A 57671-nucleotide genomic window follows, 5' to 3' on the forward strand; every position below is an offset into this window, starting at 1 on the left:
CACCCGCCGAACACGAAGCCAAGCACTACCAGAGACAACCAAAACCGCAGGTCATTGCCACACACCCAAGTCTCTAACGAACCCGGAGCGGTTCAAAGGGCGCTCACCGTGTGGGGGAAGGCTTCGAAGCGAGTGGGCGGTTGGGCGGTGGGTCCGGGCTGTCGTGGGTGGTCTCGGGGGTCCCTGGGGCGAGGTGTTGTTCGACGTCTTGCTTCACGATGAGGCGGAGTGTGCCTTGGTTCCGGCCTCGGGGAACATCGGTGCGGCCGTGGGGATCGGGAACGATCGGCGTCGGGGCGGATCGACACGAGGGCGTGACCGCCGGCCGACGTGCCGTCCACACTCCGACCCGACGCGGCCACCTCCGGTGTTTCGCCGGGATCGGGCGCCTCCGAGGTGTCGGCGGGGCGGTGGGAGGCGGGTTCGCCGAACCCGTCCTCGGGCACGTGTCGCGCCGGTAGGTTGCCGACCATGGACACGAACACACGGCCCGACGCCGTCGCGTGGATCCCGCTGGCCGAGCCCGCCCCGGGTGTCACCGTTCGCATACGCGCGACCGATTCGCACTACGACGCGGAGTTCGCCGTCGCCGGCGACTTCGTGAACTCCTCGGTCCGCACGCGCTTCGAGTGGCAGGACACCGAGACCTGGCGCATGATCCTGCGCGCCATCACCCGGTACGAGGAGGACGACGACCCCCAGCCCGAGGAGGCGTTCACCGCGGACTGGCCCGACTCGCCCGACCCCGCCCGGCTGCGATTCGTCATCGGTGAAGCCTCCCGCGTCGAGATCCACGACGGATCCGACAGCGACGTGTTCGTGTCCGTGCCCCTCCTCGACGGCCAGGCGTGGATCACCGAGTCCATGAAGCGCTGGGACGCCAACCGCGCCGATTTCGGCTTCCCCGAGGGCGGCCCGAAGACGTAACCGCACGCGCCCCGCACCCCACCCCCGACGGAGACGACACCCGCGGTCGCGGGTCGAGCCGGGAGGCCGGACGCCGGCCCCCGGCCGGGAGCGGCGCGAACGTCGCGTCCGGCCGCTCCCGTTGCCGACGTGGCGAGGCGGACGCCGTTCGCGTGCCGGGGGAACATCGCCGGTGTCGGGCACCGCACGCGGCCCGGACACCTCGGCCAGGGGGATCCGATCCCCGGGTGCGAGCCCGCGTCGGGTTCGAAGCGACCGTGCGGATTCACAGGGCTCCGGACCGGCTCTCCCCCCGTCACGCGTCACGGTGGCACGACGAGGGTGACTCCGGGGCACGCGCACGGGGACGGGTTTCCCGAGGACCGGCCGAACGCGCCCTCGGTCGCCGCGGACGCGCACCCGTCGTGCTGCGGCGGTATCGGGGGGCCGGACCCGTCCGGCCTCCCGATCCGCCGTGTCGGTTCAGTCGATCGTGGCGGTCAGCGGTACGGCGGGCAGGTCGCCGATGGCGATGCTCCCGTCGTCGTGGGTGCCCCGTTGTGCGTCGGGCAGGGCGCGGATGCCGACGGTGAGGATCAGCCCGTGCCGGTGGGTGGTCTCGGTGCCGGCGTAGGGGTCGTAGTAGGGGTCGAAGGTGAGGACGAGGGTCCTGCCGTCGTCCTCGAGGCGGGTGTCGTGGCCTTCGGCGATGGTGTTGCGGTCGTAGTACCAGCCGTGGGAGGCGCCGCCGGTGAAGGCGAAGCCGGTGGGGGCGGTGAGGCGGTGTTCGACCGGGCCGGTGCCGCTGCCCGCGGGCCGCTCGCCCACGGCGCGGACCTCCAGGTTCAGGAGCGTGAACCGGTCGGGGGCGGCCCGGGGCACGTTCACCTGGACGACGCGCAGGGGGCCGTCGTCGGGGCGCGTCGCCGCGACGACGGTGACGGGCAGGGTGTAGGTGTTGTTCGACGGGTCCGGGTCGCCGGCGTAGCGGATCTCCGCGGTGCAGGTGTAGGTGCCGGGGGGTGTGTCGGCGGGGGCGGTGACGCGGGTGGTGGCGTCGAGGTGGCTCTGCCCGGGCCGGAGTTGTTCCCCGGTGAAGGTGAGGGTCACGTGCCGGGCGGTGGTGCCCGAGGGGCCGCGCAGGGGGTCGCCGAGGGTGAGGACGACGGTGACCTGCTCGCGGGGCGCGGGGTGGGGGCCGTGGTTGCCGACGCGGACGCCGAGGTAGAACCCTTCGCCGGGGGTCACCGAGGCGGGGACGACGACCTCGCCGTACAGGTCCGCCGACGGCGGGTTCATGGTGGCCACGGACGCCACCGCGCGGATGCGGTGGTTGTTGCTGTCCGCGATGTAGAGGTTGCCCGCCCGGTCCAGGGCGACCCCGAACGGGTAGCTGAGCCGGGCCGACGTCGCGGGCCCCCCGTCGCCCCCGTACCCCGCGGTGCCGGTGCCGGCGACGGTGGTGACGACACCGCTCGGATCGACCCTGCGGATCCGGTGGTTCTTGGAGTCGGCGATGTACAGGTTGCCGGCGTCGTCGACCGCCAGGCCCCTGGGCTCGTTGAGCGAGGCGGCGGTGGCCGGACCGCCGTCACCGCCGTCCCCCGCCATGCCGGTGCCGGCGACGGTGGTGACGACGCCGCTCGGATCGACCTTGCGCACGCGTCCGCCGAACTCCGCGATGTACACGTTTCCGCCGCCGTCCACCGCCACACCCATGGGAGCGGGGACCCAGGCGGCGGTGGCGGGTCCGCCGTCACCCGAGGGTCCGGGCTTCACGCCGCCCGCGAGGGTGGTGACCACGCCCTTGGCATCCACCCTGGTGACGGAGTTGGTGCCGTACTCGGCGATATAGAGGTTGCCGTCCGCGTCCACCGCCACATCGCTCGGGCTGCGGCTCCCGGGGTTGTCGACGGTGGTGAGGACGCCCGTCGTACCCACCTTGCGGACCCTATGGCTGGTCTGGTCGGCGATGTACAGGTTGCCGGCGTCGTCGACCGCCAGGCCGAGAGGGAAGTCGATCCGGGCGGCGGTGGCCGCCCCGCCGTCGGCCGTGTACCCGGCGGTACCGTTGCCGGCGACCACGGCGATGCCACCCCCGGGGGACACCTTGTACACCCGGTGAAGAGAACTGTCGGCGACATACACGTTGCCGTCCCGGTCCACCGTCAGACTGAACGGCGCTTCGATCGCCGTCTGCGTGGCGAGCCTGTCGCCGAGAACGGATCCCCGCTGCCCGGTACCCACCACCGTGGTGATGGCGCCCTGCGCGAGACCCGCGAGCTGCGGGCCGATTCCTGAAGTGCTCGCGTTCGCCATGACTGCTGCTCCTTGTCGTGAGAAAGACCGGAGATCACAGAACCCGGCCGCTCCGCGGCAACGACGCGAGGCGGCGAACGGACGCCGGAGGCACGCAGATTCGGCATCCTTCGCGACGATATACGCCAACCACCCCTGTGGGCAGGGCGATTGCAGGACACGGAACGAGCAAGACACGGTGCCGGACGACACCCGGCGGCCCGACGACGAAGCCGAACTCCGGGGCACGGGCCGGACGACGACGCGCTTGCCACGTGGCTGCGCGGATCGGTGCAAGACCGTCCTCGAACGAACGCGTCCCGGTCGCGGGGGAAGTCGTCTCGCGAGCTTGCGGATCCGAGGGTCAGGCCGCGCGTTCGTGCTTTCGCCAGGAGGGGGTGGTGCGGATGGCGGTGGCGCCCCGGCGGGTGAGGCGTTTGCGGCCTGCGGGCACCGGCACCGGCACCGGCACCGGTGCCGTCGAACACCGCCTCACCGCCCCCACCGAGTGGCGGCCGATCCTGCGATTCTCGACACAACGCGATCCGGTGGAGATCGCGCGATTCGTGGACCTGCGCGTGGTCGACCCGCAATCCCGCAATTGGCTGCGCGGGTATGTCGCCGCCGAGCGGTACCGGCGCACCCACGGAGACCTCGCCGCTCCCATTGATGCCGTTGACATCGATCATCACGGAATCTTCCCGCTCGGTCGCTGGATTTCGGAAATGCGCGCCGAATACGCGAAAGGCCATTTGCGGCGGGAACAGATTCAACGGCTCGACGCGCTCGGGATGGTGTGGTCGGTGCACGATCAGGCGTGGGAGGACGGGCTGGCCATAGCGCGTGAATACGCCCAGCAGCACGGCACGTTGGCCGCACCGGCCGACGCCGTGGTCGACGGCCACCCCATCGGGACATGGCTCGCGAACCGCCGCGCCCAGGACCGCAGGGGCGAACTGCCCGCCGGGCGCGCCGCGGCGCTGGACGCGTTGGTCGAGGGTGAGGCGTGGCATCCGCCGCATTGGCCGGTGGCGTGGCAGCGGCACGCCACGCACGCGGCCGGGTATCTGGCCGAACTCGGCGACGGGGCCCGGCTGGACGACGTCGGCCTGGACGTGGTCCACCGCGGTACGACGATCGGGCGGTGGGTCGCCCGGCAGCGGTCGGGGTGGGACGGGCTGAACGAGCCGCAGCGCGAGCGGCTGCTCGCGCTCGGCCTCACTCCGCCCGCGGCGGCCGAGGCCGAGGCGGCGGCGGTGCCCGTGCCGGACGGCCCCGGCTCAAGCGCACGCGCGAGCAGGCGTGGACGATCGCGATGAGCGCGGCGGCGGCCTACCGGACCCGGGTGGGGCACCTGGAAGTCCCGCGCGGACACGTCGAGTCGGTGGTGGCCGCCGACGGGTGGCCGAGGACGTACGACTCGAGGTGTGGGTCACCACCACCAGGAGCAGGCGGGCGAAACTCCCGGCCGAGCGGATCGCCGCCTTGGACGTGTTGGGATGCGCTGGACGTAGGGCGGGGATCGGGCCGCCGGCGGGATGGATTGGGGTTGCTCACGATGAACCCCATATACAGGCTGCGCGCGGTGGGGGTGCACATCCGCCGCCGACCGGCCCGGACATCGCCGCCTACCTGTCGCTTCTCAGGGCGAGGGGGCAGGCGACACCGGTACGACGGGCCATCTGTAGGCCGGGACTCGTTGCACTACCGATCTGCGCCGCCACCCGCAGCAGCAACCAACCCTGGCGGTCTCCCGCACCTATGAGCACGTACGCGAAGACACCCCTCAATCAGAGGCCTGTTTGCGATCCTTGGGGTGGTGTCGCGCAATGGCGTGGACCGCGACCTTCCGAACGTCACCGTCGGTGTCGGTGGTGGCAAGGTCGCGAAGCAACGCGAGCGCCCCCGGATCATCCGGCCACCCACGCGCGATCGCCCCGATCGCGACCATCCGAACGTCACCGTCGGTGTCGGTGGTGGCGCGCGCGCGAAGCAACGCGAGCGCCCCCGGATCATCCGGCCACCCATCCGCAATCGCCCCGACCGCGACCTTCCGAACGTTAGCGTCGGTGTCGGTGGTGGCGCGCGCGCGAAGCAACGCGAGCGCCCCCGGATCATCCGGCCACCCATCCGCAATCGCCCCGATCGCGACCATCCGAACGTCACCGTCGGTGTCGGTGGTGGCGAGGTCGCGAAGCAACGCGAGCGTCCCCGGATCATCCGGCCACCCACGCGCGATCGCCCTGACCGCGATCTGCCGAACACCAGCGTCGGTGTCGGTGGTGGCGAGGTCGCGAAGCAACGCGAGCGTCCCCGGATCATCCGGCCACCCACCCGCGATCGCCCCGACCGCGACCTTCCGAACTCTAGCGTCGGTGTCGGTGGTGGCGAGGTCGCGAAACAACGCGAGCGTCCCCGGATCATCCGGCCACCCGTCCGCAATCGTCTCGACCGCAACCTGACGAAGAATTGGGCTGGTGTCGGAAGTGGCGTAGTGATGCAAGGAAGTCGGGGTCTGGTTTCGAGTGGCGAGGTGGAGCCGCGCGGCGGTGTGGCGGGTGGCGGGGGCCTGTCGGAGGGCGTATCCGGAAGCCTGGTGCCAGGCCTGATACCGGGGGGCGTCCAGCCATGCGGGTGGTTGTTCGAGTGCGGGCAGTGCCCGAGACAGCAGCGCGTCGATGAGGCCCCGGTCGTAGGTTCTTTCTCTTCTCGCCGCTTCGGTGAGCAGTCGGATGAGGAGGCGGGTGGTGTCGGGGGCCAGGCTTGTGAGGGTGGGACGGTGGCGGATCTCGCCGACGGCGCTCAGGGCGAGGAGGGATGTGGTCGGCAGGCGGGGGTGGAGTTGCCGGGTGGGGGTGGCGTCGCGGAGTTGGGTGACGGCGGCGGCGGCGAATTTGTTGGGGATCATGCCGACGAGGAGGAGGAGTGTTTCTCTCCAGGCGGGGTCGTGGGCGTGGGTGGCGAAGAGGGCGAGGAGTTGGGGTTCTTCGAGGTCGCGGTTGGTGAGTTGTTCGTTGATGTCGTCGGCGGCGAGGTATTCGAGGAAGGCGCGGTGGACGAAGCCGTAGAGGCCGGCGCCGAAGCTGGAGAGGATGAAGTTGCGGTGTTGGAATTGGTTGAGGATGGCGCGGGCGGCGGTGTGGGCGCGGTCGTGGGGGTATTTGAGTTCGTCGGTGAAGTAGGTGGTGAGTTCTTCGATCAGGTCTTTGGCGGCGAGGTGGTTGCCGGCGAGTCCGGCGGGGCCGTCCTGCATGCGGCGGGCGACGCGGTGGAGCATGGCGAGTTTGTCGTCGGGTTCGGGGCGGGGTAGTCCGGTGTTCTCGGTGTGTCCGAGGTGTTTGTTGACGTCCCAGTGTTCGATCAGGACGGTGACGGCGTGTCGGTAGACGGTTCGTCGGTCTCGGGGTAGTTCGCGTCGGCGGGCGATGATGGCCAGGATGGTCAGGAGCATCGGGTTGCCGGCGAGTTCGGCGACGGCGTTGGAGTCGGCGATGGCTTCCAGGAGGCGGGCGCGCATCCGCGTGCCCGCTTGGGGGTCGCCTTTGCAGCTGCGGTCGTACCAGGCGGTGGCGAACGCTTCGATCTGGGCGGGTTCGAGGTCCTGGAGCATGTGGGTGGTGAACCCGGCGGCGTCGAGCGCGGTTCGGCGGTAGCCGATGACGCGAGAGGTGACGATCGTGCGGACGCCTCGATACAGGGAGGCGAATCCCTCGATGCGGGCGACGACGTCGGCTCTGGTGTCGGGGTCGAAGATCTCGTCGAGGCCGTCGAAGACGACCAGTGCCCGTCCGCCGTCGTCGAGGAAGGCTTTCAGTCGGGTCTTGGGCAGGCCCAGGTTGTGTTCGCGCCCGAGTTCGTCGATCAGGTCGAGGAAGCCGCGGCCGCGCCACATCGGATCGGCGTAGGAGCGCAGTTCGACCAGGAGTGGCAGCCGGCCCTTCCAGTCGGCGGGCAGGGTGGTGGTGTCGGTGTGGGGTTCGAGTTCGGCCGTGGCCAGGGCGAGCATCGCGTAGCGGGCGAGGGTGGATTTGCCGGCTCCGGGGTCGCCGAGGATCACGGCTCGGTCCGTGCGGGCGAGCGCGTCCAGGACCGGGTGCGCGGGGCGGTCGCGGTAGGCGCGGCGGGCCTGTTCCAGGCGTTCGCGGTCCAGGCGGTCCGGCAGAGCGGGTATGTGTTCGCCGTCGGCGAGGCGTCGCAGGACCTCGCGGGGGAGGTCGAGGAGTTCGAAGGGAGGGGGGTTTTCCCGGACGTTCTGGGGGACGAACACTTCGCGGAGGAGCATCTCCGGGTGTTCGTCCTGCGCGTCGAGGGGGGTGAGGATTTCCAGGTCCACCCGCCGGTACCGGTCGCACACGCGATGCAGGTACTCTCGCCGCTCCCGTGCGAAGGCCGCGTCCTGCGACTCGCCGGCGCCGGTGTCGTCCCTCGCTCCGGCTTGGAAGACGTTGAGGTTCCCCAGGACGGTGTGCGCGGTGACGTTGTGCTGGTCACCGCCGACGTTGGTCCCGCCGATGTTCTGCTGGAGGCTCCCGGCGGCGGTGTTGCCGTGCGCGTCCTGGACGATCTCCGGTCGCCGCGCGGAGCGCCGACCGAACAGGCGCCGAAGGCCTTTCCGCGGCTCACCCATCCTGGCGCTGCTCGAAGTCGCCCGTGATCGCGTTCCGGTGCGCTTCCTGCTCGGCGGGTCCCGCGGACGTCTGGGTGAACGAGCCGCCGACCGTGTTGTCCTCGGCCGACTGGCGCCGGGTCCGCGCGGTCGACACCGGGAGGCACCACTGCACCCCGACGCCCACCACGAGCAGCACGGCCGCGGAGACCCACCAGGCCGTCGACCGGTGGTCGGTGAGGAACCCGGTGGCCAGGTTCACCACGGCGGCGACCACCACCGTCCCCGCAGCACCCACGAAACGCTGTACGACCGGACTCATCCACTGCCCCCCGGGCAAGACCGACACCCCCGACACGAAGCATGTCGGGGCGGCCCCGCGAGCGCGGGGCCGACACCGCGGAATCCGGGGCGTCCACCGGCCGCCGACACCGTTGTCGTGCCGGAGGACTTGAGGACCCACCCGCGGTGCAGGGTGCGTAGGTTCCACCTGTCAATCGGCGTGTCGGGGCCCGGCTGTGTGAGCCGGGCCCCGAGCGTGTGCTGTGGTCAGAGGCCCTGGGTGAGGAAGGTGGCGTCGGGGACCTGGACGGTTTCGGGGGCGGTGCGGGGGAGGAGACCGAGGATCTGGGCTGCGACGTACTGGGCGGACATCATGGCTCCTTCCTGCCAGCCGGGCAGGGGGGATGCCTGGTCGCCGACAACGTAGAAGCGGCCGTCGCCTTCGGGCTGGAGGAGCTGCTTGTAGGCGACCTGGTGACCGGGGTCGGCCGGGTCCCAGTCGGCCCAGCCGCCGAGCTGGTGGGGCACCTTGTGCCAGGCGATGGTCACCCCCAGGTCCTGGGGCACGGTGGTCTTCTCCAGGAACTCGCGGTGCAGCTGTGCCGCTCCGTCCCGGGCCAAGCGCAGCCGGTCGCCCGGCGCGAGCTTGCCCATCTCCTCGGCGTGGTCGCCGAAGTTGTACGCCCCGGTGAGGGTGCCCGTCTGGGAGAAGTAGTCGTTGGACGGGTACCAGAACTGGGTGATGGGATGGTCGGTGAAGCTGATGCCGCCGTAGATCTGGTTGTGATCGTCCTCCCAGAACCTGCGGTTGGCCTGCCAGCCGACCTTGCAGGTCGGCGCGAAGCCCACCGCGTCCACGGCGTTGCGGAACTCTGTGGAGAAGCCGGTCAGCGTGAGCTGCTTGAGCACCGGGAGCGGGATGTTGCTCACGCAGTAGTCGGCCGACGCCGTCAGCTCCCGGCCCCCCGAGCGGTAGGTGACACTGACCCCGTCGCCCGTCAGATCGACTGACGTGACCTCGGCCTCGAGTTCGACTGTCGCGTTGTACTCGGAGCTGATCCGCTCGGTGAGAGCGTGGACGATCTTGTCCATGCCGCCGACCGGCTGGAACATCGTGGCCTGCCACAGGTAGTCCACGGGCTGGTAGAAGCGGTGCTTCCAGAACTCCGACGCGACCAGGTCGGCCAGGGCCAGCGGGGGCGTGGGCCTTGGAAACTCCTGGACCTCCAGGGGCTCGGCGTAGCCCGAGCGGGTGGAGCCGTGGTACTCGCCCTCCTCGTCGAGGTCGCCGAACTTGCGCAGCAGGTCCCGCAGCAGACCGGTGAACTCGTCTCCGTTGGTCAGGGTGGCGGCAAGGAGCGCGGCGAGGTGGCCGCGGGTGTCGTTGGCGATCCGCCGGTTGCGCCAGGGCCGGCCGGGCGGGGTGTGGCCCGCGCGGTGCACGACGTTCGCCGTGGTCTCCATGACGTACGGCTCCAGCGCCACCCCGAGGTCGGTGCAGTACTTCAGGACGCGGCGGTGGTGGTACGGGATGCGGCCGGGGCCGAGGTTGAGGTAGAGGCCGTTGTCGAAGGCGCAGGTGTGGGTCAGGACCGGTCTGTCGCCCTCGCCGTTGAGTTCGTAGAGCTTGTCGCCGTTGCGGGCGGTGCGGTTGCGGCCGCCGGTACGGGTCTGGGGCTCCAGGACCGTGCACCGGTAGCCGAGCCTGCCCAGTTCGTAGGCGGCGGTCAGTCCGCCGACCCCCGCGCCGAGGATCAGCAACGACTTCTCCTCGCCGGCCGCCGCGCGTGGTGCGGCGGCGAAGTCCGGGGCGGTGCCTTCGCCGGAGCTCAGCGGGCCGGCGAGGCCGGACATGGCTTCGTAGAGCGCCTGTGCGGACGGATCAGCCGGCGTGCGCGTGGTCATGGATCACCTTTCGGGTCAGGTGCAAGGGGTGCCGCTCCCGGTTCGTCCGGCTCCTGTGGCCCGCGCGGTGCCCAAGCCCGGAAGGACCCGCCGCGGAATGTCCCCGAAGGAGACGAGACCTGGCCATGAAGGGCCGCGCGAAGTGCGGGTTCGGCCTGCGCAAGCGCCCATTCCCTATATCCCGGAAGCGGACGCCGACCGTCCGGGTGAAGCGCACGAGACAGAGGCTGACACACACCTGGCGTACGCCCGCGCACGGTCTGTATCGGACAACCCTCAAGCAAGACCCTGTTCTTGAACCTGGGCTCTACCGCCCGGTGGCGCGCAGTCCAGACGGCATCGGTCGTGTGTACGCAGGCGCCCGTTTCGCAGAAACGACCCTCCGGACGTCGTCTTCGAGTCGGTGATCACGGACGGGGTGATCTGGCCGGCGTACACCGACGACGACGGGGTGTTGTGGATCGAGGACGAGGACGAGGACCTGTGGGTCGTCGTGGACGGCGCGATCGTGGACGGGGTGATCCACGACGCGCACGTGGACGACGACGGCCGGATCTGAATCGACATGGACGACGACTGACCACGAACCGGTTGGGCCGTGACGACGGGCCGTGACCACGCGGGCCCGGTGGAATGGGAGATGTAGCGATATCCCATACCAGTCTGCGCCGAATCAGGTGGCATACAGGGGCGTTGACCTGCGGCGATCCCGGCCGAGGGGGGTCCGATCTAAATCGGACCCCCCGTTGGACCCCCGATTGCGCCCCCGATTGCGGGAGGCATTGCCGATGACCTTGCACGCGTGATGGTCACGCGGGGTGACGTCGGTCAGGGGGTTCAGCCTCGGATGTCGAAGTCGATGTAGTCGACGTCGGTCAACTCGACGACGTCCAGGTCGTCGGCGCGGGTGCCGCCTTCCCGGAAGTAGGACTGTTGCAGGCCGGCGGCGACGATGCCTTCGAGGTCGCGTTCGGGAGCACCGGCGTGGTGGGCGTCGAACAACTCCCGGGCGTGGCTGAGCGGCAGGGGTTGGGTGATCCGGCGCATGCGCGGGTCGTCGGTGGACCCGGCCGCCGAGGAGAACCCGAACCGGGCGCGGGTCTCGACCACGACGGCACCGGCCGCCGCGGCGCGTTGTTCGGCGCGGCGGCGGACCTGGGGTTGCCACAGCTGGCGCACCTGCGCGTCGATGCGGGCGTTCACCGGGCCGGGCGGGTGCTTGCGGTCGCCCTTGAGGTAGCGCTCGACCGAGCGTTGGCTGACGCCCAGGAAGGCGGCAACGTCGCGGGTGCGGCCGTGGTGCTTGCTCAGCAGGAATCGCACGCGGGCGCTGGTGGACTTCGGCGGTTTGCGGGTGAGGACGTGTTGCGCGGCCCGGTCCAGGCCGTCGCCGATTTTGCCCACCGGGTGTCTCCTCGGGTGGGTGGGGCGCCGGGATGCTCGGTCTGGGCGGCCAGCCTGCGGCGCACCTCGGCCGGCACCCCGTAGGCGCCCTCGCTCCACACGCCGCCGGGCCTGCGGACGTCACCGTCGGCGCCGGTCGAGAAAACTCGGAGCCCCGCCACCAACGTGATGTCGGTGGCGGGGCCCGGTCGGTCAGCGCTGTTCCTCGTGTCCCTGCTTGAGTTCCTGGCGCAGGGCTCGTAGTGATCGGATCGCCATGGTCGCCTTCTCCGCGAGGGGTGGCACTTGATCGAAGACGTATCCCGCCAGTGTCACGACTCCCGCCACCGATGTCAGAGAGACGGCTACCAGCCCCGCTATTTCCATAGCTCAGCCCTTCGGACAGCGGCGTTCCTCCCGCAGCAGGGGTCTACCTCCCACGGATGAGGGCACCGCGGCCACGGCAATGTTCGCCCTCTCTGGCTGCCCGAAGTCGTAGCACCCACAGGATATTGCGCCTTGCGCGCTGCCACTGGACGAATGGAGTACCGGCACCTCTCGTCGCCTCCCGGCAACGGCCCGTCGACCAGTGCCAGGAGCCGTCCCACGCCACGAGCGAGGTGGGCACCGGGAGGTCGAGACGCCGGCGCGAGCAGGGCGGCTGGCAGGCCGGCCTCGACGGCGCGCACGGCCTGGACCTGGTCCCGGGTGATCCTCGGCCCGGCCGTCTTGCCGGCCGGGGGGTGGCGTCACCGGTGACGCCACCCTCGTACCCCCAAATTCGGGGGTACGACGAAGCGGGTTGACGGCTCTGTCGGAACCGCTCGTACGGTTCGTCGGGAGCGGTTCCCTCGGATGGGCGAACCCGGGGATCGCAAAGGTGTCGTTGGTTCGGGTGACCCCGAGACCTTTGCTCGATGGGACGACCAGGGCATGCCCAAGAAGAAGCCCAAGCCCCGCAAGCCCTCCACCACGCGCCCGCGGCCTCCCGCGCGGACACGAACGCGGACGCGGGCTGCGGGGCGCGACCTGAGCCGCCTGCGTCCACCCGGCGCAACAGGGCAGCAGCAGGTGGCAAGATGCAACCGAGCGAAAACGGTGTTGCCCACTGGTAGAACCCCAGGTCATCCAGTGTCAGCGGGGATGGTCCCCGCGCTCTATCCTCACCAGACCGAGGCCGTACGTCGGCCCCGCGCGAGCGGGGATGGTCCGAAGGCGGGGCGGCCGGCGCCCCCGGACGTGTAGTCGGCCCCGCGCGAGCGGGGAGACTCGTGCGCGCAGCGGTCCTCGTACCGGCGGGCCTGTACCTGGGGGTCACGACGCGTCGGTCGTATGGTCGGTGCTCCACACCTGCCGCAGGTGATCGCCGAGCGCGCGGGCGACGGCCATGGTCCCTCCGCCGTGGGGCAGAGCGTAATTGGTGTCGCCGTACCCGTTCTCGACGCCGTCCTGGGTGTTGAAGACGACTGCGGCGCCGGGGGGAAGCAGGCCGAGGAACCAGGTGGTGAGGACTTCGGCGGCGGCGGGGGCGGTGCACATCTCCAGGGTGAGGGATTCGCGGTCGGGAGCGTAGGCGCCGCTGAACATCCAGTCTCCGATGGGGAATCCGAACTCGATTCGGTCCCGCCCGGCGATCGTATGGTGTGTCGCGCACACGGCATCGGGGTTTCGGGCGAGGTCGTCGGCGAGGTCCTCGGCGGTCAGTCCCAGGGATGACCGTCGGGCGGGGCAAGGAACCAGTGGGTGGCGTAGGTGGCGGGGTCGGTCATCGGTCCTCCGGGTGATGCCGGTGTGGTCAGGGGGTCAGGACGACGCGTCCGGAGGTGTGGTGGGCGGCCATGAGGACCTGCCTGTAGGCCACGCTCGGCGCGTGGTTGGTGTGCAGTTCGACGCTGCGTATCTGGCCCTTGGACTCGGTGACGGCGTCGTTGTATCGGCGTATCTCGGACTCGTCCTGTTCGAAGATGTTCTTGTCCCAGATCATGGGGTCGTTGATCTTCGAGTCGGCGAGTCTGACGTCGGTGCGGCAGGTCGACTTCGTGTTGCGTACGTTCTTGGCCTCGACGATCGCGTCGTCCTCGGGGCGTAGTCCGTCGGCCTGGATCTTCTTGTCGGTGTCGGGGAGGGGGAGGTCGTATTCGGGGTATCCGGCGGTCCGGCGCTGGTAGGCGTTGTCCGGGTCTTTCTCGTCGCGGTTGTTGGCGAACGAGTGACTGGTCAGACCCGCCTGCCAGGCGTCGAATCGCGCGCGCTCCTGCGGGGTGAGGAGCGTGGTTCCGGGGGGGGCGGTGGCAGTGGGGGTGTGATCAGTGTCGGGTCGACCGGTGGTGGTTGGCCGAACGTGCCGGTGAAGAATCCGGCGAGGCTCATGTTCGCGGTGGAGGCCAGGGCCACCGGGACGGGGACGATCGGAACGGGGACGGGGAGGACCGGCGGCAGGCCGGGCAACCCGGGGGCAGCGCCTCCGCCTTGGGGGAGGACGACCCGTGCACGGGTGCTGTCGAGAATGGGCGGGAGATCGCCCAGGACCCTTATGGCGGGGTCGGACAACACCGCGTTCTTGAGGTCGTCGTCCCCGCCGAACACGCGGGGCGGGAAGTGGAAGTCGTTCTGGTCCCTTTTCACGTGGGCGGCGTAGTTGTCGCAGGCCTGGGCGATCTGTCGGCAGGCCGCGGCCAGGTTCGCGGCCGGAGTGGCGCAGTCGGTGGGTACGTTCGGCGCGTGCTGGTAGCCGACGAACAGCTTGAAGTAGGCGTCGAAGCCTTCCATGGCGGTGCCGCGGCACTCGGCGAGCATCGTCCGGGCGCCTTCCTGCGCGTCGGCCAGGACTCGGTCGACGAGTCCCGCCGCGGAGCGCCAGTTGCCGCCGGCGGCGGAGAGTTTCCCGCGGTTGCCCTTGGACGGGTTGACGACCTTCTCGAAGGATCCCTGTTCGTCGACGATGTGCGGCAGATCCCGGCCGCGGGCGGTCGAGTTGCACGGGTCGTTGGCGGGCCCGCGCATCATGTCGATGCTGGTGTTCACGGAGTTGGCCTGCAGCATCGACGCCGCGACGGCGTCCTCGGTGGCCAGGTAGTTCGCCGCCGTGCGCATCACCGTCGCCGAGGTCTCCCCCATCACCGCCGCTGCGAATCCGATCTGGTCGACCGTCGCGCGCGCCGCCGGTTGGTACACCTCCGCGAACGCGTTGCCCGCACCGTCGTCCCCGGCCATCCCCGCGGAGCCGCCGAGGTCGTTCGCGAGACCGTTCGCGATCAGGTCGATCCGCTCCCGTAACAGGGAGAACCCCCGCGCGGTCACCATCAGCCGTTCCAGACTCGCCTCGAACCCCTCGGTCATACCGCCCCCCGGCGTCAACAGAGTGTGATCGACACCGAACCTACCGCGAGTTCGAAGAGTTGCTGGCGTCGCGGAGACGACCTGCCTCCCGGCATGGCCGGAACGGCACGGAGCCTCGGCTGCTCTTCGGGAGAAATCCGGTGTCCGGAGATTCGGGAACGGGTTTGGAGGGCGTGGTATCGCCGCTATCCGTTGTTGCAGCGCCGTGCATGCGGATCTCATCCGGGAGAGCGTCGGCAACGAGTTCGGCGCCACGGGCATCGTGGCGGAAGCGGGGCGCCCACCGCATCGCGAGCGGCGCGCAGTACCCGGTCTGGACCGGGCGCTGGATACCTGGTTCTGCACGAACCCGCGACCGACACTGCGGAATCCGGTCGGCGTCACACGAGAATCCCCACCGCAGGTACGGACGCGGTCAGTCGTCGCCCCGCACAGAGAAGAGTGCAGCGCGCCATGCCTCCACACTCGAACCTCCAGCGGCGCGAGCCGGCGCAGGGCATGTACGTCGCTACCGTCAGACTCGATCGTGTCGGGGCTCGCATGTCGACAAGGCGTGTCGCAGTAGACCTTCGGGCGCCGGGCCCGCCCTCTTGGTCGAACCACGCGCCGCAGTACGCGCAACGCCTCACGTCCACAGACGCGTTCACGCCCACCCCCTTGCTCCCACACTGTCCCTCCGCGCCCGGTCATGACCACGATCCGCAGCCGGTGGCTTCGGCCACAGAAGAGAATGGCCCGCCCCTCGGGCGCCGTTGAGGAGCGGGCAACACGCGATCAGTGGCGGCGCACCCGCACGAAACCGATCGACGACTTCGCCGCCACCGCGGCCATCGCCATCAAAAGTGCCCCTCGGCTCGGGTCGAGGGCACCCTCGCCCGAGATCACCCACGGCGCGACGACCACGGACACCACACCACTGAAATGCAGCCTGACACTCCAGACCTCGGCCGCTCGGGTTCCCGGGGTTCGGCCCATGGAATGGTAGGTTCGTAGGTCATCGAGGACCGGCGGAAAGCCCCTCGAAACAAACGGTCGAGCACGTTGATCCACCTCGATCGGATACGGCCCTGGGGATGGCGTGAAAGGCCACCCCGGGGCCACTTCTTGTGTGACTGGGCCGACGCTACCGCCCTGATTCGCAATACGCTCGACCCGCTTCGGAACCGCAAATGCAGGTGCGATGGAAAATCCCGGTGGGCCGTCCGAGTGACCACGATCCTCTTCGAATCAAGCCTACGAGTCGAAGATGATCCGAATGAAAACGCTCAGCACCGATCCCGTGATTGACAATATTGATCGCCACGGGTGTTGAAATCGTTGCTTCGTCATCGAATGCCGCACAACCGAATTCCGAACAGGACGACGAAAATCTTCACTCGATCGGATGACCGGCATCGGGTTCGACAACGCCGTTCGGCCCTGCGACCTTCGATATATGTGCGGTGCGCCGCCCGACGGAGGGACTCGAGTTGGCTGCCCAGTCCTCCCTAGCGATCGGTCGAGGTGCGGGCAGACCCCATCATGTTGCCCCGTCGTCCGCAGAGGCAGCGCAGTGGCCGCCGCGGTCGGGTCGCCAGCGGTAGCGTGCTGCGGGCTCAACGAAGCAACGCAGACCGTCGATGCCTCGAAGCCGCCATCACTGCGGTCGCCGAACTCGTGCCCGGCCAGGAGGAGTGTCAGTCGATCCCGGGGTTGTGAACGCGGCCGTATTCCTATCCGAGGCGCTTGCGTATCGCGAGGGCTACACGGTCCATCTCTGCGGCCGACACTCGCTCGGTCTCGGTCGGGTGCAACAGGGCGAACGCCTTGGGGCCGCGCAACTCGGGAGCCAGATCCGCCATCCTGGGAACCAGGTGGAAGTGGACGTGCTCGAATCCCGGCTTCTCGGCGAATTGCGCCACGTAGGTTTTGGCGCAGCCGGTCGTCTCGTGCAGTGCCCGTGACAGGCGGACCTGCCACAGACCCAAACCGACGGCTTCGTCATCGGTCAGGTTCGCGATCGAGGTCACATGCCGCCGAGGGAGTAGGACCAGCCAACCCGGCAGACTCGTGCCGACCGAGTGCGTCACCCTCCACAGCACGTCGGAGGCGATCCGCTCGCGAGGCGGGAGGGTGTCGTACGAGGCGTCCTGCCGGCAGAAGAGGCAGTCCTCGGAGGGTGTCGTCATGTCCGTGAGTGTAGGGGCCGCGTGAAACCGCGCGGTGGGAAGTCCCGGTCCTGACCAGGCTGTTGGGATGTTGCATCTCGTCGTACGACTCGCCGATCCTGCCGAGCGACAGCACGGCCACCTCACAAGTGAGCAGTGTGCGGTGGCCGGGGCCACCTCCGCGGATATCGCGGACCTGCTCGCCGCCGGACTCCTCGAACCAGTCATCGAGGACGCGGTGTTACGAATACGGGCCGGCGGCCGTCTCCCCTTCCCGACCCTGTACGCGCGATGGCTGAGGAGCCCCGCGTTTTCCGGACAGGATAATTGCTGTCTTTGCTATGCCACGAGTTTCAATTCCCGCTTGGGATGCAGGACTTCGTGGGGTGTGCGATAGCCGAGTCCCGAGTGGAGGCGTCGGCGATTGTAGAAGCCCTCGATGTATCGGACGACTTCGCCGCGTGCTTTCGCGTGTGTGGTGAAGACGTATCGGTGGAGCCATTCGTTCTTCAGGGCTCCGAAGAACGACTCGGCCATGGCGTTGTCCCAGCAGACGCCGGTGCGGCCGACGGATTGCCTCATTCGGTGTCCTGCGAGCACCGTCGCGAACTCTTCGGAGGTGTAGTTGCCGCCTCGATCGGAGTGAATGACGGCATCCGGTTCGATGCGTATCCGTTTCGCGGCCATGTCCAGGGCCGACGATATCAGGGAGGTCTTGAAGTGGTCGGCCACGGCCCAACCGACAACCGCTTTGCTGTGGCGGTCGATGACCGTGGCCAGGTAGAGAAATCCTTCCCACGTGGGGATGTAGGTGATGTCGCCGACGAGTTTGGTGCCGATCCGATCGGCCTCGAAGTCGCGTCGGATCAGGTCCGGGATCCGCGGGTGGCTTCCGTCGCCGAGTGTGGTCATCCGGCCGCCAGGGTCGCGGTTGGCAGGCCACCGGGCCCAGTTCGCGCATCAGGGTCCGCACCGACTCGGGCGATACGCGGCCTCGCCCGAGCGCGCCAGGACGGCGTGCACACGGCGATATCCGTACGTTTCGTGGTTCGCCGCGAAGATCTCGCGGATCATCGTCTTGAGGCGTGTTCGTCGGTCGGCGGTGGCGGAGACGGGTCGGTCGCGCCATTCGTAGAATCCGGATCGGGAGACCCCCAACCATCGGCACATGTCGGCGATGCGAAATTTGGCCTTCCCCGCTTCGACGAGCGCGTATCGCGCGCTCACCCCTGTTCGCGCGCGAAGAAGGCGGAGGTGCAGTCAACCCGTCAGCGCAACATCCCAGGTCATAGAGGATGTGGCGCATGGCAGGGTTGGGTCGTCCGGGTATGTCGGACACACAGAAGCGTGAGTTGTGGGACCGCTGGAAGGCCGGCGAGTCGATCAGCGAGATCTCACGGGCACTGGCCAGGCCGCCGGGGTCGATCTTCACGATCATCAAGTCCAACGGCGGCTACGTTCCACCGGTCCGGCAGCGGCGATCGGGGCAACTGAAGCTCGCCGAGCGGGAGTCGATCTCGCGGGGCCTTGCCCGGGGTGACTCGATCCGCTCGACAGCTCGCGTCCTGGGTCGCGCTGCCTCGACCGTCGGCCGGGAGATCGCCCGCAACAAGGGCCCCGCCCACTACCGGGCCGTGGATGCCGAGGACCGCGCCCGGGACCGCGCCCGGCGCCGACAGCCGTGCCGGCTCGCGACGAATGCACGGCTTCGAGACTTCGTGGCCGAGAAGCCGGCCGACGACTGGTCACCGGGGCGGATCTCCGGCCGTCTGGCCAAGGTCTGCGCTCCTGGATCGGAGATGCGGGTGAGCCACGAGACGATCTACAAGTCCCTGTTCGTCCAGGCCCGCGGCGTGCTTGCCAAGGAGCTCCGGAAGCATCCGAGGTCCGGCCGTCCGACGCGCCGAAACATCCACAACACGGTTACCGGGCAATGGCGTTCGCAGATCAAGGAAGCGGTCTCGATCAGCGAGCGGCCCGCCGAGGCGGACGATCGCGCGGTTCCGGGCCACCGGGAAGGCGACCTTCCCCTCGGCCGAGGCCTGACCCGGATCGCTACAGTCGTCGAACGCTCCACCCGCTTGACTGTCCTCGTCCGGCTCGACGGGCGGGACATGGCAACTGTCACCGCGAGGCTGTCCGCAAAGATGCCGGAGCTGCCCGCCGACCTCGGAAAGTCCCTCACCCGGGACCGCGGCATGGAACCGGCCGGCCACAAGGACGTCACCGCCGCGACCGGCCTGAGCGTGTACTTCGCCGACCCGCGAAGCCCCTGGGGGCGCGGCACGAACGAGAACACCAACCGCCTGCTGCGTCAGTACATGCCCAAGGGCACGAGCATGGAACACCTCACCCGGGGCGACCTCGACAAGATCGCATTGAAGCTGAACACACGTCCCCGGAAGACCCTCGACTTCGACACTCCGGCCGATAGGCTGGAGCCCCTGTTGCGTTGACGGGTTGACTGCACCGCGTCTTTCTTCGCGGCCGAGCTCGACCGGCCACACACACACTCGTAGCGTTCATCGACGAGCACCGGGACTGCTTCGGCGGAGTCGAGCCGATCTGCACCGTGCTCACCGCACACGGCTGCAGCATCCACCCGTCCACTTGCTACGCGTACAAGAAGCGCGGTGCCTCGGCGCGCTCCGTTCGCGATGCGGAGCTGACCGCCCTGATCCGGAACGTCCACGAAGGCAACTACGGCGTCTACGGCGTTCGCAAGGTATGGGCCGAGTCGAAGCGCCGCGGCCACACCGACGTCGCCCGATGCACCGTCGCCCGGCTGATGAAGGACGCCGGGCTCTCCGGCGCCGTCCGCGGCCGCAAGGTCCGCACGACCCAGGCGGACCCGAGCGCCACGCGAGCGTCGGACCTGTTGCGACGCGACTTCGTCCCGACGGCGCCCAACCGCGTGTGGGTACTCGAACACGTCGCCCACACACTCGGACTCACACGCCTCACGCCCGGCCCCGACCACCTCTTGCGGTCCTGGACCCGCCACCACACCCAACCCCGAAAACCCCGCGCCGGGGCCGATCCCCGACCGCCGGCAAACCGGGGGCAACCAGTGCCAATGGCATTCCCATCAGAACTGCACAAAATCTCAACGCATCCCACAACACCCGCGAAACCCACTACAAGTGCGAAAACCCCAGCTCAGACATACCGCCGGGCCATACCCGAACGCCCCACCCCACACCCGAAAACCAGGCCCGCCAACACCGCGCCCGGAACAACCATCCCGACACAACCACGAAACCCCAGCCCACACACCCCACCAAAACCCACCACCAACGACCACCCACAGCAGCCCGGGCACGCGTGTCGGACACCGCTCCCGACCGACGCCGCGCAACGCGGATCGCGATGCGCGGCGGCCGGGGCGGGATCAGGAATCGAGGAAGCGCAGCAACTCCGCGGTGACGAACCGGGGGTTCTCCTCGACGAGCCAGTGCCCCGCGTTCGGCACGTCCACCGCCCGCACGATGTTGGTCATGAGCGGGGCCGCGGTGCCCCGGGTCGCGTCGAGCTGCCCCTGGGCGGTCATGAGCAGGGTCGGAACACGAACGGGCGTTGCCGCCTTGGCATCGCGGACGTCCTGGTCCAGTGCGCGGTAGAGCTCGAAGCCGCCCGACAGGACCTCGGGCCGACGGTAGGTTCGGGCGTACTCGTCGATCTCGGCGTCGGTGAACGGGGATCGCTCCGAGGTGCCGCCGAACGCCGTTCCGCCGAACGAGACCTGGGGGTAGAACAGTGCCAGGTACTCGCGGACGTCGTCACCGACGACCGCCTCGGGGACCCGCCGCTGGGAGTGGAAGGCGATGTGCCAGCTCAGTGAGCGGTAGGTGGGCGCATCGATCGCGGGCCCGGGCAGCGGCAGGTCGAGGTAGCCCAGGCGTGCGGTGTCGGCGGGGAACCGGGCGGCGTACTGGAACGCCACCGCGGCGCCGAAGTCGTGCCCGACGACGCGGGCGTCGCGCAGTCCGAGCCGATCGGCGATCAGGGTGTGCACGTACCGCGCCAGGGTGGCCTTGTCGTAGCCGGTCGGGGAGCCGGAGCTGTCGCCGAGGCCGGGTAGGTCGACGGCGTAGACGGTGTGGTGCTCGGCGAGCGCCGGCATGACCGGCCACCAGCCGAACCAGGTCTGCGGCCAGCCGTGGATCAGCACCACCGGCGGACCGCTTCCGCCGGTCACGTAGTGCATCCGGACGCCGTCGACGTCGGCGAACTCGTGCCGGAACGTGCCCTTGAACCCCGGGGCGTCCCGGGTGGCGGCGGCGTAGGCGGGAACGTCGTCGTCGGCTTGCGTGCCGCACGCGACGGCACCGATCGTCAGGAGGAAGGCGAGCACGGCAGTCGCCGACGTCCTCACGAGTCGGGGAGCGTGGCCCGAGGAGGGCCGTGGCGCGGGGATCATGGATGGTCCTGTCCTGGAGACGATGGTGAGGTCGGCGTCCGGCCGCCGTCGGAACGCGCTCAGTCTTGCCAGGCCCACCACGACCTGGCACGGGATCTTGCCGTTCCGGCATGAAGATCGCGGACCTCGACAGCGCTCACCACGGCGCAGCACGTCGGACCGATTACCACACCGGACAGCGACACGGCCGTTCTTGGAACGGCCTGAGATCAATCGACGAGATCCCGTTTCGACCGTCGAAGCCGGGCGGGATCTTGGCATTTCCGGGTGTATTCGCGCCGGTATGCGGGTTCGGGCGGTGGCCGGTGGGGTTCCGGGGTGTGTGTCCTGGGGGTGTTGGCATGCCGAAGCGCCCCGTGGCCCGGGACGGTCGGGGCGCTCGGTTCGCGGTGCGGGGTTGGTCGTTCGGCTGGTTACTTGCAGGCGCCCGGCGGTGGTCGGGTGGTGTGGCCGAGCATCGGGAGCCGGCTCGCGAACAGGCGTGTCCAGGACCGGCGGGGCGAGCTTCCTGCCGGACGCAGCGCGGCGCCGGCGCCCTGGTCGAGGGTGAGCCGTGGCATCCGACGCATCGGCCGGTCGCGTGGCGGCGGCATCCGACCCACACGGCCGAGTACCCGGCCGAACGCGGCGACGGGCCCGGCTGGACGACGTGGGTCCGGACATGGTGCGTCGCGGGACGTCGATCGGGCGGTGGGTGCCTCGGCAGCGGTCCGGGTGGGACGGGCCGAACGCGGCGCAGCGCAAGCAGCTGGGGTGGCGCTCGGGCCGACGGCGCCCGGGTCGACTGCGCCCGCGATGGTCGACGCGGCGGCCGAGGCCGGGGCGGTGGTTTCCGTGCCGGACGGGCCTCGGCCGAAACGACGCGCGAGCAGGCGTGGGCGATCGCGGTGGGCGCGGCGGCGGCATACCGGGCCCGGGTCGGGCACCGGGAAGTACCGTGCAGGCATGTCGAGTCGGTGGTGGCGTTCGACGGATGGCCCGAGGACGTCGGGTCGAGGGTGTGGATCACCACCACCAGGAGCAGGCGGGCGAAGCTGTCGGCCTAGCGGATCGCGGTGCTCGACGCGCTCGACATGCGCTGGACGTGACGGATGTGTGGTCTGCGTCGGATCCGTGTGATCCGGCGGGCTGATCCGCATCGACCGTGCCTTGGGCGGGGACTCGGGGCAGCGCGGAGTGCGGGCGATCGCCTCGGAGTCGGTCCGCCCTGGCGGAACCCGGCGCGGCAGGGCGGTCCGCCGTGTCGGGGAACTGCGGCGCGGGTGGTCCGGTGAGCGGCAGCGACTACCTCGAGTTGCTGCCGGTGCGGTGGCAGGCGGTCGGCGAACGCGAGATCCGCATCGACCAATGTCCAGGACACGATCCCCGCCGTGGATGTCGAGGTCCGGGAGCATGTCGGCGACCGCGGAAGGCATCGACGCCGACGATGACGCCACCAGGTCCGGCGCGGGGCCGTCGTGGCCGCCGTCGTCCCACTCGGTCACCAACGCGGTGTTCCCCAGGACCGCCACACCGTTGTTCGGTGGGGTACGGGGGGCGCAGGTCGCCGGACGGGCCTCGTTGGTCGAGTGCGGCGCGTTCCCGGCACGGCTCGGCACATGCCAACGGTTCAAAGATGATCACCGGAGCGGAAGCCGCCCTGGACCCGAAACACGCACCGGGCCGGGGCACTCCCCCGCCTCGCCGCCTACCTCCGCCAACGCACCGCCGGCCGAATCGGCAGCCCCCTCCCGCCTGATCCGCCAAGCCGCCATCACCGCGATCGTGGACGGCACCGAACACATCACCAACCGGCCTCGACCGGGTCCGCCTCGACCACCACGCCGAAACCCCGCACCACCCCGGCACCACCACCGGGTCCCGCACACCCCGGCGGTAGACACACCCTGGCCCTGCAACCATGCAAAGCCCTGTGACCTGCACAAACACGGCCCGGGCCTTTAAACGCACAGGCCATGTGCAACACACCCGGGTGTTCTCGACGAAACCGCAATAATCCCAGGCCAGACCACACAACCCCAGCCTGGACGGCGCCGAAACGTTCTCATCCAACCTGGAGCAACACCCCAGCCCACACCACCACCCACACACCAACCACCACTGCGAAATCACACCCGCAGAAGTTCGCTGAGGGGTTGATCGAACTGTTCTCGTGTTGTCCTCGGACGTGGATGCGCTGCTGGTCTCAGACGTTTGGCCTGGTGGTGTTCCAGCCGTGTTCCAGGAGCTCGAAGGCGCTCTCGACGGCCGTTCGTGGATCGTCGCTCGCGCGGGCGAGGGCGGTGGTCTCGAGGGCGAAGTGGGCCAGTGCCCGGCAGGTGGGATTTCCTTGTGGTGCGCCGCTTGCCTCGGCGATGGCCTGGGTGAGCGCACTCTCGTGCCGCATCCACATGCGGTGGGCGTACTCGCTCAATGCCGGGGTTGAGCGGATGAGTTCGAGGAACTGTGCCATTTCCGCATCCTGGGAGAGGTGCGCGCCGGCCAGCACGTAGTTGATGCTGCCCCTGATGATCCCCGTCGTGATCGTCTCCACCATCGCGGGCAAGGTCATGTCCGCCACCGGCAAGTACAAGGTCTTCCCGGTCCTGGGCGCCGCCCTCCTCACCGTCGGCCTGGGGCTGCTCGCGACCATGGGGACCGGCGCGTCCCGAATCCAGACCTGCACGTACATGGTTCTCGTCGGTCTCGGGCTCGGACTCACCCAGCAGATGGCCGGTACCATCGCCCAAAACAGCGTCGCCCTGCGCGACATGGGCGCCGCCATGAGCTCGGTCACCCTCTTCCGCACCCTGGGCGGATCCCTCGGCGTCGCGGTCTACGGTTCCCTGTTCACCCGCGCCGTCCAGCCCCACGTGCCCGGCACCGACGGCACCGAGAGCGACGCGCACGCACCGGCTCACCTGCCCGCCGGGGCCAAGGACGCCTACCTGAACGCGATCACCAGCGCCAGCCACCAGATCTTCCTCACCGCGGCGATCCTGTGCGCGGCCGCGTTCATCGCGGCGCTGTACGTCATCGAAACGCCCCTCCGCAAGGCAGGACCACCCGCCGGCGCCCAGAAGGACGCCGTGACGGGCAAGGCACCGGCGGCAACCACCTGATCCGGCGCCGCGACATGTCGCTCGCCACCACTGCTGCCGGGCCTCGCGTCCCGCACCGGCGGCGAGCCGCACCAACTGCCGGGCCGCGCACACGACTCCGCGCGCCTCGCAGTCCTCACACAGCCCACACAGACCTCCAAGCCGCCCGGAGCATGTCGCGCCCCGCGCAATCAAGCCGATCCCAACGGCGGTTGTGGTGAACCTTGCCGAGTCGGGGCGTGCCCGCCTGCGGCTTCTGGTGGCATCCATGACCGCGCGAGTCCGACAGGTTCTGCCGGCGCGGATCGTTCTCGCTGCGGTCGACGGGCCGACCGACGCCGCGATCGCACGCCGGCCGCATCACATCGAGATCGGCATCCTTGAGGCGACCCCGTCCTCCTCCGTCCACGGGATTTCCCAGCGGAACCGAACATCCGTCCGGGATTCCGCAGAGCCACAGGCCACAGGCCGGACAAAGTCCAGTAGGACTGGAAACCCAGGTCACGCAGTCAAGATTCAAAGTCCCGGGCGTAGGCGACGGTGGGGGTGGCGTACCAGCCGGGACCGTCATTAAATGCCGCGACACCGGTCGTGGTGATCGGGGATGCTTCGCGTGATGACAAGAATCAACGACACACCTCCCGCGTGGGACGAACGCACTCAGCTCACCACGTTTCTCGACTACGTACGCGGCACCGCCCGCGCCAAGTGCGACGGCGTCTCCGAGGAGAACGCACGCAGGGCGCTGCTGCCGGGTTCCCCGCTGACGACCATGAGCGGACTGATCAACCACCTTCGCTGGGTCGAGTACTACTGGTTCCAGGTGGTCTTCCTCGGCGAGGAGGACCGGGGCCCGTGGACCGAGGAGGACCCCGACCGCGAGATGCGTATCGCCGTCGACTTCCCGCTCGCGCAGTTGCTCGACGAATACGCCGGACAGAGCGCCCGCTACCGCGAACTGGTCGCCGGGAACAGCCTGGACGAGCAGGCCCGGCGAGCCGTCCGCAACGGCGTCCACGTCGACCTGCGCTGGATCCTGCACCACCTCACCGAGGAGACGGCCCGCCACAACGGCCACTTGGACATCCTGCGCGAACTGCTCGACGGCACGACCGGCTCCTGACGCCCCCGGCGGCGGCGCCCACCCCTGCGCCCGCGCCGGGCCCGGCGGGCGATCCGAGAGGCGCGATCACCCACAGCGCGGAGCCGCCGATCGGCCGGTGACAACCTCGGGTCGTCACCGGCCGGCCGCGTCGGCGGCCGGGTTCCCGTGCAGGAGCTGGGCGGCCGGTTCCTCCGGCAAGATCAGCGCGTTCGCGTCCTGGGCGCCCAGCGCCGTGTCCACCGTCCATTGGATCGCCCGCACCCCGCGATGGCCGCCGCGTCCGTGCCCGATCAGCCCGCGCGTGAACCGGTTGTGGACGATCCCAGCCGCCCCGCGTCCTCATCTTCGCCTTCTACGCCGCCGTCGTGTCCTCCGCGTCGGCCATGGCCGTTCAACGCCCGAAGCCTCGGGAGTGACACCCGGCGGCACTCGCTCCGGTGACGTCCGCGCGGCGCCGACGGCGATCATCGCGTTTCCCGCCCAGTTGATCACCGGAGCGGCCGGGATCGGCACGAGACGGTGGTGGGCACGACGCACACGAGAGGCGACGGTCCCTTTCGGGACGCCGGTGTCTCGGCGCCCCGGGCGTGGGTGTGCCCCATTACCCCGGTTCGCCAGACGGCTTCGCGTTGCTGTACGGCTCGCGCACGGCCACGGCGCCGGCCGCGGCGCGACAGGTACGGCCGTCGCCGACCTCATGCCCGACCACGCCATCGTCGCAGAGGACGTCCCGGCGCCGGAACCGGAACGCATGTCGGCGGTCCGAACCATGGTCCCGGCTGTGGGATTCTCGGGTACTTTCGTCGTGGCGCGGGCCGATCGACCGCTGACGGATCCGGCGTCGATGCAAGGGTCGGGCTGCGTGCCCGAATGGTGGGCGCGAGACGGGGCTTGGCAGATCCTGCAGGCTTCGCTCGGGGGAGATCCCCGGTCTTCGATCGTGAGCGGGACGCAAGCCCCGGTTCTCGTTGCGCACGTGCTCCACAGCGACTTCGTGACTGTTCAAGCCGCCGGTCCGAGCGGCCTGTTCTGGCAATGTGCCTTGTCCCCCGTGATGGCGCGCGACTACGGCTTTCCCGAGAAGTGGATCGGCGATGCGGACACCGTATTCCGACAGGCCTGCCTGTGGGCCCGGGAGGCCGGCCTCCGGCCGGACCCGTCGGCGTTGAGAGCCGCTCTGGTGGCAGAGGGCGATCCACTGGCCGAGGCCCTGGTCTTCGACCTCACGCAGGCGTTGGGCTTCCGATTCGACGGCGGCACGCCCCTTGACCCATCGGTCACAGGCAGTTGAATCGTGCCCGCGCGAGGTCGACGAGGCCGGGCCGGGCGGTGGGTGGGTGACGACACCGATGCAAAGCCGCCGGCAGTGACAAGAGGCTTGTTTCCTCGGTGACGACAAGCTTGCTTTGTGAAGCACCGATCCCCAGCTCGGACTGCCCGACTGGGGACAACTTCGGTGCTTCTGCACGATCGTTTGCCCGTCAGGACGGCTGTTCGGCCGCCGCGATCCGGTCGGCGTACGTGCGGTGTGCCTTGCGGACGGCCGCTGTGGATCCGTCCCCGAGGAGTGCGGCGCATTGCCGGAGTGCGGCCCGGTGGAGGGTGATCGGGGCGGTGACGCGTAGCGAATAGCCGTGTCCGCAGCGGATGTTCCATGCCGCGTTCAGCGCGTCGCGGATCGCGTCGTCCGAGGTGTTCCACAGGTGTTCGGCGAGCAGGCCGGGCATGTCGATGGTGGTCGGCGGGTCGACGGGCGGCGCCTGCTCGGGCCGGTCCTGGTCCTGGGGCGGGACGTCGTGGGGGAGTTCGCACGCGCCGGCGCCATCCATGTCACCACGCACCGCACCATCCGTCCCGCCCTCGACAACGGCTTCGACCGCAGCGCGAATCGTGTCCTCCCGGATCACCCGCACGAACGGGAGGAACAGCAAGGCGCACACCGCCGCCGCGAGGGCGAAGACCACGCGCGGGCCGGAGGTCTGGGCCAGGACGCCGGCCAGGACGGCGCCCACCGGCATGCCGCCCCATCCGATCAGGCGGGCCGCGCTCGACACTCGGCCCAGCAGTTCGTCCGGGATCAGTCGGTGCCGCAGGGTCACCACCGTCACGTTCCACAGGCCGCTGCCGAACCCGCCCACGAACGTGGTGATGCCGATGATCCACACCCGGTCGGTGAGTGCCGGGGCGCCGAGCATGAGCACGCTTGTGATCACGTCGACGACCAGCGTGTCGCGTGCTCCCAGGGTTCGCTGCACCCAACCGGCGGCAAGCGAGCCGAGGACGCCGCCGAGCGCGAGCGTGGTCAGGAGCAGGCCGTATTCGGCGCCGCTCAGGCCCATCGGCCCGGGGGCGACCGCGTACAGCACGAGGACCGCGCTCCACGCGCTCCACGCTCCGGCCATCACGCAGACCATCACGGCCAGGTTCCGGAGCAGCGGGTGGCGGCGCAGGAACGTCAGCCCTTCGGTGAGCTCGGCGCGCCACGAGGCCCGATCGGGTGGGCTCGGCTGCGGCCGAGGGGTGGCCGGGCGGGGAATGGCCGGCCGTGGGGCGTATCGGCCCCGGACCAGCAGCAGCAGTGCCCCCGCCGCGGCCAGGTACACACCCGCCGTTCCCAGCACGGCGGTCACCGTGCCGGCCGCGACCAGCAGGCCGCCGAGGGGCGGGCCCACGAACTCGTTGAGCGCCGAACGGGTGCTTTCCATACGGGAGTTGGCGGCGCCCAGGCGATCCTTCGGTACCACGGCGGGCAGCATCGCCGAACTGGCGAGGTCGCCCACGAGTTCGGCGGTCCCGAGCAGGAAGGCCATCGTGTAGATCATCGCGAGTGGGGCCACGTCGCCGGCCAGGGCGAGTGCCAGCAGGCCCAGGGCGGCGACCCGCAACAGGTGTGCGACGCGGACCAGTCGGCCGCGCTCGACCCGGTCGACGAGGACGCCGACGGCAAGCGTGCACAGCACGTAGGGCATGGTCTGTGCCCAGGTCACCCCGGCCACCAGCCCGGGTTCGGACGTCAGGGTGAGCGCGATCAGCGGGAGTGTGATCACGACCAGGCCGTCCGCCAGGTTGCTCAGGGCGTAGGCCGTCCACAGGCCGACGAACTCGCCTCGTCGCTCCCTCATCCCATTCGCTCCACATGCCATACGCCTCTCACACCACTCGCCCCTCGCACCGTCGCTCCCGCGTCTCGGCCGCATGCGACGACCGCCTCCGACGCTCCGGGGGCGGTCGTCGTCGTCCGGCTGTCGCCGGCATTTCGTGGGCGCTTTCAGCAGAGCAACGCGCACGTGGCGCGGGTGAACGTCCCCGTGCCGTGGCCGCGCACGGTGTGTGCGAAGGCGGCCCTGGGGTTGGCCGGGGCCGGTACGCCGGCGTGTTCGGTGAGGCCGAGCGGGGCGAGGACGGCGCGCGTCTGCTCGCCGACGCAGTGGACTCCCCGGTTGGCCAGAATCGTGTCGGCGATCCGTCCGCCGAGCCCGTCGAGAGCTTCGCCGGTCCAGGTCGAGATCGTGTACTCGTCCGTTCCGGTCCGCTCGAACAAGCGGACGTCGGCGGCCCCTTCGCTCTCCACGAGGAGGGCGAAGATCCGGCGGCTCGACAGGTCCATGTCCAAGGTGTCCATCTTGGCCAGGATCGCTTCGGGATCGCCGTAGAGCTCGTGCACCTCGGGCGTCCACGCGTAGCGGTTACAGCGCGAGGGTGAGATCGCCCGTGCGGCTTCTTCGGTTTGCGCTGTCTCGTGCATCGATGTGGTCAAGTGACCCCCGATCGTCAGGCGACGAGCAGTGAGCCCGGCGCCGGTGGACAGAGCTCGCGCATGCCATGTTCGTGTGGGAGCGGGCCGACCGGAACTCCAAATCCGGTCAATCACCTACAGCCGGACGAACGAGGCGGTCGTGCGCGGTACGGCTCCTGCGGCGTTACGGCTCCTGCGGCGTTCGGGTCGCCCGGCGTCTGGACGTGTGGCGTTTCGAGGGTGCGGCGACCGCTCATCGGCGGACAGGGTTCGACCGGGTCGGTAACGATCTCCGCGACCGGCTCACGCCCCTGGCTCCGACCCTGCTCTTGTCCGTCCTCCGGCCGTCGGTCCGGCAACTGCCCTGCGCCGCAGTCCCTTTGCCGTCAGGGTCGGACGGACGGGCGGGCCGTCGGCGTCCAGCGCGTGCCGCGGGACCGGCACCGGGTAGGCCGGGAGCTGGTCCATGCGCGTCGGATCCGCGTTCGACAGGTGGTGGTGGCGGGCCGGGTCGCCCGTGTGGATCCACGTCTCGAACGCTCGGTCGGCGAACGCCCGGACGCGGGTCGGGCAGACGCCGGGCGCGGTCACTCGTTCGCCTCCGCGTGCGGCCTCGCCCGCCGCGTCCGGGGTGCCGTGGGCCCGGTCGCGCCGGATCGCCCGCACCCGGGCCATGGACAGGCCCTCCAGCCGGGTCGCCACCTCGACGGTGAGGGTGCCGTCCGGGTCGCCGAGGCCCACGAGCGGCGCGAGCTCCTTCTCCCCGAGCGTCTCGGATCCGGCGTCCCCGGCGTCCCTGCCCCGCCCGGCAACGCCGCCCGAGCGCCCAACGGGCCACTCACCACGCCATCGGTCGCGATCAGGTGTGCCGGCAGGTCCGCGAGGTTCCAGCCGTGGCCGGCCGTGTCGCCGATCGTGGGTCGGGTGAAGCTTGCGGCGTCCGCGCACAGCGCGTCCACCGGGGGTCCGGCGCAAAGACCGCCGCGAAGCACTCCGCGTGGTCGGCCACGCGCGGCGCGGGAGCCCGTGCCGGCGGCGCCGCGTGCGGGGCTCGGGGCCGCAAGTCCGGCCCCGGGACGCGCTTTTCGGGCACCCGGGCTCCGAGCAGCGCGGCCACGTCGGCGTGCGCCGCCTCGGAGCCGTTGGTCGTCGCCGGGCCTCCGTGTCCGTTTCGGGTTCGTCGGCGAGCACTCTCGCCGGACGTCGAAGGCCGCTGCGCATCCGGGACTTCACCGTCCCTCCGGCGCTCCCGGTTGTGCCACGACCTGTCGGGTTCCGCTTCGGCCACGGTGGCGATCACGCCGAACGGCTCGTGCCGAGGGCATGCGGGCAGCCCAGCGAACCTTCATGCCGCGATCTGCGGGAGGCCGCGGCTTCTACCGGGTGTCGGTCGTCTCGGCGAACTCGACGCGTCCGGTGTCGTCGATCGCGAGCAGGCGTCCGGTCCGGTGCGGGGGTAGCGGGCCCGTGCCGGGAAGTCCGGTTCGACCAGGAGTCGTACTTCGGAGGAGAGCGCGGCTACGCGGTCGCCGGGCACAGCCATACGCGGGGTACCTGTCCCTTGCCGACTACGTCCCGGACTCGACGTGCGGGACCACGTTCCCATCGGTGGCCGGCTCGAAGTGGAAACGGACGGCCTCCTCGTCCCGGAAGCACGAACCCAGCGCGTCACCGGCCCACCGTGCCGAAGGGCTCGTCGTGCCGGTGCCGGCCGGCGGTGCCGTCGTCGTGGATGTGCGGCATGAATGACGTACCGAATACGCGTCTCATCGGTGGTGGGTTGCCCGCCGAAGGTCCCACCGCGTTCACCCCGAAGCCCGGGTCGGTATTGCGCAGGGCGTGGCAGCCGGTTACGCGCCGCGCACGGGGCGGGCGACCCGCGCAAGAGGGACACTGGAGGAGTAGCGGCACCGTGCCCGGCGCCGCCGGGCACGGGTGGGCCGCAGGAGGTTTTCATGCCTGACACCGAGGTGCGCGGCGAGCACCGGCTTCACGACGACCACCACGGAATGCACTCGCCCCCGCGCGCGATGGTACGGGGAAGCGACATGCGCCCGTCCGACGAAGACGCCACATCGGAGCAGACCGCCCACGCCTACGAGACGTCGCAGGCCGAGGGTGACCGCGCCGAGGACGAAGACGACTGACCATTGGAATCGGCGGGCCCGGCCGAATCGGCAGCAGGCCGAAGCACGGCCTTCGGGAGAGCCTGCGCGGCCGGGAGACCGGTGTGCTTGGCCGGGCCTTGCGCGCGTGCGAAGTCGATCAACCACAGCAGGTCGATCAACCACAGCAGTCACAGCAGGTCGATCAACCACAGCCGGGTCCCGGAGACGACGCCCCCTCGGAAACGACTTGGAACCACCAACGGAATGACCTTCAAGCCTCGTTGGAGCTGCACGGTGGGTAGCGACTGCGTGCGAGGATGCTGCCGTGCTGGATGAGATCGACGCGGTGGACTGGGCTTCCATACCGGGCCCTCCCAACTGGTATGACCCGGATCGTGCCGTCCGTGGTCTACATGACCTGGCCGAGGCAACGAACCTGGTACAGGCGGCGGGGGCCGGCTCGTGCCTCGCCAACGGTGGGATTGTTCATGGTCACAGTGCCGCCGTGTTCCCAGCGGCCGTGGTTGCGGCTCCACTGCTTCTGGACATCGCCCAGCAGGGTCATCCGAGGGCAAGGGACACCGCGTTGGGGCTGCTTGACGAGGCCCTGTCGTGCTATCCGCATGCCGGGTACACGCGGGTAGTAGCTGCCGACGGCACCGCGGTCCCCATCTGCTGTGCCATCGCCCACCATCTGCGAGCCCGCACCGATTTCCTTGTCGGGCTGGGCAAGAGGGGCCGGTCGTTGCCGGCCGACGCGGGCACGCACTGGCGCTTCGAGATTCGCGAGTGCGTGGCCGACGGCGGTGACACGGCGGCCTTCGGCATCTTGGCCGGCTGTCTCCCCGGCGGCGTGCATGCGGCGGAAATGCATCTCGCCGGCGCCATTACCGTGCTGAGCGAACTCACCCTCGAATACCCGCCCGAGGAAGGCTCTCACGAAGCATGCCTGCGGGTGATCGCCCGGGATCCGGGCGAACTGCCGCCAGGTGCCCTGTTGTTTCCGGCGGAGTGCGGGGATCGCGTGCACTGACTCGCTCCAGTGCTTCAACGATCTTTTGGTGCAGGGACCGGCCGCTGCAGTGCCGTGGCAAGACGCCGCCGGCAGATCAGGGCGCATCCGAGGGTGCGGAAGGCTTCGTGGATGTCGTCGCGGATCTCCCAGCGGATCCGCAGGCGGCGGAACCAGTGCGGGTGGGCGAAGGCGCGCTCGACGACCCGGCGTTGGGTGCCTGGCCCGGAGCCATGCTCGGTGCCACGTCGTGCGATCACGCGCTTCACGCCGAGGTCCCGAACAAGGCGGCGGTACTTGTCGTGGTCGTTAGCCGCGGTCGGCGAGAACGAGGTCCGGGCGGCGCCGGGGGCGGCCGTACTCGCCGCGTGCCGGCGGCGCCGCTTCGAGTCCTCCGCCGGTTCGTGGAGCGGCCTTCGCAGCGCGTTTTCCAGGAGAGTGTCCGTGCCCTCGGCCGGCTCCATGTGGCCGGTTGCTGCGACCGTTCGGATCACATCTCACCGGTACGCCTGTTCCCGCTGAGCGACCCGTGTCCCACCGCGTCTGCTCGGAGGGACGGGGCAACCTGCGCGCTCGCTCAGAGCACGGCGGCGAGGAAGCCCACGGCGTAGGCGGCGCCGAACATGAGGGGAACCCACTGTTCCACGCGGGTGAGCGGCAGGTACCGGCGCCATTCGCGGCCCTCGCCCAGAGCGCCCCATTCCGCGTCTGAATACGCAAAGGCCGGCAGCCTGCGTTCCAGCGCCCCGATCACCGCGTATTTGACGCCGTTGAGCTGACGATAGGAGCGCATGATGACGAACCAGGTCAGGCACTGCGTCAGCAGAATCATCAGCCCTGCCGTCGGGACCCACACCGAGGAACCACGCCAAGTCTCCTTGTCCCCAGTGACGAGGCCGGCGACGACCGTGGTGTTGAGCGCCAGGAAGAAGGTGTTGGTGAGATTTCGTCGGGAGCTGACCCGGTCGGCCATCTCGACGCACAGTTTGTACTGCTCCAGGATCGCGCCCTGGTACTGGTCCTTCGCGGACGAGTAGTCCGCCGGGCTCACATGATCGTTCCAGAGCGCGTCGTCCATGCCGGCCATAGCTCGCCAATCGGGGTGAAGGTGATGAGGCGGTTCAGCGGGAAGTCCCGGCTCTGTCGGGCCCGCCATCGTTCCGTCCCGCCTCCCGGCGTGAGTGCTTCGGACGGGAGGGCGGGAATGCCGGCAGGTGGGCAGGGGCGACCACGTGCCGGGTGTCCGGCTCGGTGTTCGGACGTTCACGAGGTTCCGGAACGGGGCGACCGACAGCATTCGGCGCGTGCGCCGTCGGTCGGCCCGCTCGTGGTGTCCTGCAAGCCGTCGGATGGTGGGCAGGTGGCTCGGGCACCGGAAGTGGATCGGAGGATTACAGGGTCGACAGCTGCGGTTCGCCGGATCCGGCTCGCCAAACGTGGTGCAGCGCGGTAAGTCCTCGGGTCGCTTCCGTCGGTTCGCGCTCCTGGGGACGACAGGGCAGGGGGGCTTCCGGGCCCCTGGGGATGGTTCTCCGCTCAGACCGTTCGGGTCTGCCATGCGGTGATCCGCCTGATGATGACGATGATCAGCACGCCGGCCACCAGGAAGAGCCCCGTGAGGAGGGTACTCACGTTCGCGTTGACCAGCACGTCGTGCTCGGTGTTCATCTCCTTCTCCGAGGCCGTTCGCCATTGGATCGGCCTTACGAGGCCGGCGAGCAGGAACGAGGCCCACCAGACGTTGACGAGGGCCAGGGGAACAGGCCGTCGGGGGGCGCTGGTCCGCCAAACGTCCGACACGATCTGGTGCGGGTACCACAGGTTGATCACCGGGGTGAACCAGGAAGCGATCACCCAAATGCGGGTCCGGCGATGCGCGTCGGCACCGCTCGTCGACTCGGCGTTGACCCGCGCCCGCCACAGCCAGGCAACGAATGCCACGCCGGCCGCCGCGCCCACCAGGAACATCAACGAGAATGACGACGCCGCCGTCGCCAGGGCACCGGAGTCGACGGCCTCGAGGTCCTCGTCCGTCGCCATCCCGGCCAGGTAGTCGTGGACGACGAAGTATTCGCGCCAGTTGTGTGCCGAGACCAGTACCTCACGCGCGAGCACCAACAGGATGAGTATCGTCGCGACGTCGGCCGGGCCGGCCGGCGACCTGCGCCGTTCCGCGCCGGTCCGGCCGGCGGGCGTGCCCTGTTGTGAAGTGTCCATGGATCCCCCAAGAGATTCTGATCTTCGAAGTGGATTGGGGCTCACGGTTCGGCCCCGGCCGCAGGGAGCTACCAGACGCCGGCGAGTTGCAGCGCCCGGTACGGCAGGGCCAGGGCGGCAAGCACCAGGGTCCCTTTGCCCAGCGTGACCAACATGCCGCCGTCGGCCCGTGTGACGACGAATCGTTTGCGGACTCCCACGTACGCCAGTGCGGCCTTCATGACACGGGCCGCGCGACGTGCGGGCGAGAGCCCCGACAAGGACGCCAGGGCCCGGCCGGCACGGCCCACAAGACCGCGTCGCGGGGTCGTGGTGCCGGGAGCAGGCTCCACCGGGCATACGTGCGGCACCCACCCGGGGCCGAACGTGATGGCGGCGGAAATCCAGGGGCCGTCCGAGCACAGCTCCTCCAGCCGAGGCGGCACCGGCAGGCGCTCGTCCAGGAGTTCGGCCACGTCTGCCAACCGGTCCGGCGTCAACAGGAGCAGTTTGCGGGCCGGTTGGGTGGCGAGGGCCTGGTCGAGCTCCCACCAAAGCCCCTCGCCCACGCCCAAACGGAACACGATGAGCCGGGACAGTTCCATCAGGCGCAGGATCGTCGGTTGCCAGTCGTCGAGAGGTAGGTAGAACCGCGCCGCCCCCAGCTGCGGCAGCGGTTCCCCGGGCCTGCCCACCGCGATCACGGGGCCGAAGGCACCCAACACACTCGCGAGTTGTTCCTCCCGCGAATGAATATTGAGGGGCGCCATGTCGTCGACCTGTGCCGAAGCGTGGTCGGCGGCGAAGCTGCGCAGGTAGAGCACGGGTGCGCGGCCGTCGGCCAGCAGGGCGCGGGCCGCGTCGCGCGCCGAGCGCGGGCGGGAGTAGCGCAGTATCAGGAAGCCGGCCCCGAGCGCGGCCAACCCGGTGGGCAGTAGGAGCACTTGGGTCATCACAGGCATCGTGTAGCCCTGTCGCTGGGCCGTGTTCGCGACGAAGCAACCCGCCGCGAACAGGGCGTACCCGGCTCCGCCGGCCGCCAGGAACGTCGGTCGCCGCCACCGTGGCTGTCGTGGGGCGAACCGGTCGACCAACTCGACGAGTTCCGCGGTGCTCGTCGGGCGACGACGCTGCAGCCGCAGCGCCGGCACGACGAACACCCCGGCGGCCACCGCCCACCACAGCGCGACCGAGCCGGACGAGCCGAGGTCCCGGTGGGCTCGCAGGTCCATTCCTGCGGTGATCGTCAAGTGCAGCGCGATGTAGGCGGTGACAACCGCGGTCGCCGTCGTCAGCCGAGCGGGCACCGATTGGCCGGAGGTCATGTGGTCCTCGTTTGGGGGCGGGTCGCGTGACGGGCGGGTGGTGCCCGGCCGGCACGCGACCGGGGGTCAATTCGTGGCGGTGAACAAGATTTCGAGGCGGGTGATGTAGTCGGCGAGTGCTGGGGCCCAGCAGCCGTAGTTGTGGCCGCCGTTGCAGGTGGGTGCCAGCGTCGATCCGTTGCCGTAGTCGACGAGGCGGCTGGGGATTCCGAGTCGGTCCAGGCGGGCCTTGACGGTGCCGGCGGCGATCGCGGTGAAGTGATCGATGGGCAGCTGGTTGCCGCTGTAGAGCGTGATCTCGGCTCCGGCGAGCTTGGCCAGGTTGGTCGGGGCGGCCGGGTCGACCGCCTTCCAGATGCGATCCGCGTTGAAGATCGGATAGGGGGAACCGAAGACCGCGTCGCTGTCCACGGTGGGCCCGTACCTGGTGCACTTGCCGGTGCCCGCCGGGCTGGAGGTACTCACGGCGCACCACGCCCCGGTGAGGTTGAGTTCCGTGGCCACGACTGCTCCGCGGATCTCCGTCATGCCGAAGTCGACGCCGCCGGACAGGGAAGCGACATGGCCGAAGAGGTCTGGACGGGTCTGGGCGTAGTGCAGTGCGCCGGAACCACCCATCGACAGGCCGACGACCGCTCGGTGGGCCCGGTCGGCGATGGTGCGCAGATTGGCGTCGATGAAGGGGACGAGCTGTGTGAGGTGGAACGTCTCCCAGTTCGCCGCGCCCACGACGGTGTGCTGCATGACCCAGTCGGCGTACCAGCCCTTGAGGCCGCCGTCCGGCACCACCGTGATCATCGAATCCGAGTGCAGCGCGGGAGCGGCTGCGGCGTCGTTCACGGTGCCGCCCCCGCCGTGCAGGAAGTACGCCACGGGCCATCGTTTGCCGGGGTCGGCCGCGTAGCCGCCGGGGAGGAGGATACGGATCTTGTGCGGGCCGGACACCTGTGGGGTGGTCACGGTGATCGTGAAGTCGGTGCCGGTGTGCACTTCGGGGGCGCCGACCCGGGTCAGGCCGAAGCTGTCGGACAAGGTCGGAGGGGCGGGCTCCGCGGCAGGCGCGGGCGGCATCGTGAGCAAGGCGAGCGCCGTGGCCGCAGCAACGACGGTTGCCCTTTTCGCGTGCCTTCGCCAGGTCGGCAGTACTTCCATCGGGTGTCCTTTCGGAGAACGGGTGGGCCGGGGGCAGGGTGATGCGCGCCCTAGAGCGCGCAGAAGGCGTCCGATGCGGCCTTGGCGGTGTCGAGTTGGCCCCGGGTGTTGCCGGCCATGTGGTGCTCGTTGTTCGCTTGCGTCACCTGCTTGCTGCCGTCGTCGCTGGTCAGCCAGTTGCTGAAGTAGCCGAGTACCGCGCCGTTGTGTCCCCAGGCCCACTGTCCGCAGGGCAGTTGCAGGTGCTGAATGCCCAGCCCGTAGGTGACGGTGCCGGAGCTGTTCACGGGCACGGTGGTCTTGAGTTCGGCCAGTTGCGCGGGCGCCAGGAGTCGTCCGGTCAGCAGTGCCCGGGTGAATGTGGCCAGGTCGTCCAGGGTCGACACCATGGCACCGGCACCGGCGTAGACCTGCACGTTGGAGACCGTGACGTCGAAGGTGAGGAAACCGACCAGCGGGTGGAGGTATCCGTGAAGGTGGTTGCCGTACAGCGCGGGGTCGGCGGTGGGGAAGTCGGTGTCGTGCAGGTCGAGCGGTTCGATGATGCGCTGCCGGATCTGGGTGGCCGCGTCGGTGCCGGTGACGGCCTTGATCACCATGCCCGCCAGCACGTAGTTGGTGTTGGCGTAGGCGAACTTCTCGCCCGGTGCGGAGTTCGGCGCGCGCCGCGACAGTGCGATGTCCACCAGCGTCTGGGGTGCCCAGGTCTGCCGCGGGTCGAGGTTGACGACGTAGGGGCCGGAGACCTGCAGAGTGTCCGCGTATTCGGGCAGGCCCGAGGTGTGGTTGAGCAGTTGACGGATGGTGATCCTCGCCCCGTCGTAGCCGTTGGCGTCGACCGCTCCCGGCAGCCACCGGGCGACGTTGTCGTCGAGGGACAGTCGCTGCTCGCCCTCGAGTTGCAGCAGTACGGCGGCAGTGAAGGCCTTGGTGTTGCTGCCGATCCGGAATCGCGCCTTCGGGTCGGCGGGCGTGTTGGTGGAACGATCGCCGACACCAGCCTGCACGTACCGGGCGGTGTCGTCGTGGCGAACCATGCCGATCGCGCCGGGGTATCCGTTGGTGACGCCCTGTCGGGCGCCGGCCTGCAGGATGTCACCCGGGGTCTGGATGGTGGCGTCGGCCGGGCCGGCACCGACGAGGACGAGGCAGGCCACGAAGGCGACCGGCAACGACCATCGCCGACGCCTGGACGCCGGCGTGGGCCGTCCGGTCGCGCCGCGGACACTCGGGCCCGCCGTATCTGTCGGGATGTGGACCGAGGGAACGTCGAGAATGTTCAATCTGTTTCACTCCGATGTCGTCTGGGCAGTCGAAAGTTCGGTCCTTCGACCGCCTGTGGATCGCCGGGCGGGCAGGATCGTGGCCTCGAACGAACGGGCCGGCCCGCCGGCCGGGCGCGAACGAAGGGGTCCCGCTAGCGGTTGAACACGGCCACGAGGAACAGCAGCAGGACGACGAGTCCCACCACCTGAGCGCATCCCATGCCGTTCGGGTTTTTCCCGTTGGCCTCCACCTGGCCACCGGGGACAATTCCGGGGTGCCTGTGGGCGTAGTGCTCGATCTGCTGCTGCGCGCCCTGGGACTCGGTGAGCCAGGACGTCTTGAAACCGCACTCGCCGCACCAGTAGCGGTACGCCATCTCGGCTCCTCGTCTGTCATCGGAACAAGCGTGCGAGCGGGGGGTGTTCGGCCTCGACGCACTGCCGCGCCGGAGTGTCGGCAGGGCTCTGCGAGGTACCCCCGGTCGGTCGGGCGGCCCGGACGACCTCGTTGTCGATCGGCCGTGGCGCCCGCCGTTCGCGGCCCCACGGGCTGTGTCGGCGTGACCACCGGGCACTTCCGATCGTGGCGTTCGCGCTGCTCAGGGGACAGGTCATCGCACCGGCCACATATGGCCGGTCGTCACGGTAGGCTCGCCGGCGACCGCGCTCGGTGGTGGAGGAGTGTCGAAGTGACGGACGAACTCGGCACGCTGCTGCGCCGATTACGAACACAGGCGGGGATGACGCAGGAACAGGCCGCGGAGCGGTCCGGGGTGAGTGTGCGCACCATCCGCAGGCTGGAGACCGGCAGGTCCAGGGATCATCGGCTGGGGACGCTGGACCTGTTGGCGGATGCGCTGGAGGTCGGCCCCGAGGACCGTCGACTGCTCGCGGCCACGCTGGCGCGGATGCAGACCGAGCCGGCTCCCGCGTCACCGGGGCCGGTCACCGTGCCACCCGAGCGGGTCGCCGGTGGGCTCGAGCCGGTCGGTGGGCCGCCCGCGCCATCCGTCGTACCGCTTTTCGTGCCGGCCCGCGCGGCGCCGCCGATCGACGGTGTACTCGCCGCGGCCGCCGAAGAGTTGGCGCAGGAGGTCAGGCGTCGTTGGCAACGCGAGGAGGAGCACCGGCGGGTGCACGATCCGTTTCCGCTGCCGGTGCGCTGGCAGGAGGCACCCGAGCTCCTGACCGACCATGCGGAGAACATTCAGCGCCTTGCCCCGGGGGTGACGTCGCACGCCACGGACCTGAGCGGTGATGTGCGGAGCGTGGCCGAGGTCTACCGGCGCATCTCCTCCGGACGACTGGTGGTGCTGGGCCGGGCCGGCTCGGGCAAGTCGATTCTGACGATCAGGTTCGTGCTGGACTACCTGAAAACCGCGGCCCCGCTCGATCGGGTACCGGTGATCTTCAGCCTCGGGTCCTGGGACCCGACGGCCGTCGCCTTGCGGGACTGGCTGATCGATCGGCTGGTGCGCGACCATCCGCACCTGACCCGCAGGGCCCCCGGCGGATCGACGCTCGCCGCCGCACTGGTCGACGCCGACCTCGTACTGCCGGTCCTGGACGGGTTCGACGAGATCGCCGAAGGCCTGCGGTGCGCCGCGCTCGAGACGCTCAACGACACCTCGCTCCCGCTCGTCCTGACCAGTCGGGCCGGCGAGTTCACCGAGGCGGTCCAAGCGGTACGCGCGCCGCTGGTCTGGGCCGCCGGCATCGAACTCGCCGACCTCACCCGCGAGGACCTCCTGGCCTACCTGCCCAGGACCGCTCGGCCGATCGCCCGCGGCAACGGCCGAGGCCGGACCGAGGCGGTGTGGGATTTCGTCCTGGCGCAGCTGCACGTTCGGGAGAAGACCGAGGCGAGCGTGCGCCTTGCCGAGGTCCTGAGCACTCCGTTGATGGTCACCCTGGCGCGAACGATGTACAGCGAATCACCCGACCGCGATCCGGCGGAACTCCTGGACACCGAGCGGTTCCCCTCGGGGCACTCCCTTGAGGACCACCTGCTGGCGGGCTTCGTGCCGACCGTCTACCGGCGGCGCGTCCCCGAGCGAGCCGTCGCCGATCGCCCGCGCCGGCAACGGAACTGGGGCCCGAAGCACGCCGAACGCTGGCTCGGCTACCTCGCCCACCACATGGACCGCCTCGACCGCCAGGACCTTGCATGGTGGCAGATCGGGGAATCGCTGCGGCGCTCGACCCGCGTCATGATCGTCGTGGTCTTTTGCACGCTGTGCGCCGCCGTGGCCGAATGCGTTGCCGATCTCCTCGTCCACGACAGGACATTCGGCCGGATCCTCCTCAAGGCGACCCTGACCGGGTCGACCGCCGGCATCGCCGGCGGAACGCTGTACACGACCATGATCGTATTCGGCGGCGGGGTCTTCGAGCCGGCCCGGGTACGGCCACGCCTGCCCGGCACCGGCGACGACCTCGGCCGAAGACCGCTCCGCACGTTCAGCGCACGCTTCGCCCTCGTCCTGCTGGGCGGATGCGTCCTGGGCTCCGGGACCGCCTGGGTCCTCGCCCTGGAGACCACGCTCTACCGAGGCCGGCAACTCACGGACGGCGCGGTCCTCGAGAGCACACTCAGCAACATGCTCGTCTTCGGCCTGATCTTCGGAACCGGCGGCGGGCTCGTCTTCGGGCTCATGGCCGTGCTCGAAGCACCCCTGGACATCACCTCCGCGGCAACCCCGGTAACCCTGCTGGCCTCGAACCGCGCGACGGTGAGCCGGCAGGTCCTCGTCCTCGCACCCATGCTCACCCTCGTGATCGCCCTGGGCGGGCGCGTGATCACCCGCCTGCTCCAGCCGTTACTCGGACCGTTGGGGTGGGGACTGTCGGACGCGCTGTTCATCGCAGGCGTCGGCGGCCTCGCCGGCTCGATCCTGTACGCGTTCCTGTTCACCGCCTGGGGCCAGTGGGTGATCCTGACCCGCGTCTGGCTGCCCCTGACCGGCAAACTGCCCTGGGACACCACCGCCTTCCTCGACGACGCCTACCGGCGAGGCGTACTCCGCCAGGCCGGAGCCGTCTACCAGTTCCGCCACATCCGACTCCAAAACCACCTCGGCCACTCCTTCCGCGGCCGCCAAACCGATTACGCACCGGCCAGATTCGGACAGAAGGCATAGCCCGACGCCCGCCTTCGACCACAGACGGGCGATGAGCCCGACGGTGTTCTCGTCGACCGACATCGCGGCGACGATCTTCGTGGTCCGGGCGGGGCGCTCCACCCGGTCGCGCGTCGTGGAAAGCGCGCAAAGCGCTGCCGTACCCCGGACGCCGGCCCGATACCCGAGCCCGGTTCCGCCCACTCGACCGTGCGATCGGTGCGGCCGGGAAGCGCGCGTCAGGACATCAGGGCACGTGAGCTGCCGGTCGTCGACGAGGCTGCGATGGCGACCGCTGCGGCGGCACGGCGCGAGCTCCGCCCGGATGCGAGGCAGCACCGGCGCGGCGGCCGATCCCATCCGGTTCGAGCAGGCCGGGACACGGACCGAGGTCGCGTCTTCCTTCTCCCGGACGGCCGACAGCGCCTCCACGACGAGGGCGCCCTCGGCCTCCCCTCCGACCCCTCACAGCGCCGCCGCGGCGTGGACCCGGGGCCTTCGTGGCCGTCGTGCGGCGTGACTCGCATACCCAGCGGCACGGCCCCGCGCGGGTGCGCCCGAACCGGCCCAGGACATCGATCCCTCGTAGTGCCGATCACCGTCGATCAGCCTCTCCAACCGGCGCACGACATCGGCGGGACACGTTCGGGCGCCCCACAGAGCGGCGGTCGCGGCGGCATGCACGTTCACGTCCGGCGCGTCGGCAGGACAGGTCGCCAGGTGTACGGGGTGGGGGCGGTCGTCGGCGTGGGCGCGCAGGAGGTTGCCGCGGGCTTCGCCGGGCAGCGCGTTCGGGGCGACGTGGGAGGGGTCGCCGTCGGGGACCGGGCCGGCCGGCAAGCCCAAGGTCGCCGTGGGCGCGGACGCCTACCAGGGCGCGGAGACGCTGCCGTCGGGCTCCCATCCATACCGCAGGATCTCGCTCTCGGGCTGCCGGTCCGAGGCCACGACACGAGCCAGATGCCCCAGCGCGGCGATGTCGCCGGCGTCGACGGCCTGCCGGGCCAGGTCTTCCGCGCCCTGCCGATCCCCGACCCGCTCCCGCATCCGCACGAGGTCCCGCAACACGGCGGCGTCGGCGGCGCGTCGGAGCAGGTGCTCCGCGCCTTCCCGGTCCCCGGCGTCCTCCCACCTCAGTGCGAGGTCCCGCAGCACGGCGGTGTCGGCGGCCCGCCGGGCCAGGTCTTCCGCGCCCTGCCGATCCCCGACCCGCTCCCGCATCCGCACGAGGTCCCGGAGCACAGCGGTGTCGCCGGCGTCGGCGGCCCGCCGATACAGGCGTTCCGCGCCCTCGCGATCCCCGGCCTCCTCCCGCACCCGCGCGAGGCCCCCAGCGCGACGGTGTCGCCTGCGTCGAGGGCCTGCCGATACAGGCGTTCCGCGCCCTGCCGATCCCCGGCCCGCTCCCGCATCCACGCGAGGTCCCGCAGCGCGAAGGTGTCGCGAACGCGTCGGGCGAGCAGTACGGCGTGACGGTCGCGTCCGCGACTGGTCGCCCCGTCGACGAGGTGGACGAGTTCGTCCGGTGTGGCGATGTCGGCGGCGATCTCCCAGAAGGAGGCGGGCGGGCACACCCGGCGGCGTTCCGCACGGCCGTGCTGTTCGAGGTGGTCGGCGAGCCGATACACCGGCCCTCTCGCCGCCGGGTCGCCCGTGGGGCGTCGTCGGGGGCGGCCGGTGCGGCGCAGGGGTGCGTGGGTGCCGTGGCCCGGGCGGGAGAGTTCGTCGAGTGCCGTCTGGGCCCAGTCGTCGAGGGTGTCCCAGGCGTCGTCGTCGAGGTAGTCGGCGGAGGCGTCGACGAGGAACGCCCAGGGGAGGTGCAGGCCCATGCCCAGGCGTCGGGCGTCCATCGCCGCGCGCAGCAGCGCCTTCTCGGGTTCGGTGCCCTCATGGTAGCGGCGCAACAGTTCCGGGGCGCCGGCCAGGTCCTGGGTGATCCGGCCGCTGTCGCCGGCTCGGGTGAGGGTGTCGGCCAGGTGCCGGTCGCCGCCTGCGGCCAGGGCGGCGGCCGTGCGCAGGGCGTCGGTGTCGAAGGTGTCGGGAACGGCGAGGGTCCGCCCGGCCAGGAGTTCGCGCACGCCGCTGTGCGGGTCCGGGCCGCCGGGGGCGGGAGGCGAGTGTAGGCGCGGGCGTACTCCGGCCACAGCGTGCCCAGCACCAGGACCGGGGCGCGGCGCGGATCGGTGAGCAGGGTGTGCAGCGCGGCGGCGACCCGCTCGCCGACCCGGGGGTCGCCGAGGTAGTGCTGGGCCTCGTTCAACCACACCACCGTCTCCGGCCCCACCCGGACCAGATCCGCCGGCGCCGCCTCGGCCCGGGTCGGATCCCACGGATGCCACAACCGCCACCCCGCGTCGGCCGGCGGCTGCACCGCCTCCCAGCACGCCCGGGTCTTGCCCGTCGACGACGACCCGACCAACACCACCATCGCGCCGCGTCCGGACGCGGCCGCGGCCACCGTCTCTGCCAAGGCGCGGTCGTGGGCGCGTCCGACGTATCCGGGCAGCGTTCCGCCGTCGCGCCCGGGCGCGTCCGCGTCGGGCACGACGCCGGCGGGATGGACCTCCAGGTCGTGGGGGTGCCACGCCCCGATCGGCCGCCCCGGTCCCGTGTCGTGCCGCGCGGTCGGTACGGCGGCGCAGGTCGAGAAGCGCGGGCGCGTCCTCGCCGAGTGCGCGGGCGAGCGCGGCGACGGTCTCCGCCGACGGCACGACCCCGGGCCGCAGCGCCTCGTTGACCGTGCTGCGGGCCAGGCCCGCCAGGCCCGCGAGTTGCGTCTTGGTCCTGCGCGAACGGGCGAGCGCGTCCTGCAACCGGCGGTGCAGCTCGGCCACCGCAGCGCCGGCGCGATCCCCGTCCCCGTCCCGGTCCATGGCCCCCCGAGGTCGCGTCGCGGTGTCCGACGGTGACCATCATCGACCGGAGCGGACACCGCCGTACGCGGTTTTCACCCACCGTCGGAGTCGTCAACACCGCCCGACGACACCGGAGTCCGTCATGATCCTCGCCCTCGTCCTCACCGGCACCGCCCTGGTGGCCGTCGTGAGCCTGCTCGCCGCCGCAGCCGCCGCCGAACTCGCCCGCCTCGCCGGAACCCCCCGCCCCCGGGCCCTCGCCTACGGCGCCGCCGCGTTCACCACCACCGTCACCCTCGCCGCGACCGTCACCACCACCCTGGCCACCCTCGCCACGTGCCTGTGACCCGAGCCGCCGACCTCGCCGACGCCCGTGCAGACCGACATCGACACGGGCGCCGGCGACCCCCGGTACGCGATGGGCAACCTCATCCTCGCCGTCGACGCCACCGGCCGCGGGGTGACCGGGTTCCCCGGCCCCGCCGGGGTCGCGTTCCGGTCCGGACCCCGCCGGGCAGCGGTCCCGTGAACGGGGTGGGGCTGCCTTCGAGGCGTTCGAGCCCGAAGGGCGTTCGTGTTGGTGTTCAGGGGGCGAGGGTGCGGTTGATCGGTGCCGGTACGGGGTCCGGCGGGCCTGGGAGCGGGGGTTCGAGGCGGCGGTACGTCGCGTGGTGCTCCTCGTCGGGGCGGGGGCCGCGACCACCACCGCGCCACCGCTGTCCGTCGCGTCCTCGACGGCCGGCGCGGAAAGCCGGGAAAACACCGTTCCCATAAGCGAGTTGACGTCCGTCACAAGATCATGATCCTCGATGGCTGCTCGGCGTCACCACGGACTACGGGTCAGAGCCGACGTTCGGACACCTCCCGCGCGAAGAGCCGACCTCCGTTGGGTGCGAGGGCCGGCTCTCCGGGGGTGAGTGGTCAGGCGGCCGGACGCGGCCGGCGATTGCTCCGCGCCAGCAAGGCGCACACCAGGAAGGCGGTGCAGGCCAGTCCGGCCGCGGTGAGGAACGCCGGGCGGAGGCCCGGTACGAAGGCGCCCGGAACCGCACCTGCGGCGTAGACCGAGATGATGACGGCCAGGCCGATGGAGCCGCCGAGTTGCTGCGCGGTCTGGAGGAGGCCGGAGGCCGACCCGGCGTGCTGCGCTTCGACGCCGAGCATGACCAGCGACGTCACCGGCATGAAGATCAAGCCGACGGAGACCCCGTTGAGAGTCATGGGAAGGCAGACGTCGAGCACGTAGCTGCTTGAGGTGCCGACGTTGCTCAGCCACAGGAAGCTGATGCTCAGGCCGAGCGTGCCGACGAGCAGTAGCGGTACCTGACCGAAGCGGGCGACCAGACGCGGGGCGACACGGGAGGCGGCGAAGATGCTGAGCGTCGTCGGGAGGAAGGCGGCCCCGGATTCGACCGGGTTGAAGTTCATGATCTTCTGGACGTACTGGACGATCAGGAAGAACATCGAGAATTGTCCGGCGGCGGCGAGTGCCATGACGGCAAGGCCGCCGAGCCGCTGTGGGCTGCGCAGCAGCGCCGGGCGCAACATCGGGTGGGGGATGCGCAGTTCGGTGACGGCCAACGCTGCGGACAGGATCGTGCCGACGGCGAGCCCGCCGATGGTCCGGGCCGAGGTCCAGCCGTGGTCGGGGGCACCGATCACGGCCCACACCACGGCGGCCGCGGCACCGACGGCGCAGACGGCGCCGATGACGTCGAACCGCTCGTGGCGCCGGGGGGTTTCGGTGACGTAGCGCCGGGCGAAGGCGAGGATGGCGATGCCGATTGGCACGTTGATGAGCAGCGTCCATCGCCAGGAGCCGGCTTCGGTCACCAGGCCGCCGAGGAGTAGGCCGATCGTGCCACCGCCCATGCTGACGGCGGAGAAGAGCGCGAGTGCACGGTTGCGCGCAGCGGGGTCGGGTGCGCTGGTTGCGACGAGGGCGAGCACGCCGGGGGCGGCGAGGGCTGCCCCGATTCCTTGTGCCGCACGGGCGGCGACGAGCCAGCCCGGAGACTGCGCGAACCCGCCCAGCAGGGACGACAGGGTGAAGACGGCGAGGCCGATCTCGAAGACGCGGAGCCGGCCGTAGACGTCGCCGAGCCGGCCGCCGAGCAGCAGTAGGCCGCCGAAGGCCAGGGTGTAGGCGTTCAGCACCCACGACAGCGCGGCGGGGCCGAAGTTGAGCCCGGTCGCGATCCGGGGAAGCGCCACGTTGACGACGGTGGTGTCCAGGGTCAGCATCAGTTGTGCGCCGAGGACGATGGCGATGCCGACGGCGGTGCGTCTGCCGGTCGCCGGCTTGGTGGCGGGTGCGCCTGAGCGGGCGCGTGCCGAGATGATCACGGTTGTGGTCCTGCCTTGTGGTCGGGCGCTTGTTGAGGGGTCCGTCGCTCGGGTGCGGACGGCGGCGATGGCATGGGTGGAGGCACCTGGGCGGACGACGTCGGGGGTCGGTGCGCAGGCGAAAGCGCGTCCGGGGCCGTGCGGAGCGGTTCGGGCGCCGCACGGCCGGCGCGGTCGGGGGTGGGCGTCGGCCCTACAGCACGGTCGGACCGCCGTCGACGAACAGTTCCATGCCTGTGATGAAGCCGGATTCGTCGCCGGACAGGCACATGACGGCCCGGGCGATCTCGTGGGGCTCGGCGATCCTGCCCGTGGGCTTGTCCTTGCCCATCGCCTTGATGGCGCCTGCGACGCCGTCGGCGCCGAGCGCCTGGTCGAGTGTGCTGCGCAGTGACTCGGTGTTCACGGCGCCGGGGCTCGTGACGTTGATCCGGACGCCGGAGCCTTTGATGTCCTGGATCCACCCGCGGGCGGCCTGGGCCGCCGCTGCCTTGGATGCGCGGTACAGGCTGATGCCGACCCGGGCCTGGGTCGATCCGGTGTAGCCGATGATCACGACGGTGGCTCCGTCGGCGAGCAGCGGCAGCGCCTTCTGGATCGTGAACAGCACGCCCTTGACGTTCGTGTCGAAGATCCGGTCGAACTGCCACTCGGTGATCGCGGGCAGTGGTGCGTGGTGGCCGAGGCCGGCGTTGGCGACCACGGCGTCCAGGCAGCCTTGCTCGTTGTGACATACCGATAGAGGTCGTCCGTCTCGGCGGAGCGCATCACGTCCGCCTTCAGCCCGGTGCGGCCGGCCCCGATCGAGGCGACGGCACCGTCCGCCGCGGACTGGTCGGCGCCGGCGAGGACGACCGTGACGCCGTTCGCGACGAAATCCTGCGCGACGACGCAGCCGATGCCCTGCGTGCTACCGGTAATGACGGCGACCTTTCCAGTCATGTCGGTCATTGGAGTCTCCCCCTTTTTTCGCTTTCCCAAGTGCCGAACATCCGCCTCCGGCAGACCTGCGGGGGGTGCGGCGTCGACGGCGTGTGCAGCCGGAAAGCCAATGTAAGTACCGTCTTACATTGTTAATGTAATGCTAGCCTCACATAGGAGTCAAGGCAGAGTGGCCGGGTCACCGTGGTGGCTGCGGACTGCGAGGGAAGGACCGGTCGCATGGCTCGATCCACGTACCATCACGGCGATCTGCGCGCCGCGCTCATCCGGGCCGGCTTGGAAGCGATCGCCGACAACGGCATCGGCGCGCTGTCGGTGGCGGAGGCGGCACGGCGCGCCGGGGTCAGCCCGGGAGCGCCGTACCGGCATTTTCCGAGTCGGACCGCCCTGCTCATGGCGGTGGCGATCGAGGCGGCTCGCGAACTCACTGCGGACATTCGCGCGGCCCTGACCGCGGCGGACGCCTCCCGACGGGGAGCGTCCTCGACTGCGACCGTCCCCGTCGGCCCCACCGACGGGGACGACGCGGTCGAGGCGCTCGCCGCCACCGCGACCGCCTATGTGCGCTTCGTGGCCCGCCGCCGCGCGGGTCTGGAACTGATCTTCGCCCGCGAGCTGACCGGCAGCAACGACCCCGACCTCAGCGCTGCCGGCCGCGAACTCACCGACCTTCTCCTGCCGCTCGTGCTCACGCTGACGGCTGGGGATGCGAAAGCCGCGCTGGACCTGCTGGAGCAGCACTTCGCCGCCGCCCACGGCTACGCGGCGTTGTACCTGAGCGGGTTCATGCACCGGCGTTACGACGACCTCGAGCAGTACGGCGCCCGAGCGGCCGCCGTCACCCGCGTCTTGGCCAAGGCCGCCGTGCACGAGGCGCAGCAGGACCCTGTTCTTCTCCCCCACGCCGACGAACGTGGACCGACACCGGACGGAAGCGGCCGCCGGAGTGCATTTTGATCGGACACGTCGACGACCCGACGGTGCTCCGTCGCAGCCATGACCAGGCCCACGGGTCGAGGAGCGGCTCGCCGCGTGGCCGGCGCCCGGGGGCTTGGCCTTCAACGTGGGAACACCCCAGGGCGGCGTGATCAGTCCGCTGTTGCTCGACTTCGCGGCCGGGCTGCGGCGGCCCGCTGGGGCTGATGTCGTCGTGTGCCGCCGCCGTGATCGGGGCGCGCGGCGGGCGGCGGTGTATTCGGGATCGTGCGTTGGTGACTCAGGTGGACGGCGGCCGGTACGAGGGCAACGGGGTGGGGCGGTTGGCGACGTTGTCGGCGTCCACGCCCTCGACGGTCGCCGGGATGCTCTTCGACCTCGATGCTCACCCGGGCTTGTGGGTGCTGGAGATCGACACCGGGACCGGGGACTGGGCCCTGCGCCTGGTCGTCGACGCGCACGGGCGGTGCGCGAGTGGGCCGTTCACGATGGCCACCGCGTTCCCGAAACGCCGGCGGCAACGCCCCGACCGCCACCACTACGGCGCCGCGTCGCGGCCGTCCGATCGGGCCGGTGTCGCCGTCGCGTCCACGACCGCGCTCGGCCGGCACGACGTGGTCTCCGGGCCCTTCGACCCCGTCGGCTTCGTCGCGGGCTGCTCGTACCCGACTGCCTCACGCAGCGCTGGTGTGGGTGTCGGCGGGCACCATGTCGGCGGGGTGTTCGTCCCGCGGCGGTGACTCCGCAGCGGGTCGTCGGCTTGGACGCGCGAACTCGCAGGTTGGCGTCGTGCCGCCCGAGCGCCTGGCCTGGTTGGGCCGCCGAGGCAGGCTTGCGGGTCACTCCCAGACGGTGGCCTCGAAGGTGACCGCTTTGCGGGTGGGGACGGCGGTGATGCGCAGGTAGGCGGTGTGGCCTTCCTCGGTCTGGACGCACATGCGCATGCCCTGGGCCAATTTGCCGCTGCTTTCGGCGCCGCGTTTGGCGATGGCCTGCCGACAGTCGTCACGGGTCGGGTCGGGCCCCTCGGGCGCAACGATCGCGATGACATCGCCCGCATGGCCGAGTGTCAGGTCCGGGAGGTTGAACCCGATCCAGGCGTCGCCGCCCTTATTCCCGGGTTGGGCGAGCGGCGGCGAACTGTCCAGGTCGACGTTGTTGGCGTCCTCGGTGAGGATGACGCGCACCGGTCCGGCCAGCACCTTCGCGGGCTGGTTCGCCGTCGGCGCGTTCCCGCCGCCGGACACGGGCGGCACCTTCCCACCACTCGACGCCGACGACGCGGCCGCGCCGGTGTCTGTCGACTGCCCCTTACCGTCGTCGGAACCCGAGTTCGTGGCCAGTTGGATCGACACCAGGATCCCCGCCACGGGGATGACGATCCCCACGACCCACCACGCCCATCTCGGCTGATCGCCCACAACACTCCCCCGCGGATACATCGTCCAGGCCCGCGATCCTACCAACGGCAGCGTGCTGTCGAGCCGGAGCGGACGCGCGGCCCATCGGCCCGGCGCGCATGCCGACCCGGCTGGGTGGAGGCTCCCGACCCGAAAGCGAGATCCGCCCGGCCCTGTCCGAGGACGAACATGCCGCCTTCGACGCGGAGATCGCGGCGCGACGGCGCGACACCATGAGTACGGCCGGGCGGGACACCGGTGCCGCCCGACCCGGGTCAGGACGGCGAGAAGTCGTGCAAGTCCCCGTCCCACCAGTCGGGTTCCGTGTCATCACCTGCTGCACTCTGTCACCGGCGCTTGGGTGCGGGACGCCTCGACGGTAGTCGGAGGCACCTTGTCGGCGTCCTGTCGCAATGTAGATGGCGAGTGAGACGGGCGCGGCCGGACGGTTGCCATGTCGTTCGAGAACACGGCGTTCCGCTTTTCTCGAACGACATGGCTTCGCGGAACGGCGGTGGAGATGTCCGGCACGAGAAATCGGGTGAGGTCGTGTCCACCACCGGATTACGATGCGGCCGGACCGGCATTCACCGGATGCCCGGGAGCGATTCTCCCGTGAGCGCGGGTCGGGCGGAGGTTTGGTTGAGTCGGCGCAGGTATGTGGCCCGAGGAGTGCCCGGCGGCTATCGGATCCGGGACAACAGGGCGCGCCGATGGTGGGGCGACTTGTACGAGTTGTGTCCCGACGAGCTCGTGGTCGCCTTGAACGGTTCCACGACCCCGGAAACGATCACGGCGCTGTTGAAGCGCTACAGGGCACAGAAGCGGTAGCCCCGGAACCCGAATCCCCGTGGACCCATTCGACATCGTCCGAGTCCATCGGCCACCCCCGCCCGGAGTCACGTCACACTCACTCGCGAACGACCGTGACAGACACCGTGAGACCACGCACACGACATGAGACCGAACCAGCCGTACGAGGTACAGGACCTGTCGACATCGCCAAGTACGCGAGAACTTGCCATTTCGTCCGGGATTTCGGATCGGGGGCAACTCGCCGAACAGGCGACCCCGTTGATGCGCGTCCTGAATAATCGGGGCCGTTGTCGCTTCGTGGCGCGGGCGGCCACCGCCACAGACTTCGACCGCCACGGAAGACATCCCAGGGGGACACGTTCATGGCAACGGATGCGGAACGCGCGCTCGGCACCTTCTTACGCAACCATCCGACGGACAACGGCCGTCGCGGGTGGGTCGCGGTCGTCGAGATTCTGGTCGGCGTGGCCCTCGCGGCCATTGCGGTTCCGGTGACCATCACCGTCTTCACCGACGAGCCGGATGGCTCGACCCTGGCCGGGCTGCTGTGGGGCGGTGCCCTCATCGGGATCTGCTTCGGACTCCCCAACGGGCTGCGGGTCACGACCAGGCACGGGGAGGTCTTCGTACTGCGACAGGACGGCCTGGTCTACCGGCGGACCGGTGAGACCCGGGTGGTCCCCTGGACTGCCATCCGCCGATCGGCAGACCACGGGGTGAACAACGCCCTGGGACGGCTCATGGGCCGGGACGTGCATATGAGCATCCGGGTCGAAGGCGGCGGGAAGCTGCTGCTGACGGGCTTCACCCAGGACGCGGCCGGCCTCGCCGCCACGATCCGGGCTGCCTGCCCGCAAAGCCGCCGATGACGCCTCCGAGACCGCGAACGTCTCCGGCACCGAGTGGCCGGCCGTAGCTTGGGCCCGCCGAACGGCGAAGGTCGCCGAAGGCGTCCGTCGCCACCGGGCACCCGGCCGTCCGAGCGAGCCCGTGGCACACGGCGCGACGACGCCATCCGCGCGCACATACTCATGCCTCGCAACGAGACCCTACACAGTTGGCCGGCCTGCGAATCCGACCCCGGAAGCGGACTCGAAGCCGCCCCGGCCGAGCCGAGATCGGCCGGCGCCTCGTCGGTCCACAGCTCGTCCAGCCGATGTTCGTCGCCGGTCGCCCAGGCGCGCACGATCGCGTCCCGGCGGGCGGACGTTGACGCTGCGATGCCAGGCCACGCCGGCGCAGGCGGGCGGGTTCGGCTCGGCGCTTCGGATCATTGGTTGCCGGTTACGAGCCCAGTGGCTCGGTCAGGAAACGATGCGCGTCCCGGAGCATCCCCAACGCGCGTGGTTCCGCAAGAGGTGCGGCGCGTTCACCTGCGGGTAGGACTCCGAGGAACCGGCGGGCGGTCGTGGATCTTGAGTCGAACCTGCGGCAGGTGAGGTGCCGGGGCGGATCGGCGTCGGCTGCCCGACCGGGGACAGCGACGCGCAAACGCGGCCGGAGGCCCGATCTTGTGTCGGCGTTGGCGGTGGACCTCTTCGCATATACCCGCTCCGGATCGGTCAACGGCGCACCCGATAGCGCAGGTGAAGCACCCGGTTGCCCTGAATCGCCACGTCGGGATCCTCCAACAGGTGCTGCGCGTGGACCGACCCGAAGTAGCGCTTGCCGGACCCGAACACGACGGGTACGACGTCCATGCGCACCTCGTCGACCAGGCCCGCGGCAAGCACCTGGCCACCGACGTCGCCGGCGGCGACCTCGACCATGCGGTCACCCGCAAGCTCCTGTGCCTTGGCCATGGCTGCCTCGACGCCGTCGACGAAGTGAAACGGCGCCTCGGCGTCCCAGCCCTCGGGCTCCGGCCGGTGCGTCACGACGACCACGTGGTCGATCCCGCCCGGAGGCTTCCCGTCCCAGCCGTCCGTCATGTCGAAGACGTGGCGGCCGACGACCGTCGCCCCGATCCCGTCCCAGTACGGCCGGGTGTAGTCGTAGGACGTCTGCGACACCTTCAGCTCACCGCTCTCGTCCAACGGGACGTCACCGCCGGACAACCAGTCGAACAGCGGTCCGGGCTGGTCGTTCTCGTCCGCGACGAAGCCGTCCACCGACACCGAGCCGTACATGACCACCTTGCCCACGGGGCCTCCTCTTGCTTTGGGGTGCCCTCAAATTAGCGTGTCGTGAGCTGTCGCTCTTGTAAGAAATCAATCGGCCGGCAGTGGCCAGCGGTCCAGTGCGTGGCCGGGATGTTCGCGCAGGAACCGCCGCCGGACTTCGATGTACCGGGTCGGCGTGAGCCCGGTGAACGCCCGGAACTCGTGGCCGAAGTGCGCCTGGTCGAAGTAGCCGGCGCCACCGGCGACGTCGCCCCAGTCGATCGGTCCGGCGGGGTCGATCGCGAACACGGTGGCGGCGAAGCGGTGAGTGCGGGCCAGCCGCTTCGGCGTGACGCCGACGAGCTCCTTGAACCGCTGTGCCAGATGAGTACTGCTGACACCGGCCGCCACGCTCAGGTCGCCGATCGCCACCGCCCCGCCGGTCGCCGCGATGACGCTGCTCGTATGGCGGACCAGCGCCAGGCCGGCGGTCTCGCGCAGCCGTCGCCTCAGCTCCTCCTCGAGCAGTGTCAGCATCTCGTGCGGTCCGTCCGCCGTGGCCAGCCGGTCTCGCAGCTCGGCTATGGCGGGCCGGCCCCAAACCTGCTCCACCGTCACCGGCCGGTCACACAGCTCGGCCGCGGGCATCGGCAGGAACGGTGCCGGCCCCCACGGCTTGAAGTGCACGCCGACGGACCGGGTCCGGGGTGGGTAGCCGAACTCCAACGCGCGGGTGGGCGTGGTGACCACGCAGCCGTCGGCGTACTCGGCCGTCTCGATGTCGGTGCCGGCGCGGATGCGGAACGGCGCCCCGAGGTTGACGATGAGCAACGCCGACGGCATCGGCGGCAGCGTCAGCCGGGCGTACGGCGACGCACCCTCCAGGTAGTAGAGGTCGTCGATCAGCCCGTCCAGCGGCGGTCGCGGCACTCTGGACACGTACTCCACGCGCACAGCATGGCCGACGCCCCGCCGGCATCGCGCGCCGGGATGGTCCAGCCTCTGCTCCCGGGGCGAGGCCGCTGACACCCCGGCCGACACCGTCGAGGTTCCGTGCGCGTGGAAGTACGGGATGGCATGGCCACGGATGGTGTCGGATGGAACGGGACAAAAGAGCGTCCCGAACGGCGAACATGGCCCGTGCGTCGCGGTGTTGGCTGCCGGCGCGGCGCGCGGGATCCGGCGAACGAGGTCATCCTGGGGAACGGATGCGCCTCGCGGTTCCCTTCCGGCTTGCCGGCTGCGGGAGGGTGGGCCGAGCAGGCTGCTGCGGTGGGTTCGCGGAGTGGTTCCGGTGCGCGCTCACGACGCCATCGCCGGTCGGCCCTCGTGGCATTCGCGGCACGGATCGACGCCGCGAACTCCGGGCCGCGCACGGTCACAGTCGTCGCATGTCCCCATCACCTGCGGTCCGGGATGGGGAAGCGGCAGGCCTCAGGACGGCTCCGGGCGTAGGCGCAGCCGGCGTTTCGGCCCGTGCGCGGCGTCGCTGTCCGGTCGGACATCCTCCCGGTTTCGGGCGCAGCAGCGGCATCGCAGGTCGCCTTCGGGTGGGCCGCCACAGCCGCCGTTCTCGTACTCCCGGTCCTGGCAAGCCCTCCGGGGCAGGCCACGGGTGCGCCGCCACCCCAGCGGGTCCCGGATCGGGGCGACTTGCCGGCCTGGCGCCGCACGATTTCGAACGACAGCAGGTCGGGAACGACGGTGCGCGCCACCACGCAACAGCCTCGATCGGAGACCACCCGGTAGGGCCGGGAGGGTTTCTCGACTGCGCAGTTCCCAAGAACCGCCGGAGTTCGGCGCCCTGTTCTACAGCCGGAGCGAACTCCTCGCCTACCGTGCCGCGTTGGTGAGTATTCGCGCCCCGTCCATCGACACCCTGGCCGGCGGCGTACGCACCCTGATGATCCTCGGCGACCACCGACCGACCACCGCACCCGGCGCAGGTGGGTCGGCCGGGACACCTTGTGGAAGCCGTCCGACGCGGGGGTAGGGCGGGCGGCCGGGTGCCAGTGGCGTGCGTTCCTCGTGTCGCCCGGGGCTGCCGCGACGATCCACATCACCCGAACTCGTCCGCCATCCGTCGCCGGCGTGTGGCGCGCTTCGCTCGTATTCCGACCGACTTTGAACCACTCGGTTGGGGGATGGTGTCGAGCCGGGCACAGGATCCAGTGTGTGAATGCCCGTCTTACTGCCGGACGGGCCGATTCCTGCCGGAAGAAATGGGAGAGCGTGCATGAACGTCAACCGGATTTCTCTTCGATCCCGTCGGAAGGCTCTCAGGGACCGTGCCTTGGTGATGCTCCTCGCGAGTCTCGGGTCAGCCGTGCCGGTGACTTTCGCCGCGTCCGCTTCGGCGGCAGCGGCGACCGTCGTGCCCTCGATGCGCACGTCCGGCTGTGACTCGGGTTATGTCTGCATCTACAAGGGCGACATCTGGGACGACAGTCCGAACCACCCCATGGTGTACAGCTTCTACCGCTACGGGACGTACAACGTAGCCAACCTCATCGGCGACTACACTGTGGTGAACTGCCAGACGGGCGGCGCGGGGGTCAAGGGGTTCACGGGGCGGGACGGCACGGGGAACGTGGCGTGGGACGTCGACATCAACAACTGCAACTCGGGCCTGTGGACGAGCCTCACGTCGACGAACTCCGTGCGGGTGTACGCCTGATCGCACACGGCGCCGCACGCTCACGGCGCGACGGCGTCCCCGGTGCCCGGCGGGTCGTCCGCGTGAAGACTTGCGGCCGGGTCGTGGTGCGTCGGGCGGGCGCGGAGGGTCTTGCGAGGGGCGCGGCCCCTCCGGAGCGAGAAGGCGATGGTGATCGGATCCTCGATCGGGCCGAAGCGGTAGCAGTTGGGCGGCACTTCCTCACATGTGCGGTCGCAGACACCTTGGCTGTCTCGCCGGTCGCGCGGTAGCGCTCCATGGTCAGCCCCGCCAGCCGCCGACGTGCGCAACAGCCGGACGGGCAGCGGCGCGTCGTCCCACAAGGTCGAAGGGGGAGTGATCCGCAGAACTTCGCCCTCGGGCGAGGTGACGCTTGTTCGCACCAGGTCGCCGAGTTGCCGCTCGGCGACCTGGAACAGGTTGGTTACTCGACTTCCTTGAGGATCCGCTCGACCGACTCCAGTCGGTCCTGCACCGTCTCGAGTTGGCCCCTGGCCTGCGTCAACTGGTCGGTGATGGCGGTCAGTCGACGCTCCGTTCCCTCCTGTGCCAGAACGGCCCGGTCGGCAATGGAGCGGTACTCGCCTTCCCGGGCAAGCTGGGCCTTTGCCCGCCACGTCGCGGCGAGCTGCCAGATACCCACCGTGATCACGCTGGTCACCAGAGCGAAGACTCCGATGACACCGATGACCTCCTGCCAGTCGCTGGAGCTCATGCGTTTGCTCCTTTCACTGTCGTGTCGAGAGTGGCGACCGCCTCGGCGATCGCCTGCGGCGTCAGCCGGACGTCGAAGGGCACGACTTCGTAGAACTTCATCGCCTTGCCGTCCTCCGAGACCTCGATCGAGGCCGAGACGAGCCCGGCGTGTTCGAGTTTGCGCAGATGCACCTGGAGCAGGGGCCGGCTCACCCCGAGTTCGCGCGCCAGTTCGCTCACGTACTGCCGTTGGCCGGTGAGGGCTCCAAGTACCCGCAATCGGTGCGGGTTGGCCAGCGTGGCCAACACCAGGAGCAGCCGATCTCCCGCTGACTCGGTAGCTGTCATGCGCCCTCCTTACCTAGGCACCTGCCAACAAAAGTTAGCACGTGCCAAAGCGCTCGTCATCCATCGCCGATTCCGGTTCCGCTCCGGGGCGCGAGCGAACGCCCCGAGCGGGCGGGCCGAGCGCCCGCCTCGCGGGCGGGATCCGCGATGCCGCCCTCGTATAGCCACTCGGTGAGAGTCGCCGGAACCAAAAAGGGCTTGCAATGAAAGGGAGTTGCCTTGCAGTGTCGGCACACGGGGAGCGAGGATCCCGGGCGGAGGTAGGGCCGGCCGGACCGGCGGGCGTCGGACACCGTGTTGCGATCTCCTCACGCGAGCCCGAAGTCGCCCTGCCCGGCCGCGAGATCGACCCCGAGTTGCTCCCGCGACAACGCGCACCATGCGCGGAAGGCGTCGAATGCCTCGGCCTGCCGGTCGCTCGGATACAACGCGACCATCGGTTGGGCCCCGGAAGGTCTCTTGTAGCGGATGCGCGCCCACCGGTTGGGCGAGTTCGCCGATCAGCTCCCGGCGCCGCCCCGGTGCCGGGTTTCATCTTCGTGCGGTCGGCGGTCGGGCGGGATCCCGAAGGCCGAGCAGGCGGGTGTCGACCGCCTTGCCCCGCCGGTCGGCCGGTCGGCCGGCGGGGCGTTCCGTCTATGCGGGCCCACCCTGCTGCAAGAGAGGCGATCGAGGTCGCGTGTTGGGCCGGTCGGGTTTTCCGGTGCCTTCGATTGTTCTCCTACTCGCTCGTCGTGAACATGGGGTTCCGTGCCGCGAACTACCGCCGGCGTCGCGTCCCGTGGAGGACGTAGAACAGCGGCAGCAACATGAGGCAGACCGCGAGGGTTGCGGTCACCTCCCAGGGCGCGTGGTCCCCGAGCAGGGTTACGAGCAGGGTGGGGCCGCCGACGGTGGTCAGCATGGCCGTTATCACCACGGCGGCGCGCAGTGCCTGTTCCGAGTGCTCGGGGCGTCCGTCGTAGGAGAGTTGGTGGTCTCCGCGGGCGTACACAATGCGGCAGTTCTCCCGCTCGCGCTCGAAGTGCACTTCGGGCGACAGCGCGGGTCGTTCTTCCGGGGTTCCGTCCGAGGGGACGGAGTGAGTGGAACTGTCCATCGACGGGAGTCGATCCTTCCTAGGTCAACCAGTTGCAGCAAAGGTTGGAAACCTGCAGGTAGGTACCGAT

At 70.1% G+C, this 57671-nt stretch carries 52 protein-coding genes and 3 pseudogenes; 17 read left to right on the forward strand and 38 right to left on the reverse strand.

All coding sequences use genetic code 11. The features are described from left to right. The first annotated feature begins 471 nt into the window (after positions 1-471). The gene (locus ABZ374_RS25640; protein ID WP_360314912.1) at positions 472-927 is read left to right on the forward strand and encodes a DUF5959 family protein; all 456 of its coding nucleotides are present in this window, start codon (positions 472-474) and stop codon (positions 925-927) included. A gap of 462 nt (positions 928-1389) precedes the next feature. On the opposite strand, the gene ABZ374_RS25645 is transcribed toward ABZ374_RS25640, so the two are convergent. Then, positions 1390-3225, reverse strand: coding sequence for a hypothetical protein (locus ABZ374_RS25645; protein WP_360314914.1), 1836 nt, complete (start codon positions 3223-3225; stop codon positions 1390-1392). 386 nt (positions 3226-3611) lie between these two features. Between ABZ374_RS25645 and ABZ374_RS25650 the strand changes: the two genes are divergently transcribed. After that, a complete protein-coding gene (locus ABZ374_RS25650) occupies positions 3612-4523 on the forward strand; it encodes a helicase associated domain-containing protein (RefSeq protein ID WP_360314916.1) in 912 nt (303 codons plus the stop codon). 467 nt (positions 4524-4990) lie between these two features. Here ABZ374_RS25650 and ABZ374_RS25655 read toward each other — a convergent pair whose 3' ends face one another. From ABZ374_RS25655 to ABZ374_RS25665, 3 genes are all read right to left on the reverse strand, one after another. Continuing rightward, the gene (locus ABZ374_RS25655; RefSeq protein WP_360314918.1) at positions 4991-7831 is read right to left on the reverse strand and encodes a HEAT repeat domain-containing protein; all 2841 of its coding nucleotides are present in this window, start codon (positions 7829-7831) and stop codon (positions 4991-4993) included. After that, positions 7824-8132: a hypothetical protein gene (locus tag ABZ374_RS25660; RefSeq protein WP_360314920.1), complete on the reverse strand. Its 309-nt coding sequence runs from the start codon at positions 8130-8132 to the stop codon at positions 7824-7826. The genes ABZ374_RS25655 and ABZ374_RS25660 overlap by 8 nt, the downstream gene beginning before the upstream one ends. Before the next feature lie 227 nt (positions 8133-8359). Then, on the reverse strand, positions 8360-9997 hold the full coding sequence (locus tag ABZ374_RS25665; RefSeq protein ID WP_360314922.1) for an FAD-dependent oxidoreductase: 1638 nt from the start codon (positions 9995-9997) through the stop codon (positions 8360-8362). Between the two features lie 403 nt (positions 9998-10400). Here ABZ374_RS25665 and ABZ374_RS25670 point away from each other — a divergent pair, with 403 nt between their 5' ends. Further along, positions 10401-10556 (forward strand): hypothetical protein, encoded by a 156-nt coding sequence (locus tag ABZ374_RS25670; RefSeq protein ID WP_360314924.1) that lies wholly within the window; start codon positions 10401-10403, stop codon positions 10554-10556. Positions 10557-10834: 278 nt separating this feature from the next. On the opposite strand, the gene ABZ374_RS25675 is transcribed toward ABZ374_RS25670, so the two are convergent. From ABZ374_RS25675 to ABZ374_RS25715, 9 genes are all read right to left on the reverse strand, one after another. Beyond that, positions 10835-11401: an XRE family transcriptional regulator gene (locus ABZ374_RS25675; protein ID WP_360314926.1), complete on the reverse strand. Its 567-nt coding sequence runs from the start codon at positions 11399-11401 to the stop codon at positions 10835-10837. Between the two features lie 192 nt (positions 11402-11593). Further along, positions 11594-11716, reverse strand: coding sequence for a hypothetical protein (locus tag ABZ374_RS25680; protein ID WP_360314928.1), 123 nt, complete (start codon positions 11714-11716; stop codon positions 11594-11596). 978 nt (positions 11717-12694) lie between these two features. Continuing rightward, on the reverse strand, positions 12695-12967 hold the full coding sequence (locus ABZ374_RS25685; RefSeq protein ID WP_360314930.1) for a hypothetical protein: 273 nt from the start codon (positions 12965-12967) through the stop codon (positions 12695-12697). A gap of 208 nt (positions 12968-13175) precedes the next feature. Next, a complete protein-coding gene (locus tag ABZ374_RS25690; RefSeq protein ID WP_360315107.1) occupies positions 13176-13601 on the reverse strand; it encodes a restriction endonuclease fold toxin-2 domain-containing protein in 426 nt (141 codons plus the stop codon). Continuing rightward, the gene (locus tag ABZ374_RS25695; RefSeq protein WP_360314932.1) at positions 13598-14719 is read right to left on the reverse strand and encodes a hypothetical protein; all 1122 of its coding nucleotides are present in this window, start codon (positions 14717-14719) and stop codon (positions 13598-13600) included. Before ABZ374_RS25695 ends, ABZ374_RS25690 begins: the two co-directional genes overlap by 4 nt. 774 nt (positions 14720-15493) lie before the next feature. Next, on the reverse strand, positions 15494-15628 hold the full coding sequence (locus ABZ374_RS25700; RefSeq protein WP_360314934.1) for a hypothetical protein: 135 nt from the start codon (positions 15626-15628) through the stop codon (positions 15494-15496). Between the two features lie 803 nt (positions 15629-16431). Beyond that, positions 16432-16887, reverse strand: coding sequence for an HIT family protein (locus ABZ374_RS25705; protein ID WP_360314936.1), 456 nt, complete (start codon positions 16885-16887; stop codon positions 16432-16434). Between the two features lie 318 nt (positions 16888-17205). Next, entirely contained in the window at positions 17206-17778 is a 573-nt protein-coding gene (locus ABZ374_RS25710) for an IS3 family transposase (RefSeq protein ID WP_360314938.1), read from the reverse strand. Between the two features lie 48 nt (positions 17779-17826). Beyond that, positions 17827-18036: an IS3 family transposase gene (locus ABZ374_RS25715; protein WP_360315109.1), complete on the reverse strand. Its 210-nt coding sequence runs from the start codon at positions 18034-18036 to the stop codon at positions 17827-17829. A gap of 134 nt (positions 18037-18170) precedes the next feature. On the opposite strand from ABZ374_RS25715, the gene ABZ374_RS25720 reads away from it, so the two are divergent. Beyond that, on the forward strand, positions 18171-19322 hold the full coding sequence (locus ABZ374_RS25720) for an IS30 family transposase (RefSeq protein WP_360314940.1): 1152 nt from the start codon (positions 18171-18173) through the stop codon (positions 19320-19322). A 116-nt stretch (positions 19323-19438) separates the two neighbouring features. Next, positions 19439-19684: pseudogene (locus tag ABZ374_RS25725) on the forward strand (IS3 family transposase); the annotation flags it as partial. A 573-nt stretch (positions 19685-20257) separates the two neighbouring features. Here the strand turns inward: ABZ374_RS25725 and ABZ374_RS25730 are convergent. Both ABZ374_RS25730 and ABZ374_RS25735 read right to left on the reverse strand, forming a co-directional pair. Further along, entirely contained in the window at positions 20258-21241 is a 984-nt protein-coding gene (locus ABZ374_RS25730) for an alpha/beta hydrolase (RefSeq protein ID WP_360314942.1), read from the reverse strand. A 2230-nt stretch (positions 21242-23471) separates the two neighbouring features. Next, positions 23472-23822 (reverse strand): hypothetical protein, encoded by a 351-nt coding sequence (locus ABZ374_RS25735; RefSeq protein WP_360314944.1) that lies wholly within the window; start codon positions 23820-23822, stop codon positions 23472-23474. Between ABZ374_RS25735 and ABZ374_RS25740 the strand changes: the two genes are divergently transcribed. Together ABZ374_RS25740 and ABZ374_RS25745 are read left to right on the forward strand one after the other, a co-directional pair. After that, positions 23806-24387: a hypothetical protein gene (locus ABZ374_RS25740; RefSeq protein ID WP_360314946.1), complete on the forward strand. Its 582-nt coding sequence runs from the start codon at positions 23806-23808 to the stop codon at positions 24385-24387. The two genes, ABZ374_RS25735 and ABZ374_RS25740, sit on opposite strands and share 17 nt — an antisense overlap. Before the next feature lie 595 nt (positions 24388-24982). After that, complete coding sequence (locus ABZ374_RS25745; RefSeq protein WP_360314948.1) at positions 24983-25489, forward strand: DinB family protein; 507 nt, start codon at positions 24983-24985, stop codon at positions 25487-25489. Positions 25490-25603: 114 nt separating this feature from the next. Here ABZ374_RS25745 and ABZ374_RS25750 read toward each other — a convergent pair whose 3' ends face one another. Further along, entirely contained in the window at positions 25604-25732 is a 129-nt protein-coding gene (locus ABZ374_RS25750; RefSeq protein WP_360314950.1) for a hypothetical protein, read from the reverse strand. 436 nt (positions 25733-26168) lie between these two features. Between ABZ374_RS25750 and ABZ374_RS25755 the strand changes: the two genes are divergently transcribed. Then, a complete protein-coding gene (locus ABZ374_RS25755) occupies positions 26169-26762 on the forward strand; it encodes a hypothetical protein (protein ID WP_360314952.1) in 594 nt (197 codons plus the stop codon). A 190-nt stretch (positions 26763-26952) separates the two neighbouring features. Here the strand turns inward: ABZ374_RS25755 and ABZ374_RS25760 are convergent, their stop codons facing one another. The 3 genes from ABZ374_RS25760 to ABZ374_RS25770 all read right to left on the reverse strand — a co-directional run bounded on the left by ABZ374_RS25760 (position 26953) and on the right by ABZ374_RS25770 (position 29948). Next, the gene (locus tag ABZ374_RS25760; RefSeq protein ID WP_360314954.1) at positions 26953-28593 is read right to left on the reverse strand and encodes an MFS transporter; all 1641 of its coding nucleotides are present in this window, start codon (positions 28591-28593) and stop codon (positions 26953-26955) included. Positions 28594-28739: 146 nt separating this feature from the next. Further along, positions 28740-29135 (reverse strand): hypothetical protein, encoded by a 396-nt coding sequence (locus tag ABZ374_RS25765; protein ID WP_360314956.1) that lies wholly within the window; start codon positions 29133-29135, stop codon positions 28740-28742. 375 nt (positions 29136-29510) lie between these two features. Then, complete coding sequence (locus tag ABZ374_RS25770; protein WP_360314958.1) at positions 29511-29948, reverse strand: hypothetical protein; 438 nt, start codon at positions 29946-29948, stop codon at positions 29511-29513. A 1214-nt stretch (positions 29949-31162) separates the two neighbouring features. Here ABZ374_RS25770 and ABZ374_RS25775 point away from each other — a divergent pair. Together ABZ374_RS25775 and ABZ374_RS25780 are read left to right on the forward strand one after the other, a co-directional pair. Further along, complete coding sequence (locus tag ABZ374_RS25775) at positions 31163-31354, forward strand: hypothetical protein (protein WP_360314960.1); 192 nt, start codon at positions 31163-31165, stop codon at positions 31352-31354. Positions 31355-31640: 286 nt separating this feature from the next. Then, positions 31641-32348 carry a hypothetical protein gene (locus ABZ374_RS25780; protein WP_360314962.1) on the forward strand — a complete coding sequence of 236 codons (708 nt, stop codon included), beginning with the start codon at positions 31641-31643 and terminating at the stop codon, positions 32346-32348. Positions 32349-32362: 14 nt separating this feature from the next. Here the strand turns inward: ABZ374_RS25780 and ABZ374_RS25785 are convergent, their stop codons facing one another. From ABZ374_RS25785 to ABZ374_RS25815, 7 genes are all read right to left on the reverse strand, one after another. Continuing rightward, positions 32363-32791: a hypothetical protein gene (locus tag ABZ374_RS25785; RefSeq protein WP_360314964.1), complete on the reverse strand. Its 429-nt coding sequence runs from the start codon at positions 32789-32791 to the stop codon at positions 32363-32365. A gap of 113 nt (positions 32792-32904) precedes the next feature. Next, positions 32905-33405, reverse strand: a complete 501-nt coding sequence (locus tag ABZ374_RS25790; RefSeq protein ID WP_360314966.1) for a hypothetical protein — start codon at positions 33403-33405, stop codon at positions 32905-32907. 458 nt (positions 33406-33863) lie between these two features. Then, positions 33864-34544, reverse strand: a complete 681-nt coding sequence (locus tag ABZ374_RS25795) for a DUF4328 domain-containing protein (protein ID WP_360314968.1) — start codon at positions 34542-34544, stop codon at positions 33864-33866. A gap of 68 nt (positions 34545-34612) precedes the next feature. Further along, complete coding sequence (locus ABZ374_RS25800; protein ID WP_360314970.1) at positions 34613-35848, reverse strand: transferase; 1236 nt, start codon at positions 35846-35848, stop codon at positions 34613-34615. A 66-nt stretch (positions 35849-35914) separates the two neighbouring features. After that, complete coding sequence (locus tag ABZ374_RS25805) at positions 35915-36880, reverse strand: alpha/beta hydrolase-fold protein (RefSeq protein ID WP_360314972.1); 966 nt, start codon at positions 36878-36880, stop codon at positions 35915-35917. 170 nt (positions 36881-37050) lie between these two features. Continuing rightward, positions 37051-38157 (reverse strand): serine hydrolase domain-containing protein, encoded by a 1107-nt coding sequence (locus ABZ374_RS25810; RefSeq protein ID WP_360314974.1) that lies wholly within the window; start codon positions 38155-38157, stop codon positions 37051-37053. A gap of 260 nt (positions 38158-38417) precedes the next feature. Next, complete coding sequence (locus ABZ374_RS25815; protein ID WP_360314976.1) at positions 38418-38642, reverse strand: hypothetical protein; 225 nt, start codon at positions 38640-38642, stop codon at positions 38418-38420. 312 nt (positions 38643-38954) lie between these two features. Between ABZ374_RS25815 and ABZ374_RS25820 the strand changes: the two genes are divergently transcribed. Further along, positions 38955-41405: a helix-turn-helix domain-containing protein gene (locus ABZ374_RS25820; RefSeq protein WP_360314978.1), complete on the forward strand. Its 2451-nt coding sequence runs from the start codon at positions 38955-38957 to the stop codon at positions 41403-41405. Between the two features lie 846 nt (positions 41406-42251). Here ABZ374_RS25820 and ABZ374_RS25825 read toward each other — a convergent pair. Both ABZ374_RS25825 and ABZ374_RS25830 read right to left on the reverse strand, forming a co-directional pair. Then, the gene (locus tag ABZ374_RS25825) at positions 42252-42539 is read right to left on the reverse strand and encodes a hypothetical protein (RefSeq protein ID WP_360314980.1); all 288 of its coding nucleotides are present in this window, start codon (positions 42537-42539) and stop codon (positions 42252-42254) included. Next, complete coding sequence (locus ABZ374_RS25830; RefSeq protein ID WP_360314982.1) at positions 42518-43462, reverse strand: hypothetical protein; 945 nt, start codon at positions 43460-43462, stop codon at positions 42518-42520. The genes ABZ374_RS25825 and ABZ374_RS25830 overlap by 22 nt, the downstream gene beginning before the upstream one ends. A 919-nt stretch (positions 43463-44381) precedes the next feature. On the opposite strand from ABZ374_RS25830, the gene ABZ374_RS25835 reads away from it, so the two are divergent. Continuing rightward, positions 44382-44585, forward strand: coding sequence for a hypothetical protein (locus tag ABZ374_RS25835; RefSeq protein WP_360314984.1), 204 nt, complete (start codon positions 44382-44384; stop codon positions 44583-44585). 575 nt (positions 44586-45160) lie between these two features. On the opposite strand, the gene ABZ374_RS25840 is transcribed toward ABZ374_RS25835, so the two are convergent. From ABZ374_RS25840 to ABZ374_RS25850, 3 genes and pseudogenes are all read right to left on the reverse strand, one after another. Then, entirely contained in the window at positions 45161-46585 is a 1425-nt protein-coding gene (locus ABZ374_RS25840) for an MFS transporter (RefSeq protein WP_360314986.1), read from the reverse strand. Positions 46586-46778: 193 nt separating this feature from the next. Continuing rightward, a pseudogene (locus ABZ374_RS25845) lies at positions 46779-47300 on the reverse strand (SDR family oxidoreductase); the annotation flags it as partial. Between the two features lie 26 nt (positions 47301-47326). Then, positions 47327-47536, reverse strand: a pseudogene (locus ABZ374_RS25850) (SDR family NAD(P)-dependent oxidoreductase); the annotation flags it as partial. Between the two features lie 210 nt (positions 47537-47746). On the opposite strand from ABZ374_RS25850, the gene ABZ374_RS25855 reads away from it, so the two are divergent. Beyond that, the gene (locus ABZ374_RS25855; protein WP_360314988.1) at positions 47747-48484 is read left to right on the forward strand and encodes a helix-turn-helix domain-containing protein; all 738 of its coding nucleotides are present in this window, start codon (positions 47747-47749) and stop codon (positions 48482-48484) included. 254 nt (positions 48485-48738) lie between these two features. Beyond that, positions 48739-49203 (forward strand): hypothetical protein, encoded by a 465-nt coding sequence (locus ABZ374_RS25860; protein WP_360314990.1) that lies wholly within the window; start codon positions 48739-48741, stop codon positions 49201-49203. A 99-nt stretch (positions 49204-49302) separates the two neighbouring features. Here the strand turns inward: ABZ374_RS25860 and ABZ374_RS25865 are convergent, their stop codons facing one another. Next, positions 49303-49710 (reverse strand): hypothetical protein, encoded by a 408-nt coding sequence (locus ABZ374_RS25865; RefSeq protein WP_360314992.1) that lies wholly within the window; start codon positions 49708-49710, stop codon positions 49303-49305. Positions 49711-50505: 795 nt separating this feature from the next. Here ABZ374_RS25865 and ABZ374_RS25870 point away from each other — a divergent pair. Further along, complete coding sequence (locus tag ABZ374_RS25870) at positions 50506-50694, forward strand: hypothetical protein (RefSeq protein WP_360314994.1); 189 nt, start codon at positions 50506-50508, stop codon at positions 50692-50694. Positions 50695-51041: 347 nt separating this feature from the next. Next, entirely contained in the window at positions 51042-51548 is a 507-nt protein-coding gene (locus tag ABZ374_RS25875; protein ID WP_360314996.1) for a hypothetical protein, read from the forward strand. A gap of 693 nt (positions 51549-52241) precedes the next feature. On the opposite strand, the gene ABZ374_RS25880 is transcribed toward ABZ374_RS25875, so the two are convergent. Both ABZ374_RS25880 and ABZ374_RS25885 read right to left on the reverse strand, forming a co-directional pair. Then, on the reverse strand, positions 52242-52823 hold the full coding sequence (locus ABZ374_RS25880; protein ID WP_360314997.1) for a dihydrofolate reductase family protein: 582 nt from the start codon (positions 52821-52823) through the stop codon (positions 52242-52244). A gap of 66 nt (positions 52824-52889) precedes the next feature. Then, entirely contained in the window at positions 52890-53729 is an 840-nt protein-coding gene (locus tag ABZ374_RS25885; RefSeq protein WP_360314999.1) for a helix-turn-helix domain-containing protein, read from the reverse strand. 1288 nt (positions 53730-55017) lie between these two features. On the opposite strand from ABZ374_RS25885, the gene ABZ374_RS25890 reads away from it, so the two are divergent. Next, positions 55018-55458 carry a hypothetical protein gene (locus ABZ374_RS25890; RefSeq protein WP_360315001.1) on the forward strand — a complete coding sequence of 147 codons (441 nt, stop codon included), beginning with the start codon at positions 55018-55020 and terminating at the stop codon, positions 55456-55458. Positions 55459-55882: 424 nt separating this feature from the next. Here the strand turns inward: ABZ374_RS25890 and ABZ374_RS25895 are convergent, their stop codons facing one another. The 4 genes from ABZ374_RS25895 to ABZ374_RS25910 form a co-directional block, all read right to left on the reverse strand. Next, complete coding sequence (locus ABZ374_RS25895; RefSeq protein ID WP_360315003.1) at positions 55883-56173, reverse strand: hypothetical protein; 291 nt, start codon at positions 56171-56173, stop codon at positions 55883-55885. Beyond that, positions 56170-56502: a winged helix-turn-helix domain-containing protein gene (locus tag ABZ374_RS25900; protein WP_360315005.1), complete on the reverse strand. Its 333-nt coding sequence runs from the start codon at positions 56500-56502 to the stop codon at positions 56170-56172. Before ABZ374_RS25900 ends, ABZ374_RS25895 begins: the two co-directional genes overlap by 4 nt. 308 nt (positions 56503-56810) lie before the next feature. Beyond that, positions 56811-56939 carry a BTAD domain-containing putative transcriptional regulator gene (locus ABZ374_RS25905; protein ID WP_360315007.1) on the reverse strand — a complete coding sequence of 43 codons (129 nt, stop codon included), beginning with the start codon at positions 56937-56939 and terminating at the stop codon, positions 56811-56813. A gap of 323 nt (positions 56940-57262) precedes the next feature. Next, the gene (locus ABZ374_RS25910) at positions 57263-57601 is read right to left on the reverse strand and encodes a hypothetical protein (RefSeq protein ID WP_360315009.1); all 339 of its coding nucleotides are present in this window, start codon (positions 57599-57601) and stop codon (positions 57263-57265) included. Between the last annotated feature and the right edge of the window lie 70 nt (positions 57602-57671).

It is taken from the genome of Embleya sp. NPDC005971 (genome assembly GCF_040629175.1).
Lineage (GTDB): Bacteria > Actinomycetota > Actinomycetes > Streptomycetales > Streptomycetaceae > Embleya.

Excerpts from the sequence above, each read along its gene's own strand:
- ABZ374_RS25900 (WP_360315005.1), bottom strand. The coding sequence starts at position 56,502 with ATGACAGCTACCGAGTCAGCGGGAGATCGGCTGCTCCTGGTGTTGGCC.
- ABZ374_RS25795 (WP_360314968.1), bottom strand. The coding sequence starts at position 34,544 with ATGGACACTTCACAACAGGGCACGCCCGCCGGCCGGACCGGCGCGGAA.
- ABZ374_RS25650 (WP_360314916.1), top strand. The coding sequence starts at position 3,612 with ATGGCGGTGGCGCCCCGGCGGGTGAGGCGTTTGCGGCCTGCGGGCACC.
- ABZ374_RS25665 (WP_360314922.1), bottom strand. The coding sequence starts at position 9,997 with ATGACCACGCGCACGCCGGCTGATCCGTCCGCACAGGCGCTCTACGAA.
- ABZ374_RS25715 (WP_360315109.1), bottom strand. The coding sequence starts at position 18,036 with ATGTGCCGATGGTTGGGGGTCTCCCGATCCGGATTCTACGAATGGCGC.
- ABZ374_RS25785 (WP_360314964.1), bottom strand. The coding sequence starts at position 32,791 with ATGGAGCCGGCCGAGGGCACGGACACTCTCCTGGAAAACGCGCTGCGA.
- ABZ374_RS25745 (WP_360314948.1), top strand. The coding sequence starts at position 24,983 with ATGACAAGAATCAACGACACACCTCCCGCGTGGGACGAACGCACTCAG.
- ABZ374_RS25735 (WP_360314944.1), bottom strand. The coding sequence starts at position 23,822 with ATGGTGGAGACGATCACGACGGGGATCATCAGGGGCAGCATCAACTAC.
- ABZ374_RS25775 (WP_360314960.1), top strand. The coding sequence starts at position 31,163 with ATGCCTGACACCGAGGTGCGCGGCGAGCACCGGCTTCACGACGACCAC.
- ABZ374_RS25695 (WP_360314932.1), bottom strand. The coding sequence starts at position 14,719 with ATGACCGAGGGGTTCGAGGCGAGTCTGGAACGGCTGATGGTGACCGCG.
- ABZ374_RS25905 (WP_360315007.1), bottom strand. The coding sequence starts at position 56,939 with ATGGTCGCGTTGTATCCGAGCGACCGGCAGGCCGAGGCATTCGACGCC.
- ABZ374_RS25890 (WP_360315001.1), top strand. The coding sequence starts at position 55,018 with ATGAACGTCAACCGGATTTCTCTTCGATCCCGTCGGAAGGCTCTCAGG.
- ABZ374_RS25790 (WP_360314966.1), bottom strand. The coding sequence starts at position 33,405 with ATGGACGACGCGCTCTGGAACGATCATGTGAGCCCGGCGGACTACTCG.
- ABZ374_RS25835 (WP_360314984.1), top strand. The coding sequence starts at position 44,382 with ATGATCCTCGCCCTCGTCCTCACCGGCACCGCCCTGGTGGCCGTCGTG.
- ABZ374_RS25655 (WP_360314918.1), bottom strand. The coding sequence starts at position 7,831 with ATGGGTGAGCCGCGGAAAGGCCTTCGGCGCCTGTTCGGTCGGCGCTCC.
- ABZ374_RS25645 (WP_360314914.1), bottom strand. The coding sequence starts at position 3,225 with ATGGCGAACGCGAGCACTTCAGGAATCGGCCCGCAGCTCGCGGGTCTC.
- ABZ374_RS25640 (WP_360314912.1), top strand. The coding sequence starts at position 472 with ATGGACACGAACACACGGCCCGACGCCGTCGCGTGGATCCCGCTGGCC.
- ABZ374_RS25910 (WP_360315009.1), bottom strand. The coding sequence starts at position 57,601 with ATGGACAGTTCCACTCACTCCGTCCCCTCGGACGGAACCCCGGAAGAA.
- ABZ374_RS25660 (WP_360314920.1), bottom strand. The coding sequence starts at position 8,132 with ATGAGTCCGGTCGTACAGCGTTTCGTGGGTGCTGCGGGGACGGTGGTG.
- ABZ374_RS25855 (WP_360314988.1), top strand. The coding sequence starts at position 47,747 with ATGGCTCGATCCACGTACCATCACGGCGATCTGCGCGCCGCGCTCATC.
- ABZ374_RS25875 (WP_360314996.1), top strand. The coding sequence starts at position 51,042 with ATGGCAACGGATGCGGAACGCGCGCTCGGCACCTTCTTACGCAACCAT.
- ABZ374_RS25705 (WP_360314936.1), bottom strand. The coding sequence starts at position 16,887 with ATGACGACACCCTCCGAGGACTGCCTCTTCTGCCGGCAGGACGCCTCG.
- ABZ374_RS25685 (WP_360314930.1), bottom strand. The coding sequence starts at position 12,967 with ATGTTCAGCGGCGCCTACGCTCCCGACCGCGAATCCCTCACCCTGGAG.
- ABZ374_RS25895 (WP_360315003.1), bottom strand. The coding sequence starts at position 56,173 with ATGAGCTCCAGCGACTGGCAGGAGGTCATCGGTGTCATCGGAGTCTTC.
- ABZ374_RS25760 (WP_360314954.1), bottom strand. The coding sequence starts at position 28,593 with ATGAGGGAGCGACGAGGCGAGTTCGTCGGCCTGTGGACGGCCTACGCC.
- ABZ374_RS25720 (WP_360314940.1), top strand. The coding sequence starts at position 18,171 with ATGGCAGGGTTGGGTCGTCCGGGTATGTCGGACACACAGAAGCGTGAG.
- ABZ374_RS25815 (WP_360314976.1), bottom strand. The coding sequence starts at position 38,642 with ATGGCGTACCGCTACTGGTGCGGCGAGTGCGGTTTCAAGACGTCCTGG.
- ABZ374_RS25710 (WP_360314938.1), bottom strand. The coding sequence starts at position 17,778 with ATGACCACACTCGGCGACGGAAGCCACCCGCGGATCCCGGACCTGATC.
- ABZ374_RS25800 (WP_360314970.1), bottom strand. The coding sequence starts at position 35,848 with ATGACCTCCGGCCAATCGGTGCCCGCTCGGCTGACGACGGCGACCGCG.
- ABZ374_RS25755 (WP_360314952.1), top strand. The coding sequence starts at position 26,169 with ATGCCCGACCACGCCATCGTCGCAGAGGACGTCCCGGCGCCGGAACCG.